General features: G+C 60.1%; 59 protein-coding genes and 2 pseudogenes (1 of these 61 running past the window's edge). 16 read left to right on the forward strand and 45 right to left on the reverse strand.

The window, feature by feature from the left end; all coding sequences use genetic code 11:
• Positions 1-285 precede the first annotated feature (285 nt).
• From SB822_RS01950 to SB822_RS01960, 3 genes are all read left to right on the forward strand, one after another.
• Positions 286-1,416: a hypothetical protein gene (locus SB822_RS01950; RefSeq protein ID WP_410853935.1), complete on the forward strand. Its 1,131-nt coding sequence runs from the start codon at positions 286-288 to the stop codon at positions 1,414-1,416.
• 390 nt (positions 1,417-1,806) lie between these two features.
• A complete protein-coding gene (locus SB822_RS01955) occupies positions 1,807-2,730 on the forward strand; it encodes a hypothetical protein (RefSeq protein WP_410853936.1) in 924 nt (307 codons plus the stop codon).
• Positions 2,727-3,134 (forward strand): hypothetical protein, encoded by a 408-nt coding sequence (locus tag SB822_RS01960; RefSeq protein WP_410853937.1) that lies wholly within the window; start codon positions 2,727-2,729, stop codon positions 3,132-3,134. The genes SB822_RS01955 and SB822_RS01960 overlap by 4 nt, the downstream gene beginning before the upstream one ends.
• A gap of 77 nt (positions 3,135-3,211) precedes the next feature.
• Here SB822_RS01960 and SB822_RS01965 read toward each other — a convergent pair whose 3' ends face one another.
• Positions 3,212-3,616, reverse strand: coding sequence for a hypothetical protein (locus SB822_RS01965; RefSeq protein ID WP_410853938.1), 405 nt, complete (start codon positions 3,614-3,616; stop codon positions 3,212-3,214).
• A gap of 199 nt (positions 3,617-3,815) precedes the next feature.
• Here SB822_RS01965 and SB822_RS01970 point away from each other — a divergent pair, with 199 nt between their 5' ends.
• Genes SB822_RS01970 through SB822_RS01985 form a run of 4 tightly spaced genes read left to right on the forward strand, consistent with a single transcriptional unit; the run spans position 3,816 to position 7,151 of the window.
• Positions 3,816-4,904 carry a hypothetical protein gene (locus tag SB822_RS01970; RefSeq protein ID WP_410853939.1) on the forward strand — a complete coding sequence of 363 codons (1,089 nt, stop codon included), beginning with the start codon at positions 3,816-3,818 and terminating at the stop codon, positions 4,902-4,904.
• An 11-nt stretch (positions 4,905-4,915) separates the two neighbouring features.
• Complete coding sequence (locus SB822_RS01975; protein WP_410853940.1) at positions 4,916-5,746, forward strand: hypothetical protein; 831 nt, start codon at positions 4,916-4,918, stop codon at positions 5,744-5,746.
• A 2-nt stretch (positions 5,747-5,748) separates the two neighbouring features.
• Complete coding sequence (locus tag SB822_RS01980) at positions 5,749-6,249, forward strand: hypothetical protein (protein WP_410853941.1); 501 nt, start codon at positions 5,749-5,751, stop codon at positions 6,247-6,249.
• The gene (locus tag SB822_RS01985) at positions 6,246-7,151 is read left to right on the forward strand and encodes a hypothetical protein (protein WP_410853942.1); all 906 of its coding nucleotides are present in this window, start codon (positions 6,246-6,248) and stop codon (positions 7,149-7,151) included. The genes SB822_RS01980 and SB822_RS01985 overlap by 4 nt, the downstream gene beginning before the upstream one ends.
• Positions 7,152-7,482: 331 nt before the next feature.
• On the opposite strand, the gene SB822_RS01990 is transcribed toward SB822_RS01985, so the two are convergent.
• The 3 genes from SB822_RS01990 to SB822_RS02000 all read right to left on the reverse strand — a co-directional run bounded on the left by SB822_RS01990 (position 7,483) and on the right by SB822_RS02000 (position 9,166).
• Positions 7,483-7,716, reverse strand: coding sequence for a hypothetical protein (locus SB822_RS01990; protein WP_410853943.1), 234 nt, complete (start codon positions 7,714-7,716; stop codon positions 7,483-7,485).
• A 95-nt stretch (positions 7,717-7,811) separates the two neighbouring features.
• Positions 7,812-8,717 (reverse strand): hypothetical protein, encoded by a 906-nt coding sequence (locus SB822_RS01995; protein ID WP_410853944.1) that lies wholly within the window; start codon positions 8,715-8,717, stop codon positions 7,812-7,814.
• Between the two features lie 26 nt (positions 8,718-8,743).
• The gene (locus tag SB822_RS02000; protein WP_410853945.1) at positions 8,744-9,166 is read right to left on the reverse strand and encodes a hypothetical protein; all 423 of its coding nucleotides are present in this window, start codon (positions 9,164-9,166) and stop codon (positions 8,744-8,746) included.
• A gap of 483 nt (positions 9,167-9,649) precedes the next feature.
• On the opposite strand from SB822_RS02000, the gene csf4 reads away from it, so the two are divergent.
• The 4 genes and pseudogenes from csf4 to csf1 all read left to right on the forward strand — a co-directional run.
• Entirely contained in the window at positions 9,650-12,124 is a 2,475-nt protein-coding gene (gene csf4 / locus SB822_RS02005) for a type IV CRISPR-associated DEAD/DEAH-box helicase Csf4 (RefSeq protein WP_410853946.1), read from the forward strand.
• A gap of 313 nt (positions 12,125-12,437) precedes the next feature.
• The gene (locus SB822_RS02010; protein WP_410853947.1) at positions 12,438-12,833 is read left to right on the forward strand and encodes a hypothetical protein; all 396 of its coding nucleotides are present in this window, start codon (positions 12,438-12,440) and stop codon (positions 12,831-12,833) included.
• 119 nt (positions 12,834-12,952) lie between these two features.
• Positions 12,953-13,681, forward strand: a complete 729-nt coding sequence (gene csf5 / locus SB822_RS02015) for a type IV CRISPR-associated endonuclease Csf5 (RefSeq protein ID WP_410853948.1) — start codon at positions 12,953-12,955, stop codon at positions 13,679-13,681.
• Positions 13,678-14,292: pseudogene (gene csf1 / locus SB822_RS02020) on the forward strand (type IV CRISPR-associated protein Csf1); the annotation flags it as partial. The gene csf5 and the pseudogene csf1, both read left to right, overlap by 4 nt.
• Before the next feature lie 34 nt (positions 14,293-14,326).
• Here csf1 and tnpB read toward each other — a convergent pair.
• Positions 14,327-14,662 (reverse strand): IS66 family insertion sequence element accessory protein TnpB, encoded by a 336-nt coding sequence (tnpB, locus tag SB822_RS02025; RefSeq protein ID WP_410853949.1) that lies wholly within the window; start codon positions 14,660-14,662, stop codon positions 14,327-14,329.
• A complete protein-coding gene (gene tnpA, locus SB822_RS02030; RefSeq protein WP_007743596.1) occupies positions 14,662-15,153 on the reverse strand; it encodes an IS66-like element accessory protein TnpA in 492 nt (163 codons plus the stop codon). The genes tnpB and tnpA overlap by 1 nt, the downstream gene beginning before the upstream one ends.
• An 89-nt stretch (positions 15,154-15,242) precedes the next feature.
• On the opposite strand from tnpA, the pseudogene csf2 reads away from it, so the two are divergent.
• Positions 15,243-16,265, forward strand: a pseudogene (gene csf2 / locus SB822_RS02035) (type IV CRISPR-associated protein Csf2); the annotation flags it as partial.
• Positions 16,262-16,981, forward strand: coding sequence for a type IV CRISPR-associated protein Csf3 (gene csf3, locus SB822_RS02040; protein ID WP_410853950.1), 720 nt, complete (start codon positions 16,262-16,264; stop codon positions 16,979-16,981). The pseudogene csf2 and the gene csf3, both read left to right, overlap by 4 nt.
• Positions 16,982-18,610: 1,629 nt before the next feature.
• On the opposite strand, the gene SB822_RS02045 is transcribed toward csf3, so the two are convergent.
• The 14 genes from SB822_RS02045 to SB822_RS02110 all read right to left on the reverse strand — a co-directional run bounded on the left by SB822_RS02045 (position 18,611) and on the right by SB822_RS02110 (position 32,394).
• Complete coding sequence (locus tag SB822_RS02045) at positions 18,611-19,282, reverse strand: helix-turn-helix domain-containing protein (protein ID WP_410853951.1); 672 nt, start codon at positions 19,280-19,282, stop codon at positions 18,611-18,613.
• Positions 19,283-19,683: 401 nt separating this feature from the next.
• Positions 19,684-20,382 (reverse strand): hypothetical protein, encoded by a 699-nt coding sequence (locus tag SB822_RS02050; protein ID WP_410853952.1) that lies wholly within the window; start codon positions 20,380-20,382, stop codon positions 19,684-19,686.
• Between the two features lie 482 nt (positions 20,383-20,864).
• Positions 20,865-22,001, reverse strand: a complete 1,137-nt coding sequence (locus tag SB822_RS02055) for a hypothetical protein (RefSeq protein WP_410853953.1) — start codon at positions 21,999-22,001, stop codon at positions 20,865-20,867.
• A 269-nt stretch (positions 22,002-22,270) separates the two neighbouring features.
• Entirely contained in the window at positions 22,271-22,912 is a 642-nt protein-coding gene (locus SB822_RS02060) for a hypothetical protein (RefSeq protein ID WP_410853954.1), read from the reverse strand.
• A gap of 265 nt (positions 22,913-23,177) precedes the next feature.
• On the reverse strand, positions 23,178-23,318 hold the full coding sequence (locus SB822_RS02065; protein ID WP_410853955.1) for a hypothetical protein: 141 nt from the start codon (positions 23,316-23,318) through the stop codon (positions 23,178-23,180).
• A gap of 118 nt (positions 23,319-23,436) precedes the next feature.
• Positions 23,437-24,336, reverse strand: coding sequence for a hypothetical protein (locus tag SB822_RS02070; RefSeq protein ID WP_410853956.1), 900 nt, complete (start codon positions 24,334-24,336; stop codon positions 23,437-23,439).
• A 355-nt stretch (positions 24,337-24,691) separates the two neighbouring features.
• Positions 24,692-25,492, reverse strand: coding sequence for a hypothetical protein (locus SB822_RS02075; protein WP_410853957.1), 801 nt, complete (start codon positions 25,490-25,492; stop codon positions 24,692-24,694).
• Positions 25,493-25,846: 354 nt separating this feature from the next.
• On the reverse strand, positions 25,847-26,209 hold the full coding sequence (locus SB822_RS02080) for a hypothetical protein (protein ID WP_410853958.1): 363 nt from the start codon (positions 26,207-26,209) through the stop codon (positions 25,847-25,849).
• 73 nt (positions 26,210-26,282) lie between these two features.
• Positions 26,283-26,690: a hypothetical protein gene (locus tag SB822_RS02085; protein WP_410853959.1), complete on the reverse strand. Its 408-nt coding sequence runs from the start codon at positions 26,688-26,690 to the stop codon at positions 26,283-26,285.
• A gap of 88 nt (positions 26,691-26,778) precedes the next feature.
• Complete coding sequence (locus SB822_RS02090; protein WP_410853960.1) at positions 26,779-27,060, reverse strand: helix-turn-helix domain-containing protein; 282 nt, start codon at positions 27,058-27,060, stop codon at positions 26,779-26,781.
• A gap of 217 nt (positions 27,061-27,277) precedes the next feature.
• Positions 27,278-27,712 (reverse strand): hypothetical protein, encoded by a 435-nt coding sequence (locus SB822_RS02095; protein ID WP_410853961.1) that lies wholly within the window; start codon positions 27,710-27,712, stop codon positions 27,278-27,280.
• Positions 27,713-28,448: 736 nt separating this feature from the next.
• Positions 28,449-29,990, reverse strand: coding sequence for a DNA cytosine methyltransferase (locus SB822_RS02100; protein ID WP_410853962.1), 1,542 nt, complete (start codon positions 29,988-29,990; stop codon positions 28,449-28,451).
• 189 nt (positions 29,991-30,179) lie between these two features.
• On the reverse strand, positions 30,180-31,016 hold the full coding sequence (locus tag SB822_RS02105; RefSeq protein WP_410853963.1) for a hypothetical protein: 837 nt from the start codon (positions 31,014-31,016) through the stop codon (positions 30,180-30,182).
• A 220-nt stretch (positions 31,017-31,236) separates the two neighbouring features.
• On the reverse strand, positions 31,237-32,394 hold the full coding sequence (locus tag SB822_RS02110; RefSeq protein WP_410853964.1) for a hypothetical protein: 1,158 nt from the start codon (positions 32,392-32,394) through the stop codon (positions 31,237-31,239).
• 118 nt (positions 32,395-32,512) lie between these two features.
• On the opposite strand from SB822_RS02110, the gene SB822_RS02115 reads away from it, so the two are divergent.
• Positions 32,513-33,388 (forward strand): ATPase, T2SS/T4P/T4SS family, encoded by an 876-nt coding sequence (locus SB822_RS02115; protein WP_410853965.1) that lies wholly within the window; start codon positions 32,513-32,515, stop codon positions 33,386-33,388.
• A 338-nt stretch (positions 33,389-33,726) separates the two neighbouring features.
• On the opposite strand, the gene SB822_RS02120 is transcribed toward SB822_RS02115, so the two are convergent.
• From SB822_RS02120 to SB822_RS02175, 12 genes are all read right to left on the reverse strand, one after another.
• Complete coding sequence (locus SB822_RS02120; RefSeq protein ID WP_410853966.1) at positions 33,727-34,035, reverse strand: hypothetical protein; 309 nt, start codon at positions 34,033-34,035, stop codon at positions 33,727-33,729.
• Positions 34,036-34,170: 135 nt separating this feature from the next.
• Positions 34,171-34,392, reverse strand: coding sequence for a hypothetical protein (locus tag SB822_RS02125; protein WP_410853967.1), 222 nt, complete (start codon positions 34,390-34,392; stop codon positions 34,171-34,173).
• Between the two features lie 345 nt (positions 34,393-34,737).
• On the reverse strand, positions 34,738-35,088 hold the full coding sequence (locus SB822_RS02130; RefSeq protein ID WP_410853968.1) for a hypothetical protein: 351 nt from the start codon (positions 35,086-35,088) through the stop codon (positions 34,738-34,740).
• A 10-nt stretch (positions 35,089-35,098) separates the two neighbouring features.
• On the reverse strand, positions 35,099-35,353 hold the full coding sequence (locus SB822_RS02135; RefSeq protein WP_410853969.1) for a hypothetical protein: 255 nt from the start codon (positions 35,351-35,353) through the stop codon (positions 35,099-35,101).
• Positions 35,354-35,414: 61 nt separating this feature from the next.
• Positions 35,415-35,726: a hypothetical protein gene (locus SB822_RS02140; RefSeq protein WP_410853970.1), complete on the reverse strand. Its 312-nt coding sequence runs from the start codon at positions 35,724-35,726 to the stop codon at positions 35,415-35,417.
• A gap of 72 nt (positions 35,727-35,798) precedes the next feature.
• The gene (locus SB822_RS02145) at positions 35,799-36,083 is read right to left on the reverse strand and encodes a hypothetical protein (RefSeq protein WP_410853971.1); all 285 of its coding nucleotides are present in this window, start codon (positions 36,081-36,083) and stop codon (positions 35,799-35,801) included.
• 101 nt (positions 36,084-36,184) lie between these two features.
• Complete coding sequence (locus SB822_RS02150; protein ID WP_410853972.1) at positions 36,185-36,868, reverse strand: uracil-DNA glycosylase; 684 nt, start codon at positions 36,866-36,868, stop codon at positions 36,185-36,187.
• A gap of 4 nt (positions 36,869-36,872) precedes the next feature.
• A complete protein-coding gene (locus SB822_RS02155) occupies positions 36,873-37,961 on the reverse strand; it encodes a diguanylate cyclase (protein ID WP_410853973.1) in 1,089 nt (362 codons plus the stop codon).
• An 822-nt stretch (positions 37,962-38,783) separates the two neighbouring features.
• On the reverse strand, positions 38,784-39,740 hold the full coding sequence (locus SB822_RS02160; protein WP_410853974.1) for an adenylate/guanylate cyclase domain-containing protein: 957 nt from the start codon (positions 39,738-39,740) through the stop codon (positions 38,784-38,786).
• A gap of 10 nt (positions 39,741-39,750) precedes the next feature.
• Complete coding sequence (locus tag SB822_RS02165; RefSeq protein ID WP_410853975.1) at positions 39,751-40,293, reverse strand: Pycsar system effector family protein; 543 nt, start codon at positions 40,291-40,293, stop codon at positions 39,751-39,753.
• 525 nt (positions 40,294-40,818) lie between these two features.
• Entirely contained in the window at positions 40,819-41,781 is a 963-nt protein-coding gene (locus tag SB822_RS02170; protein WP_410853976.1) for a hypothetical protein, read from the reverse strand.
• 508 nt (positions 41,782-42,289) lie between these two features.
• A complete protein-coding gene (locus tag SB822_RS02175) occupies positions 42,290-43,156 on the reverse strand; it encodes a hypothetical protein (protein WP_410853977.1) in 867 nt (288 codons plus the stop codon).
• Between the two features lie 382 nt (positions 43,157-43,538).
• Between SB822_RS02175 and SB822_RS02180 the strand changes: the two genes are divergently transcribed.
• A complete protein-coding gene (locus tag SB822_RS02180; protein WP_410853978.1) occupies positions 43,539-44,048 on the forward strand; it encodes a hypothetical protein in 510 nt (169 codons plus the stop codon).
• Positions 44,049-44,121: 73 nt separating this feature from the next.
• Here the strand turns inward: SB822_RS02180 and SB822_RS02185 are convergent, their stop codons facing one another.
• The 7 genes from SB822_RS02185 to SB822_RS02215 all read right to left on the reverse strand — a co-directional run bounded on the left by SB822_RS02185 (position 44,122) and on the right by SB822_RS02215 (position 48,210).
• Positions 44,122-44,655: a hypothetical protein gene (locus tag SB822_RS02185; RefSeq protein WP_410853979.1), complete on the reverse strand. Its 534-nt coding sequence runs from the start codon at positions 44,653-44,655 to the stop codon at positions 44,122-44,124.
• Between the two features lie 80 nt (positions 44,656-44,735).
• Positions 44,736-44,984: a hypothetical protein gene (locus SB822_RS02190; RefSeq protein WP_410853980.1), complete on the reverse strand. Its 249-nt coding sequence runs from the start codon at positions 44,982-44,984 to the stop codon at positions 44,736-44,738.
• A gap of 77 nt (positions 44,985-45,061) precedes the next feature.
• Entirely contained in the window at positions 45,062-45,226 is a 165-nt protein-coding gene (locus SB822_RS02195; protein ID WP_410853981.1) for a hypothetical protein, read from the reverse strand.
• A 149-nt stretch (positions 45,227-45,375) separates the two neighbouring features.
• Positions 45,376-45,636: a hypothetical protein gene (locus tag SB822_RS02200; RefSeq protein ID WP_410853982.1), complete on the reverse strand. Its 261-nt coding sequence runs from the start codon at positions 45,634-45,636 to the stop codon at positions 45,376-45,378.
• A gap of 1,098 nt (positions 45,637-46,734) precedes the next feature.
• The gene (locus tag SB822_RS02205; protein ID WP_410853983.1) at positions 46,735-47,094 is read right to left on the reverse strand and encodes a hypothetical protein; all 360 of its coding nucleotides are present in this window, start codon (positions 47,092-47,094) and stop codon (positions 46,735-46,737) included.
• 215 nt (positions 47,095-47,309) lie between these two features.
• Positions 47,310-47,651 carry a hypothetical protein gene (locus SB822_RS02210; protein WP_410853984.1) on the reverse strand — a complete coding sequence of 114 codons (342 nt, stop codon included), beginning with the start codon at positions 47,649-47,651 and terminating at the stop codon, positions 47,310-47,312.
• Between the two features lie 187 nt (positions 47,652-47,838).
• On the reverse strand, positions 47,839-48,210 hold the full coding sequence (locus SB822_RS02215; protein ID WP_410853985.1) for a hypothetical protein: 372 nt from the start codon (positions 48,208-48,210) through the stop codon (positions 47,839-47,841).
• Between the two features lie 55 nt (positions 48,211-48,265).
• Between SB822_RS02215 and SB822_RS02220 the strand changes: the two genes are divergently transcribed.
• Positions 48,266-48,448, forward strand: a complete 183-nt coding sequence (locus SB822_RS02220; protein ID WP_410853986.1) for a hypothetical protein — start codon at positions 48,266-48,268, stop codon at positions 48,446-48,448.
• 2 nt (positions 48,449-48,450) lie between these two features.
• On the opposite strand, the gene SB822_RS02225 is transcribed toward SB822_RS02220, so the two are convergent.
• The 6 genes from SB822_RS02225 to SB822_RS02250 all read right to left on the reverse strand — a co-directional run.
• Entirely contained in the window at positions 48,451-48,615 is a 165-nt protein-coding gene (locus SB822_RS02225) for a hypothetical protein (RefSeq protein WP_410853987.1), read from the reverse strand.
• 655 nt (positions 48,616-49,270) lie between these two features.
• On the reverse strand, positions 49,271-49,498 hold the full coding sequence (locus SB822_RS02230) for a hypothetical protein (RefSeq protein ID WP_410853988.1): 228 nt from the start codon (positions 49,496-49,498) through the stop codon (positions 49,271-49,273).
• A 9-nt stretch (positions 49,499-49,507) separates the two neighbouring features.
• Positions 49,508-49,732, reverse strand: coding sequence for a hypothetical protein (locus SB822_RS02235; RefSeq protein WP_410853989.1), 225 nt, complete (start codon positions 49,730-49,732; stop codon positions 49,508-49,510).
• 301 nt (positions 49,733-50,033) lie between these two features.
• Positions 50,034-50,819: a helix-turn-helix domain-containing protein gene (locus SB822_RS02240; RefSeq protein WP_410853990.1), complete on the reverse strand. Its 786-nt coding sequence runs from the start codon at positions 50,817-50,819 to the stop codon at positions 50,034-50,036.
• A 592-nt stretch (positions 50,820-51,411) separates the two neighbouring features.
• Complete coding sequence (locus SB822_RS02245) at positions 51,412-54,261, reverse strand: hypothetical protein (protein WP_410853991.1); 2,850 nt, start codon at positions 54,259-54,261, stop codon at positions 51,412-51,414.
• A gap of 4 nt (positions 54,262-54,265) precedes the next feature.
• Positions 54,266-55,744: the 3' portion of a hypothetical protein gene (locus SB822_RS02250; protein ID WP_410853992.1), read on the reverse strand. It continues 21 nt past the right edge of the window; 1,479 of the gene's 1,500 nt are visible here — the last part of the coding sequence; its start codon lies beyond the right edge, outside the window; its stop codon occupies positions 54,266-54,268.

The following is a 55,744-nucleotide window of genomic DNA, read 5'->3' on the forward strand; positions in this document are numbered from 1 at the left end:
TTGCACGGCCCGTGTTGTTCAGATCGCACCGCAAAAAAAATCTCGCGTCGCGGTGCCATGCAGCCATGTGCAAGGTCCCGGCCTCGCGTCGACGCAAAAAAAATTCACCGAGCTTCGCCGGCACCCTGAATTTTCCCGTGCCACTACCGATCATGACCCATACGGGGCTTTGCTTGGCCCATCGCCCGAGCCGGGATCTGTGGACCAACGCGCGGCTTGCCTCGCGCGATACCCGCTCTAGATTGTCCGTACCGGAACCCGTTTCTTTCTCTTGCGAGGCATCACATGACAACCATTCAGCAACCAGCTGCCAGTACGACCAGGCGCGCCAGCACGCCCGCGTGGACTCTTACCGAAGCCCATGCCACCGCTGTGTTTAACGCAGCGATCGGTAGCACCCCATGCACGTGCGGCGTACGCGGCGCAGAAGCGACGGGACATCGCGCGGAATGCACCTATCGTCTCGTGCTCGAGTCTGCCCAGATCCTGTCAATCATGCTGCAACCGCGCGCAACACTCTATGCCGGTCATTCGTCGCTCGCGGAGATGGTCAGCACGCACATCGCCTCTTTTCGCAACCTGATCAGGTCCGCAGATGTGCAGGCGCGCCCGGACAGGTCCTTCGCCGTAGATGACCACGTGGACGCAGGCAGCCGGGATTGCGACGATGCCTGCGAGAATGCGGTGGACGCTGGCTACATAGAACACGAACTGGCCGCGCTCGACGACATCGAGGCCGCGTGCCGGGCCGAACTGAACACGGCGGCAGCCATTGGCATCGCCGAGGGCGCCGCGGCCATCTCCAAGCCACTCGCGCACGTGCCCATTCATCCACGAACCGGCCCTCTCTGGGCAAACACGGTCGAATTTCTTGACAAGGGCGATCGCCCGAAACACTACCCAACGCTCGCACTCTACGGGGACGCACGTAGCGCGCGTACGCATGCTACGCGTCGATGGCGCGACCAGCTCGCCACGGCGGCACACTCGCCGAGCACGGATGATCTGGCTGTCTCGCTTCAACATGTGATTGATGAAATGACGAATTCGATTAACGCGGCGGTGGCCTTCGCCGGCGCCGCGCGAATTGGGCACATCGACCGCGAATTCGTAATTGCCCTTGCTGGTGAGCACGATGTCCCCCTCATTGGCAACGGCGAGCCCCCCGCCCTCGACGAACGCATCGTCGCTCTGGCGCTCGACGTGGCAAAACGCGCCACCGTGCGTACTGCAGGCGCACCGGATGACACCGCCGGTACGGACGTCGACGTCCGGGCGGCAGTGGATTTCTATGCCGCCAACCCACGCGCGGCCCTATATGACTTTCGGCAACGCGTTGGCTCGCGCGTACAGGGCAAAGCGACAGACGACGTAGGCCCAGGCGGCACGTCTTCTTTGCCACGGGGCAACGCATGAGCCGCCAACGACCCGTCGTCATGTCCTGCGGCGCCTTGGGCGGCCGCAGTCCCAAGACAGGCAAGCCCGTAGGCGAGCGCCATCGCTGGAGCGGGCGCAAATGGGGCGAGGGTCACTGCCTGTTTTGCTTGCGCACGCTCAGCCAGGTCGTGTTCGTGCCGGAGAAGCCGGCCGCACCGCCGGGCTCCGACGCGCACCTCGCGCGGGCTCTCGAGTCGGGAGATTGAGGCGCCAAGGGCCAAGTCCGTCCGGGAGCGCGCGTCCTACGAACACTTGTCGTCGCGCCAGGAGAAGGCAACGCCGTTCGCCCGGCGCGCGCCACCGAAACCAAAGCGGTTGCGGAAGCACAGGCACAGACCGCAACCGTGTCACCAATCTGGAGTCGAACCGATGAACGAGCGCACTACTTTCAGACACTGGATCTCCCGACGCGCGATCCAGCGTGGGCACATGGAAACCCAGGACATGCTGTTGGCATGGATGGAACGCGCGACGCACGAAGGGGATCTGCTCGACGCCCTCCGCGAATGCGAGCAGCGTCTCTCCCTGCTGATCACTCGAGGCGCACACGAGGAAGAGGACGCGTTCGCGCGACAAAAGGCTCGTGCTGCCCTTGCCCGGCGCGAGCGCTGCGCGGCCACGGCGCCGACCGGCGATCCGACGACGACCCTGCACCCGGGTGCGTTGACGCGCGGCTTGCCTGCCCTGCCCGAGCCCTACGCGCATTCTGAGGATCACCTCCAGCAGCCGCTTTGGGATCAGCAGGACATGCTCGATTTCGCCAGCAAGGCCCGCGCGCTACAGGTCGCTGACGAGGCGTTTCTCCGGCTTTGCAGCGAGGAAGTCATACGCCAAGGCCTCACGAGCCCGACGCGTAAGCTGGCGCTGATGAAAGAGCGCGGCTTTTCCTCTCCCGATCAGGTTGATACATGGATGCGAGCCACCGCGCTCGCGTTCCGCTCAGCCGTTGAGGCCGCCACCGTTGCCAGCAGACTGCCTTCGGCGAGCAGTGTTCCCAATGATCGCCGTTCGGTCGGTTCGCTGGCGGCCGCCAGCACCGCCCCGTCTGAAAGGCCCGGTACGCCCGGCCAGCAGATGCTTGCGGACGCGCAAGCCGTCGAGCTGGCCTCCATGAAGCGCATGCTTGGCGACGCATGCGCGGACATCGCGTCGATCAATGCGGCGCTGGGTCTGGACCCGGAGGACACAGGCGCCGAGCCGATTATCGAGGCGATCAATGCTCTAAAAGCCCGCGCCGGCGAGGCATCTGCGGCGACCACATCCAGTTCCGCAGAACCGCAGGCCCAGCGATGAGCGTACCGGTCGAGCTCGAACCCTGCCCGTTTTGCGGCGCGCGGGCGCGCCAGCCTGAAAGCGTCGAGCGCGCGGGCGGGCAGACTGTGTGGGAGATTTCGTGCACAGTTTTTTGCGTCACGATTCGCCGGCCAACCCGCAATGAGGCAATTGCGGCATGGAATCTTCGCTTCACGCGGTCGGAACGGGATGACAGGCACGTCCTCCAGTTGTCCGCAATCGTCTCGGCCGCCTGCGGGTACTGGAACCCGACGGATCCGGTTAAACCAGAGCTCGACACGAAAGCGTTGCGCGACGTCGCTGCGTTGTACCGCAGGTACTCCCGCTCATTGCAGATTATCCAGGATCTGAACATCACGATCCAGGAACTGAGGGAGTCGGGCGAGAGCGGCACGTCTTCGTGAAGTGTCGACTAGCGCCCCGGGGCCCGCGTTGCAGCGTCGACCGACCGCAGCACCGAAAGCGCCACACGTGTTCCGCCTCAGTTTTGCGGCTTGCCGCACCCGGACTGTCCAACCTCACGCACTTCCAGCGCGACTGGCCCACCCTTATACGAACAGGCGAATAAAACCGGCCCATCAGGCTTCTCGGCAAGCTCGATCTTCGACAGCCGGTTGAACGCGTCTTCAAGGCTCGCCGCGTCAGCAAGCTGTGCTTTTTCGTTCAACCTTGCCGCATCGTGCAGTGTGAAGTCGCTCGACGCTTCCCATCTGACGGCCCGGCCGTCGAGCGCGGCCCATCTCGAAACAAGCGTCGATGTGAGTGCGTCGCTACCGGTGACTACATAGCGCCCGCTTCCGGCAGCCCCGGCGGCGCCCGTTACGAGCGCAAGCGCAACGGCGATCAGTATCCTCAATTCCTTCCCCCTCATCTTCAGAATCAGCACGCGCCGCCGGCCGTGCCGCGGATCCGGGCTAAGACCCGGTCTCTTGCGCCTTTATCGGTCTGATTTCCCCTTCTGTTCAGAGCAAAGGCGCGTGTTATCACGCCATGTCGCATTTCCCGGTGTGCGTGTGACTGGTCTCCTTTGATGCCTCCTTTGATGCGATCGCTCTGAACAAATCAAAACCGCAGCCGAAATAGACATGACTGCCGCCGATTGTCTGCAGCTGTTTTCGGGTCGCTTCATCTCTCGTCCGCCCTTTACACCATCGCCAACTTGTATTGCCAGCCGCCGCCTTGAAAATCGAATGACTGAACACGCGCACCAAAAAATCCAAAGGGCACATATGAGCGAAGCACGCGAATGGGTCATACGGGAGGCCGATCTCCTGCATCTCCTGAGCGTCAAGATCGGCGCAGCATACGTCAATGTCGAGGATGCGTTGCAAAGGACAGAATTGAGCGCGCGACGCTATCAGGCTGGCGCCGCCCTCCCGGCTACGGCACAGGCGGAGCCGTTCGCGATATCAGGTAACGCCAGCTCCGCAGCGCCCCGGTCGATCAAGCGGTTCGAAGAGCTGCTGGAGGCGTACGTAGATGCGGCGATACAGACGCGATCCGGGACGACCATCCGTGAGCGCAAACGGGACCTGATAGCGTTCTTGACCGACATGACACGCGAACCCGTAATGCTCGCTGACGGGCCGCTTCGACGCTATCTGCGCTCGCTGGCGGCGCGTGACTGGGAGAGCGGGAGCGTCCCGCTCGATGCGGAGGACGCGCGGGTGATCGGCGAACTGCTTGCGCTCGATGTATCGCCTGTTCGCCGGATACGCGAGATTGCAAAGCGACTAGAAGGCGTCGCGCGCGATATCGAAGTGGTCGACAACCTGAGCATGTCGCCAAGGCAATTCAGGCTCGACGCGACGTGGCTGCTCAAACTCCCATTGGTGCGCGACCTGCCGGTCGACGACGAACAGGCGCTAGTCATCGCGAAAGCGATGAGCTTCGTGCGGTTCCTGCTGGATGCTTCGGCGCATACCACGCGCGACGGCGAACACGCTCGCCAGATTGCTCGTCTACTCGACGACATGGCAACCCCGGACGGGCAATCCGGGATCGATCGACTGGGAGCGCTCTTGAGCACGTGGACTGAGGTGGATCCGAAATGGGAGACCCGTCTGCGCGACACCTCGTTGACACCGAGTCGCGACGGTACCCCGGCGGCCCGGAGTGCGTCGACAGCGGCCCGCGGCGCGCGCACAGCGCCGAGCAAAATCCTGACTGAATGAGAGGGACCACTATGTACATTGACCCTCGGGTCGCCCACGGCAAAACCAGGTTCGAACTGGCTGAAATGCCCATTCTGCATGGCAGAGGACGCACACAGGACCTCATCGCCTCAGTAAACCGGGTAATGGAGGGAAGCAGCAGATTGGGAAGCCGGGAGTATGCACGGCGTCTTCAACGCAAAGCCATTCCCGAACTCAGGCGTATGGGAGCCGTGCCTTTTGTCGGCAATGAATCGAACAATACGATCGGCGGAATTATCGGCGCGCTCTACTTCACGCAGGACGATCGCGGAGTCCAGCTGAAGCGGCTGGTCTGGACGGCGGGCGACCGGTGCTCGCACGATTTTTTGTTGATGCGCTTTGAGCCGCACGCTCTCGCCCGGTGTATGCAGCGCAACGGTGTCCTCAGCCTCCCGGAGATCGCGCTGGAAGTGAACGCCGCGGCGGCATTTGCTCTACCGCTGCTCGGTGCCGCGGCCGCCGAAAACTGGACACAGGTTGGTCTGCCAACGCCTTCTGGCATTTTCGTTGGAAACCTGTCAAAAGGCTTTGCGGTCATGCAAACATACTTCTGCCCAGGGCAGAACGGACGCACGTCGCGCTGGTCAGGATACCGCGAGTTTTTTAAGGAGGCGGTGGCTGCGGTGCAGGCGGACACTCATTGTGGACCAGCGATCGCGGCAGTGTTTGAGGCAGCCAAAGTAGGCGGCGGAGTGGCGGCCCGATTCCCGTTTCTGATGGACTCGCACGAATACACCCCTGACCCGGACGACACCATCTGGGATCAGGCGCGCGCCTCGGCTGCCCGTCCTGAGGACCGGCACATCCATGCGGTGGCCTGATCATGTCCGACACAAAGATCATGTTTGACCCGTGCAACGCCACCGCTCGCGGCGAGCGCCCGACCATTCCTGCTTCCGTTGTTCACCGGGGCGGTTCCGGTTTGATCACGGCTGCGGAGTACGACGAAGCGATCCGGGATCTCGAGGCCGCGAGATCGCAACTGGCGCCAGACGGGCAGAATTGCGCGATATGCCATGACAGCGGTCATCAGGCGTGGGAGTGTCACCATAACCCGCTGGTGATGGCGCGACGCGGCGTGAGGGCCGAGCTTGAGTGGCGGTGCTTTCATTGCGGAGACGTCTTTCATACCGAGGAGGACGCACGCGCGCACTTTGGACGGACCGAAGACGAGGTCGCGCGCTGCCTGCACCCCGGTGGTAACGGCAGCGCGCCAAACGAACAGGCTCGGACAAACGCCTCACTCGGGGTCGTGCGCCAACGTGAGCGTGATAGTGCCTACCGACACACGTCGGCTTCTCCAGTCGAGGGGCTCGCGAAGTGAGCAATAGATCGGAAACATATGGCGCAGGTTCGCCAGACATCGCGCCCGGCGAATACGTCGATCCTCGCGTTGCGGAAGGCTCCGCCCGACGCGCGCTTGAGTATGACTTCATGCGTCCCGCGACCGCCCAGTCCCTCGAACGCAGAGCACAGGCCGACATGCTCCCGACCCTTCTGCGGATGGGCAATGGTCTGAGCGCCCGCGAGTTTCGCCGGTTCGTTGAGCAAAAGGCCCTCCCACGCATGGCAAGGCACGGCATGCATGCGCGCGTCATCAGCGATGGAGGTATCCTCCAGGTCCGCCTGTTGTCCGTCCTGGGCGATCCGGTCGAAGGAATCCGTGTGTCGGAAATGATCGCGGCCAGCAGCATTCCTGTGCCCCAATCACTTACGGTCGCTGTCATTCGCCCACACGCGCTCGCTCGTTGCATGCAGCGTAGCGGGGAACAAGATCACCGGAACGTCAAAGGTGAGTTGCTGGGCGCAGCGGTGCTCGCATCGTTCCTTGCGCCTGTCGCGGCGCGCGAACAATGGCAACAGGTCGCGTTGCCGGCCGGCAGGGGCGTGTTCGTTGGCCGCGTCGATGACGCCGGACTTTTCACGCTAGCGACCTTCATTCGGCCAGGACAGAACGGGCGTGCGACACGCTGGGACGCGTTCCTTCACGCAATCGGGCCGGTGCCTGATCCCTCCAAAACTACCTCTCGCAAGCAGATGGACAACTGGTGTGAGGCGCTGGTCGCGCGGTTGTCTGCGGCGGGACCGATTTCAGTCCGCTTTCCTGTGCTTCGGCAACCGTATATGCCCCGGCGCGACGCACTCGACGAACGATGGGCGGCGCGCGAAAGGACTGCCAGAACCGAGCGTGACGGCGAACTCGTGACCAGCGCATTTTCTGAATGAGACCGATATGGGGCTGAACAACACCGGCTTTGCCCGTTGCAACCACTGTGGCGCGGAGTTTCGCCTGTTCACGATTTTCAACCGCGATATGCAGGGTCTATGCAAGGTGTGGAAGCGACGCCACGAGCGTGCATGCGGCAAGAGAACGCCGACGCAGCGCAGAAGGTGGGCGAAGAAGTACGCAGGAAAGGACACGACGGACAGCAGTCTGACCGTTGACCTCACGCACGCGGGCTTCGTAGACTCTCAACCACCGGCCGACTGAATCCCCAAAGTACCGGACGCCACGATGCCATTTTTTCGCGCGTCATCGTGGTTAGGTCAAGATCACTCAGTGCTTGTCTTCTAACTGCTCGTTCCGGGCATGCCCCATACACCCGCCTTTGGCGTCCTGCCGATCGCAGTTGTCACCCGTAAAGACAGTTTTCCCAGCCGCTTTCATTCGCTCCAGCATCGCGCGCAGCTCTGGGCCCGTTCCTGGAACGAGCGTCTCCGCAAGTTCCTCGTCGGGCATTGCAAGCAAGGTCGAGATTGAGATGTGAATGTGGTAAGTGGTCGACGCCACGGAGCTATCCTTCGCGTTGTTGGCTCAGTCCGGTTTTCGGTGCCGCTGTGGGTCCAGACGCGCTTTGTCGCCCTCCCCCTCCGGCCCTGGTCACGTCACCGTCGGGATCCACCGACGGTCCGTTCCAGCTTCTGGTGGTCGGCAAGCGGGAAACGTTCGGTGAACGGCAGGTACGATGCTGGCGGTGAAGCGCGCAGGTGCCCGTCGCGCAACACCAGGGCCGCGCGTATCGCTGCCGCCCCCGACTCTCCATACTCTGCTATCGCCATGCCGGAAACGGCATACTGCCGAAGCGGCTCACGCTCCTGTCGATCGAGAATGCGGAGGAAATTGGTCCATTTTTCGGGACTCACGCCAGCCGGCGTTTCATAGAGCGTTTTCAGGTTGCCGCTCTCGTCGACCGACATGAGGAGCAGTTCCCTGAAGCTGTAGCCCTTTGGCTCCATTGTCTCGGGATACTTCGCGCCGTTGTGCCGGCGATAGTTCAAGATGCTGTATGCCCGCTCGACGATGTCATCGACAGGAAGACCGGTGATTTCCTGAATCTCCTGAACCAGAGCGCGCGGCGTATTCGGGATGGCTGCGGGTGGCGCTAGCATCAAGCCGTCCGACCGAAGGCCAGGAGCCCACGCGCGCGCGAGCTCGTACTGCTGATCGTGACGAGCGACACGCGGGCTTTGGCCGGATACCGGGCGTGCAAGCGCCCGATATATCCGCCCGTCAAGTGCGACCTCATAGAAAACGATCTCGTCCCCCAGTCGCAGTGAGGCCAAGGCCGCGTGACCGTGAAACGTGACGCCCGAATAGTAGGCCATGCGCAATGCATCTTCCTTCGTGATCAGCCCGGATTTCAGCCCCGTGTCTTTCCGGCGGTCGGGATCGAGCACAGCAGTATGGGACGTAGCCTTTCGCTCCGGCTCATGTGCGCTCGGGCGCGTTTCTGACTGTGTGTTCATAGGGAGATAACCTGATCCTTCTGATTCGCTGCCGGTAACTTTCATCTCATCTTCCATCGACGAACCGCCGTTCACTCAAAACTGACCGGCGGGTTCGCCTTCGAGAAATGCGGCGCAATCTCACGCGCGTACCTACCGATCTCTTCCTCTTCGAAGCAGATGGGCCGGAGGTAATCCTTCGCAAACCGAGAGGGAAACTCAAAGTCCTCCGACGACCCTACAAAGAGCATTACACCCCCGGCCACCGGATGCGACATGACCTTCGCTGCTCGCCTGTCGATCTCGTTATGAAAGAACAGGCCAGAATCCTTTGCATTCGAAAATGCCGAAATCGTGACGCCGAAGTCGGTGTCAAGCACCTGCACGAGTGCATCGGCAAAGAGCAAGGCGTAGCGGAGTCCGGCAGAGAAATAAGGCGCTCTTACATCGTTCTCAATTTGATCGCGATCAAGAAGCAGGTGCGTGAGTCCAGATAGCGAACGATTCTCTTCCATTGTCCTCTCCGCCCATCAAAGGGCATGATCCCGATTCAAAACCAGCGCGGCCTTTTGGGTGATCCGGGTCCGAAGCGATCGAACAGTTGTCGGTCTGGTCAAGGGACGCCGTGTTTGTCGCGTACTGGCGAGTATCCTTGACAACAACCACATCGCTCGAGTGCGCATAGCCCGCGGCGCTCGTTAGCGCGATCAACAAAGCCTGTTTTTTCATCATTTCAACCGCAACGGTAAGCGCGGTTTCAGCCAGTCATAAGCCGCGTTTCATGTTCAATCCTTATCGGATCAAATCCGGAAAAGTTCAGAGGGCCCCTGCAAATTTTTCTGACGTGGTAGTCAGCGAAAAAATTTCTCTGCAGCCCTCTGAACAAATTGATCCTCCCGCCGATTATGAGACACCGGTCGCCGTTATGCGCCGGCTGCGGACATTCCGTCGCCATGCCTGTAAAAAATCGTCCGGACGCACAAGGAGGCGTTATTTCGATGGTCTTTACCTTCTCAGTTCCGGAAACCTGGCTACCGAGCCTGATTCCTGACTATGCCATCAAGAAGCAGCAGGATCCGGCGCTAGTCAAGGCTGCACTACGCGACGTACTGAAGGATGCAGTCGCGCAAGGCGTGGCGCCACTCGAGCTGCAGCCTGACGCGAGCAAGAGCGTAACTTTCACACTGAGCTTGCCCCAACCGGCCGCGTCACTTGCAGGCGCAATGATGAAATCTGCCGGTCTCACCGCAGGTCCTCTGGCCAAACGGTTGCTCGCAGCCATGCGCGAGCGCGGCCCGCGCGAAACGCCAGTCGACGAGTCGGACCCCTTCGTGTCGCTCGTTCGCAAACTCGGCGCCGCCGGCGCCTCCACCAGCATCCGGCCGGGGCAGGTCGAACTGGCGGCCAATGTGCGCGACGCCCTCGCCAGAGGGAAGATCGGATTGGTCGAGGGCGGCACCGGTTCAGGCAAGACGCGCGTGATGGTTGCGTGCGCAGCCCGTTATGCGTTTGAGCACAATTGCCGTGTTGTTCTCGCGGCACCGACGCTCGCGCTTTTGCGGCAGTTTGCCCAGGAGTATCAGCGCCAGGCGGAAGTGAATGACATGCCCCACCTGCGTACGGTGTTCGGGCGCAAGGAATTCGTGAGCGAACACGACCTCCGTCAGATGTTGCGATCGCCTTCCCTCTCGGAGCGGTATCCCGAAGTGGAGGAGTGGCTTGCGGCAGGCGGGCCTTCTGCTGGATCAATCAATGTGCCGTGGCTCGCCCACGCGCTGAGCGAAATCGCACCGACTTTCCCCGTGGACGACGTGCGTCTGGCGGCGGCTATCTCGATGCCGACTGACGGTGGATACAGAGCATACAGTGCACAGTTCGTCGACGATGATGCCGATCCGGGCACTGAACTTCTGTTGTGCACGCACGCCATGCTGGCCCAGGATCTGCGCATCCGCCAGTGGTCCGCACGCAAGAACAGCGACTACGTCTCCATCGAAAACACCACGCGTAGCCTGCGGGAGGCTCGCCGGGAGGCCGATGAGGATGATCTGGCCGAACTCGACCTTGAATACGACGCGCTAAGCGGCGAACGGGTCGATATCTACCGGAATACGAAGGGATTGCTGCCTGACTATCAGGCGCTTCTACTTGACGAAGGGCATGATTTCGAGCAGAACGTGGCCAATGCGCTTTCAAGCTTTCTTGCGCTCCGACCACTGGTGCGGCACCTCTACGACTTCCGGGATAGTGGCGGAAGAATCACCGTCGAGGACATCACGCGCGTCGAAGGATACATCGACGAAATCAGCCGCTGCGGCCGACAGATCGGGACGGATATGGTCAACCTCAACGCGCCGGCTGATGAGGTTCTCAAAGCACGGTACGCTCTGTCGTCGGCGCTGACTGTCCTCGACAAGATTCCCAAGCCACGACAGGGAGCGTCAACCCCCAAGGAGCGTCTGGTCGCCTGGAATCACATAAGACAAGCGATCGGAATGCTCAAGGCGATTAACGGCAGGAATGTGACGGCCTGGCTGCGCTTTTCGCCGCAATTGCGCTTCCCTTCGCTCTATCTTGGCTCGACGACGGTCGAGCGCACGCTCACGACGATGTGGGCTTCGCTGAACGCGGGCGCGGTTCTCTCGGCAACGCTTTACCTGAAGCGGCACGACGGCATGTCGGCCGCCTATCAGCGAATGCGCCTGGGCATTCCGGAAGAACGGGCGGCCGAATACTCTCCGGTGGCTGAGCCGTGGAGCGTCACGCCGATCACCGCCCTTTATACGGCTGGGCGTAAGGGGAAGGATTTGCGCCCCCCTACCCGCGCCGACCGACTGGATCCTTTGGCACATTCAGTCGCCGAGGCACAGTGGCTCGACAACCTTGCTCCCTATATCGCGGGCATATGGGCTACTGCAGACGGCGGTGTGCTGGTCCTGTTGCCGAGCTATGCGAACGTGAAAGCCATTGCGGATCGAGTCCGGGATGAGATCCCGTCGCTTGTGATTGCAGTACAGGGTTATCCGCTCGCGAGCCAGAAGCGCGACTTCCTGCAGGCGCGGCACCGTGGTGAAAAGCCGGTATGGCTGTCCGTCGGGGGTGCGTGGACAGGCCTCGATGTCGGCGGCCACGATCCATGGGAGCAGATGTTTGGGGAGACAATGCCCGCGCCAGTAGACAACGTCCTGACAGATCTGGTCATCCCGCGGCTGCCGTTTGGCACGAATCAGTCTATCAGCCATGTCTGGCGGGTGAACAACCGTCCGGATGTGCCATGGGAACTGTTCGAGACGGCGATCCGATTCAAGCAGGGCCTTGGGCGGCTCGTCCGTCGTGACGGGTTACCGAAGAACCGCAGGGTCTGGGTACTCGACGGTCGAATCCAGGATGGGGGCGCGGGCGCATCCTATGCGCTTTTCAGGCAGATGATGTCGCCCTACCCTTTAATCGAACTGGATGGCCAGTGGGATTGACCCAGCCACCCACCTGAGTTTGCGAACCATAGAGGACCGGGATCCGCGATCAGTGTCCAGCCCTCGACACGTTGGTCACAAGTGCCGGGCAGTGCGCACCTTGGGCGTAGCCCTGGCGAGTGCGCCGCTACGGTGATGCGAAAAATAACTTACCGTCCCCCTGAATTTTTCTCCTGCTGAACCGATTAAGGTTCCATCGGCTCGCGCTACCGCGCTAATGCGCGCGCGCCGCCGCAGCGCGGTTTGCTTTGATCGCGGGCAAGTCGAACGCTGCCGCTCGTCGGAGTCGCCTGCTCATACTAAGGAGAGATTCGTGAAAAAGACCATCACTGCAGTCTTGGCCTGCGCAACCATGGCGTCGGTATCGAACGCCGCGCCGGTAGCGTCGGACGATGCTTGCGATGCGGCTTGTCAGAACAACGTTCGGGCGGTATTCGCCACGGGCAAACTGGCATATGCGCTGCACTTCGACAAGACCGCGCCCGCACGGGTAAGCCTCATGATTAATACGAGCGACCGATCGGACTTTGCGCCCGTTGAATACGTGGGAAGCGTGGCCGCCGGCCTGCACAGCGCGAGGCTGTCCAAAATACATTTCCCTGATCCGAAGGAAGACCCGTGTAGCGGTCTGATTAGCGTGACAGATCGTGTCGGAGACACGGTGCAAACGTATTTTGTGCCGGTTCGAAACGTCAAATGCGCGGACTAGAAGAGTTGCGGCTCGGGTCGAGCGAGGGACAATTGCAGTCCTTCCCCATATGATCATTGACGCTTTTCCCGGCGGGCGATCACAGCACCGGGTACAGCTATGACTGAAGCGAGGAATACTTGTCGAAACAAATCCTTTTACGGATCGAACTACCCACTGACGCCCGGGTATTCATCTCCCAGTTCCGTGAGTACGTCGCTCGCGATCTTGATGGGCAATCGGATGTGCCCGAGCTATTTCACTATGACAGCACCGGCAAACCGGCGCAGGGAATGCCACGCACCCGTTTTGTGGGTGGGCGTCGCTGGGTCGGCATCCTCACTGACGAGGACCGGGCCGATATGCTTTATAAGGTGATGGGTAATGCTGTCCGCGCAGTCCACCATCTGTGCGGCAGCGTCACGCCCGTGAAATTTGAAGAGCACACGCTGGGCTTGTCGCAAATCTATACGCCTCGCAGCTACTGGATTCGCGAGATGGTCATCAAGAAACGCCGCCAGCGCACGCGCGAGACCGAGCAGAAAGAACTGATCCGCCAGCGAATCCTGAGCGGGCTTCACCGCCAGGCAGATGAATACGGCATCGCGTGGCCGGGCGACGATGCGCTGGATCTGAAAGTCAATGACGACTTCCGTCAGCGCGGCCTTGAATTACGCACAACACAGGGCGCAACCGGTGAATACGTTGACCTGATCGACGCGTCGTTCACCGTCAAGACTGAGCTGCTCGGCTTCTGGTTTGCGGGCAATCTGACGTCGCGCGGCTACGGTCGCATCGGCGTGGATCTCGCAGCACTCGCGGTCAATTTCCGACGCGAACAGGCCGCTCCCCGGAGAATGGCGGCATGAGCGCGATAACCCCCTCTCGTCTCGCGGTCGAAGCAGCTGGCCGTCAACCACTCGGCACTGTCAAAGCCACCAAGGAAGGTAACTGTGCAATGTGCGGGTGCCGCTATGCGGTTGGCTCGCCGGTTCTGCCGTTTGCGCCGCCAGACTCCTTCATGGATTTCGGGGCGCTGCGATCGCCAGGCTCGAAATTTGTCGATGGCTGGTGCGCTGCGACGTGGAATCCGGATTTCATGATGCGCTACTCCAAAGCGGTCATATGCAAAGAAGGAGTCTTCCAGGCCGCCTCGAATAACGACATTGCGTTCTTTCTATTGAACCCACCGGAGAGCCCGTGGGTCTTCGTGCAGTCAGACCAGAAGCAACAGCACGTGGTCTGGCGGGCACCCATCAACACGTCCCGCGACCTGTTTTTCGTCCAGTATGGCGACAGGCGTCTGACGGTGCGACGGCCCGCTCTCCTGGCAGCTCGTGATGCCTGTCAGCGGCTGGCGCTTGCGGCATCGGAGAATCGCCGAGCTGCGCCACTCAAAAGCCCTTTCGTACGTCTCTCGCGTGACCTCGACGACACCAACCACGGGATCATCCGACCGGACCTGTACAGGCTTGCACAGGAACGAACCGAAGTGAAGGCGGATATTGACCTGATCAACGCCGCGACACCCGGTGAAGCGCGTCGATGTCGATGCCATCGAGCAGCCAGTGGAGCTGCTGCGTCGTCAGCTCGATCACTTCCTGATCGCGTCGCGGCCACACGAAACGGTCCTGCTCGAGCCGGCGCAGCAACAGCCAGAAGCCGGTGCGTTCGTACAGCAGGAGCTTGATCCTGTTGCATTTACGGTTGCGAAACGCGTACACGGCGCGCGCGAGCGGATCCAGTCGCATCGAATTCTCAACCAGAGCGGCAAGGGTATTGATGCCGCATCGGAAGTCGACCGGCTCGCGATGCAGATAGACCCGCAGGTCCTCAGCGAAGCGCAGCATCACCGGCTCCTCAATGCGTCGATCATCGCTGTGAGCAGCGCCGTGTCCTGTTGCATACATTCAAGTTCAAGACTCACCCCGTTGGGCAACTGCGCCATCAGGCGTGACGGCAACGGCGGGCGTTGCGATGGGCGCATCGGTTCACGCCGTGCAGCAGCCGGCTGGGCGTCGGGCAGGGACGGCATGTGAGGCAAGTGCACAGGTTCGGCATCAACCACTTCCAGAACAGGAACAAATGCCGGCGCACTGGCTGGTGTCGGCTGCCGCTCAGTTCGGGAGCGTGTCTTTTTACGCTCGAGGCCAATCCACTTGCGAAGCTGGTTGGCGTTCACGCCAGCCTTCAGTGCCAGCCCGGCAACGGAGGCTCCCGGCTTCTGGCACGCTTCGATCAGCTTGCGCTTGCCATCACGGTCGTACCGGTTTTTGCCGTCGGCCGATTTACCGATCACCCGCAATGGCAGGAAGTCAAAGTCAGTTTGTAGGTCAGTCATAAGCTGCGTCCGCAATGTGGTGGCTGCGGACGCAATCTTGTTCCTTCTAATACACCGGTTCCAGATGAGTCGGAACTACCGCTTACGTCAAGACACCGTACGTGACACGCAACGGCGTGCAGATGATCCCGTACTTCCCGGGCAATGACTTTCGCGGTCGCTTGCGCCGCCATGGCGCCGACATCGTGCTGGATCACATCACTGTCGTCTCAAAGCTTAAGGGCGTTGGCCTGTATGCGGGCCTCACCAGTGGGTCGATCACGAACTCGCCCGACACCGCCGATCTCTCCGCAGAGGAAATCCTTCGAGCGCGCGAAAACGCCTACATGGGGCTGTTCGGCGGAGGCGCGCGGATTCTGCGCAGCCGTTTCCAGGTCGCCGATCTCATTCCGGTGCTGGCGGACACCATCGCCGCGGGCAGCGTGCCGAAGGAATACGGTGACGAAGGCGAACTGTCGTTCGTGCCGACCTACCACGACAGGACGGGTGCCCGGAAGCCGATCGAAGGCTGGCAGCTGGTTTCGAAGACGACCTCGTATCGTCGCGACGACGTGCTGACGGTGGCGCGTCCGGACGAAATCGTGAAATACATCGAAGATGCGGAAGAAGCCGTGCTCGAATACCAGGAAACTATTCTGGGTGCACGCGCGGTGCGCAAGGCCGACAAGGCACGGGTCAAGGCGGGTGAAATCCGCGAGGATGAACAGGCCAAGCAGGCGGGCCTGCAGAACATCTTCGTCATAGAGACGATCGCCACCGGCACGCCCCTGTTCTGCAAGATCGATTTCGACAACGATATCCGGGACCAGCATATCGGTCTTGCGCTGCTGGCATTGCGTTCTCTGGTTCGCGAGCAGAAGCTGGGCGGCGTCGTTCGTGCTGGCCTTGGTCAGTTCCGTGCGAACCTGACGCTTACGCGTGACGACGAAACGTTCCCGATTTTTAAAGGCGACTGGGCCGCAGGCGACGCCGACTTCACCGACAAGGTTCTCCCATTCATCGACAAGGCTAGCGAGTCGCTGAAACAACTGTCCGCCGACGAGATGCTCGCTTTCTTCGTGCCGCGCGAAACGAAGGCTCGCGGGAAAGCCGAAGCCGCCGAGGTGGAATGATGTCTCTCGAGCCTCTCAAGCTGACCTGGCAGCTTGCATCTCCCATCGTCGTCGGAGCACACCCGCTTCACCTCGATTCCCTCGTGGCCTGGGCGCAGACTCAGGAAGCACTCGCCGCAATGAGCGTTGAGGAAGCCGCGGCCTCAAAGGCCAACATTCGCGAACTGGCCACGCGCCCTCTTCCGTTGGGGCGTGAAGAACGCGACGGCAAGTGGGTATGGCAGGCGTCCGCTGTGCGGTCGTCGGGCCCGTCGACTCACGCGATACGTTACTGGACCCGCAAGACCGATCTGTATGACCATGCATCTCGCGTCGAGGCAGGCCAGATCGACGGGCGCTTCAGCCTGCCCCTGAAACCCCATTCGCACTCCCCAAAGCTCGACACCGTGCGCGGCCCATTCAAGCAGCAGTTCAAATTTTACCCGGTCAAGTCGGTTTCGACTGTCGAAGCGTGGTGCATCGGTGACAAGGAGCGGCTGCTCGAACTGCTGGTTACTCACGTCACACACGTTGGAGCGAAAGGCCGAATGGGGCATGGCGCAGTGGTGAGATGCGACATCGAGCACGATCCTCACGCGGTTCACCGCTGGCAGGAGCGCGTGCTGCCGTGGCCACACGAAGGCGCCGAATCGCTGCAACTCGCGGTTCATCCGCCCTACTGGGCGCCGGAGCATCTCGGACCGGCCTGGGCACGGCCGGAGCTTTTCGGCGGGTGATCGAGCATGCGCGGCCGACTTGCATGGTGGGTACCCAGTGTGTTCTCCGCACGTGCGGGGGTTGAAGGGGGTGCGGATGTCAATGATGTAGACACCGCCGGGGTTCCCCGCACGTGCGGGGGTTGAAGGTTCGGATGTGGACGGGAATTGCCCGGGTGGCGGTGTTCCCCGCTGCGCGGGGGGGTTGAAGAGGGGCACGAGCTTCGGCTTTGGTGAGATCGAGGTTTTACCCGCTCGTGCGGGGGGTTGGAGAAGTACGCCGCCGTCTGGCGAGGTCATCAGTGAGGGTTCCCCGCACGTGCGGGGGTTGAAGGTACCGTCAGGGACGCTCACTTCCCAAGTCATCGCGCTTCCCGCTCGTGCGGGGGCTGAAAGGGACTGCCATCGAGTTTCTTCGTGCTCATCTTGACCCCGCACGTGCGGGGGTTGAAGGCCAAAGCCCGCAAGGAACTGATCCGCGCATGGTGTTCCCCGCTCATGTGTGGGTTGAAGGTTGGAGACCCAGAATCGAACTGCACGCTAATTTTCCGTGTTGCCCGCTCATGCGGGGGTTGAAGGATGAAGCGGGGACCGGTGCATAGCATCCTCCGGTGTTCTCCGCTCATGCGGGGGTTGAAGGTTGCGTGCTGACACGGTGCGAGCAATTGAATCGTGTTCCCCGCTCATGCGGGGGTTGAAGGATGGCTACGCAGGTGTATCTGTTCGAGATCGAGAGTTCCGCGCGCGTGCGGGGGTCGAAGTGTGCTTCTTCGAATGCGCGCGACGCATTCATCGGGTTCTCGGCACGTGCGGGGGTTGAAGGATGTAGCTGGCCGGCGGCGCAGCGTATTCCAGTTATTCTCCGCTCGCGTGGAGGTTGAAGGCACAAGGTTCCCGACGCGCTGGGCACGGCTTACGTGTTCCCCGCACGTGCGGGGGTTGAAGGCAGACGTCTTCATGCCGCTGTCCGTCGTCGCAGTGTTCCCCGCTCATGCGGGGGTTTGAAGAAATGAGTCACAGATCGCGCTTGAGACACGCTGGTGTTCCCCGCCCATGCGGGGGTTGAAGGATGTCACTCACAGGTCGCGCGGCGACCTACAGGTGTTCCCCGCTCATGCGGGGGTTAAAGGATTGCTTTTCGGCGGTTCACCCGTGCAGAATGTCTGTCCCCCGTTCGTGCGGGGGTTGAAGCATGCTGCCACAAGCAGCAATCAGAATAGTCCGTGTTCCCGTGTTCCCCGCTCGTGCGGGGGTTGAAGGCTGGCAACTGATCGGGCCGCTGTTGGTATTCCGTGTTCCCCGCTCATGCGGGGGTTGAAGGTGATGGACTCTGCGAGATGACCCACAGGATAAATGGGTTCCCCGCTCATGCGGGGGTTGAAGGATTGCGACGCTGGATGTGCAGGTCGCAGCCCCGGGATCCCGAGAAAGCACGCGACGACTAATTTTGGTTTTAGCGTGGCAGCGCGAGATGGATCTCCCGCACACATAGCGCGATGGAGAATGTCGGGCTCACATACCGGGTAACGATCTTCTGTCCGCCCGGTTCACATTTTAGGTGGGCGCTCTCGTACGCGTTATAGCCGATGAATGCAACCGCACACACAACAGCACCGATGATCGTAAGGCGACGCTTCCGTTCCATCTCTGTCAATCTCCCGTGATACGTCGAGGCTCGATAAATTCAATATTTCGTGCGGCGCAAAGCGCAACGAACTCGTCTTCGCCAAACGCGTAGACGTAGCCAATCCCTCGCGCGCTCACCTCGAATATTTCCTCATCCCGGCGCAGTGCATATTGCGTGCGGCCAACATCCCGGACAATGCCAACATCGCGAAAATGGTAATCGACCGTACAGATGATGCTTGCGGTGCGCGCGAGAACGGCTAGGCGGCGATAGTCCTGAGAAGTTGCGTAGTCCGCGATAATCCACTCGGGAGGATGATTAACCCCAGTCCGCAAAACGCCGGCAGGTCGTCCTGCTGTCCCTTCTTCAGGGCCGCCTCGATCTGAACCTGTTCCTGACGAGAACGCGGCCACCAGACGGGATGGCGCGCTACCCGCGTCCGTGTGAACGCCAGCGCCGGGGGCAGCCAGCGTCGCGTCTATGACCGCCCGCAACTGGCCAAGCCGATCAGACTCCACGAGAGGAGCAAAAAACGCGACGGCTTTATGTCCGATTTCGGCTGTCAGAGGCTTGCGGCCCACCTCCATATCGCTCAACTGTGCCGATGAGAGTTCAAGCGCGTCGGCCATATGCTTGAGCAGCAGGCCCTGCTCGATACGCAACTGACGGACCATCTTTCCAAAATCGTTCAGCATTGGACTCCTCGTGTCTGTTGCATGCCAGGTTGTAGCTCGTGCAACGCCACCTTATCGCAGGGAAATATGGACGGGAACATCGCAGTCGTGCCGAGTACACGGCCTTAATCGGCACAGTGCGCGATTTGTTCAGGGGCAGCACTCCGTTTTTTCTGCGTCGCCAGCTGCCCAGCGCCGACAACGCGCGGAAGCGGTGCTCACCAGAACCTCGCCGAATCGCCGGGCGAGATCCCGTCGTCGCAGCGGAATTATCGATATTTCGAAATTTCGCTATCCGCGCCGCCAAAGAAAAAACCCACCGGCTCCCTGGGTAGGGAACACGGTGGGCGCGGTTTGCGGCTCAGTCCAATGCATAGCGTGCGGCGCAGGATATTGCGCTGGTGCGTCGTCAGCCTCAGGATCTAAGCGACCGCTTGACCCACAGCCTGATCGCCAGCCTCGACCCTGCCGTCGGGGTGGTACGACGGTCCGTAGACCCAAAGAGATCGCAGGTTTTTGACCTGTGGATGCGGCTCAGCAAGTTCAACATCCCAACACGGGTCCATCCAGTCGTCGCACCAGCGAACAATACTGGCTCGATCTGTTGTCAAAACGCGAACCTTCGCTGCTGGCGCCAGCAGCAGATCATGCGAATTGTCGTGCTCGTCATATCCGGAAATCTTCTCTACCTCAATGACCTTTCCGGTTACGGCGTTGTAATCCGCCAGCGCCTTATCTGCCAGTTCATCGTCAGTCAAACTTGAGGCCGCCGTAGCGGGTGACGTTGCCTGAATTCCCTGTTGGGCCGCGGCGAACCGGTCAGCGGAAATGTCGCGCAGTTCATTGACACCGAAGTAATCGCAGACGCTGGCCACGACTCGCACGGTGAACGGGCCGTCATGCCCAAGCTTTTCCGCATCGACCAGATTTTCGGTCGAGTCCCTGTAATCCTGGAGGGCCAACACGCTATCCAGACTCAGCCGGAGCACCTGCTCAGTCACGTCGACGTCCTGCTGACCGTCGATATCCGTTGCGTGGTTGTTGATATAGGCCTGCGGCTGGAAAACTGCGACGATGCGCTTTTTCACGTCGATAGCCGTTTGGTCTTGCTGATCATTCATGGTTTCTCTCCTCGTTGCCCAAGGTGGGCGTTGGTAAGCTGGAGAGGCGACAACCTCGGGATAGCGCTCAGTGAACGCTGGCCCGAGCAGGCCGGATGGTTGGTTTTGCGTGTTGGGCAGGAGATTTCCGTGCCGGATTTTTCGCGGGGTGCCGGTGCCATCGAAGTAGTCTGCCCTCCTGTCCCCCGGAGGGAGACAAGCGGGCAGTCGTCCAACTTTGATAAGAGCCGTCAGGTCAGCTGTTGAAGCACTCTCCGCGTGGCGTCCAGCTCCGCTATCGCTCGCGCCAGCGTACTGACCGTCGATGCAAACCGACTTTCCAGTCGTCGCGCCTTCCCTTTCAGGTCAGCCGTCCTTTTTTCTCCGGGGTTTTTTCCGCAGTGTCGTGCGCCGTCCAAAGACGACAGCCAGCAATGGTTAGCGGCGCTGCCGTTATCCGTCACTCGCCCCGATCCCCCTCCATGAAGTCCGGTCACACCACGCTAAAGAGCAAGCAGGTCGAGTTGTCTCGCCGCCTGACTCACCACGCGCTCGCCGATCAGACTGCCCGTGACCATATCCCGGGCAAGAGCTTCTGCGAATGTTCCATCGTGGTTGAACCGCACATGGAATTGCACCTTGTGCGATTCGCAGTCCGGCCCGTCATCGGGGTACTCGACGTAGGCGATCTTCGTACAGACGCACTGATCGCCGATTTCCCAGAGATCATCACCGTGCACCACGAAACCGTTACCGAAGTCGTACTCTTCGAATACAGCCTGCGCAACGTCGCGCTGCCTCGCGCCGCTTGCTGCGCGAGCTCGCGCACCCTGATCCTTCGCCGGGACAACGACCAGGTCGTCGAGAAACTCGGGCGCCGGCGCGGCAGACGGTCCTGTTGCAATCAACTCGCCGGAGGCGTTGCGCTGCCACCATGACCCGTTCGTGAGCTTCTCGTATGAGATTCCAGCCTCGTCAGACGTGGAGCGGTACACAGCAGGCGCGAGGGCATCCAGCTTATCCTTCGTGGGCTGGCTGACCTCCCGTTTCGCGGGAAGACTTTCGAAGAGACGGGAATTGGCGTCGGCCGTGATGCGCTCGGGAGCGCGCATACCGCGCTTGTAGCATTCCACCGTCACGAACCCTGAATCATCGATTGCGACAATCGTGGCCTTGTCATACGTCGTCAAGCCTTTCCTGCCCTGGACGTACGCCTGTGCGCCAGACCACTGCCGACCGATCCTGAGACCTTTCTCCTCGTTGAGCCGCTGGCGCTCCGAAAGCGCGGTTGCATGTTGCTGCGCCAACGTCTGCTTCTTTTCGACGGCGGCGGCGGCCATCCCGGTCGCTTTCGAGCGCAGGATACCTTCCTCAGGCAGCGCTTTGCCGATGCTCTCAGAGGTGAATTCGCCGCCACCCAGAGACACGTAGAGATGATGCCACCTGTCTCCGTTGGGGCGGATGGTCACCTCGACGGCGATCTCGCCATAAGGGAGCGTGCGTACATGCGCAAGCACCTCAGCACAGGCCCGCGAAGGTCCGTACTGAACCGGCAGTACGTTGTCGAAACTCGCGATCCCCGTTGAAACATTGACCGCGGCCGCGCATAGGCTCGCTTTCTCATTCAGTTGCTGATTCATCGATTCTCTCCTTCGGTGCCCGTGTCGGGCGTTATGAAAACCAGAGAGAGCGGCTTCGGGTGAGCGCTCGACGAGCGCTGGCCTGAAGTCCCCGTGAAAGGCCTTGGGAAGTGGATTGCTATCGTGGGTCGATGATAGCGAGCGTGGATGGCCGGTGGTTTCTCACGGAAGCGAGCACCGGCGAGTCTGGCGACTTGCGTGTCGGGATAGAACTCGCCGGCGCACCCTTTCGGGAGCGCGCGGCGGGCGTCGATTTCAGGGGCAGCGCATCACCAGCGATGACGCTCGCACAGCGCTTTTGCGCGCTCGAAACTTTGAGGCTTGCCGAGCCGCCGTCCACCGAAGTGGAAACCCCATGCCTGCCAGAGGCCATCCTCGCACGGGAACACGCTGTACATGACGTCCCCACGACGGACGGTCCAGTTGCCGGCTTCCTGCGTCACCCATTCATGCACGCTTACGGCCGGCGTACCACCGTCGTCGGCTTGGGCAATATCCGGGCTGCTAGCGCCACCGTCAACTTCATCGACGGCACTCACGAGATCGGTGCCGTTGTATTCCTCGAGCATCCGGGTGATGACGCTCCAGGCTTGCTCCCCACGCGGGCTCCTGTTATTTCGGACCAGTTCGCCGGTGAAACTGTAGCCACGCGACTTAAGGTAAATCCGGGCCATTCGTTCCGCACCTGCAACGACGTCCTGGTCGCTCATCCCGCTTGCCGCTTCAGTTTGCTCCGGCGTCTGCCCGTCTCGTGCCTCAAGCAGACAGATGACGTTGGAGATTCGCTCGCCGACCTCTGCGCTTTTCCCCTGGCCATTGAGATAGCCAGCCTCACGCAAGAGCGCGAGTATGACGCCCTCTTTCTCATCCGTCACCGGCGCGATGAGGAATTCAGCTGCTTGCATCTTCATAGACTCTCTCCTGTCGATTGCCACGAAGGGCGTTAGAAAAATCCGGAGAGCACGCGCAACTTCTGGCTAGCACTCGATAAGCGCTAGCCAGAAGGTCGTTGTGGTCGGTATGCGAGGGTGCGCAACCTGTTGCTGGGCGCGCTTTCTGACGGCAGTCGTTGCTCGGATCATCGAATGCCCCATCACCTCTCCGTTGGGAGAAGCGATGGGGATTCAGTACCGGTTGATGGATTACGCGCGAAACTCCTTGGACCTGATCGGAACTTCAGCCTGCCACGGCCGGCGCATCCGCGTCGGGATAGAAAAGCTGAAACTCCGACTCGGACAGACCGATCTCCAGTCGCTCCCGCACGCTTTTGCTCGCCATGAACGCCTGTTGCTGAGCGGGCGTCATCAGATTCCACATTTCACGGGCACAGTCCTGCAGATCGCCTACCTCGTGGTCCGGATCGTCGTCCTTGCCGTGCGCGTGTGCGGCGCGAATGCAAAGCTCGATCGTACGCTGGTGCGCGACCGAACTTCCCTCAGCACGCGCGGCGACGACCAGATTTCCCTGCGCGTCGCACACGAATGTGGCGGGAAGCGCAACGACCGACCGCAAAGCGTCGCCCAGAAGATCGAGATTCACTGCCTTCGAGAAGGTCGGCGAGTCCAGCGATGAGTCCGAGTAACGCCAGAAACCGTCCTTGTCGTACGAGACCTGCGTGCGTTACCTCCGGATAAAGCGACTTGATGTGCGTAAACGCAGCTTTCACTTCGTTCGGAACGTCTGACTGCGGCGGGACACGAACGATATCGAGCGTAACCGGATCAAACTGGGCGAGGGACTCACCGCGCTTGAACCAGGAGGCAAGCACCGCGATCCCCGCGATGCTTTCCGGGGCCGGCTGGCCGAAACGACCTGCGTAGACCGCCGAGGTCATCGCTTCTTCGTTATCGCCGCTTTGATGACACTGGACCGCGCGATCTGCGGCCGTTTCGACACGAATCCTGGCAAGATCCTGGCGCTTTGCCATTTCCTTGTAGGCCTTCTCGACGACCTCACGCAACAGCTCGTAATCGGACTGATCGTTGCCCGTGGTCCGATACGTCGGCTGGACAAGCCCGCGAATCTGATCGCGCCGCCCCAGCATGCCGGGGTAGTACTCTTCCAGTCCTTCCATGACGCTCGCAAGCTGCCGGTCGAAGCGTGTTGCCCGCTCCGACTGGACTTGCACCGTCGCAACCGCTACGTCGACCTCAGGCCATGAGTATCCGTCGACGATGTGGTAGTGCTGCGCCCCGGGCGGGTCTTGCTGGTCGTAGATCAGACCAAAGGCGACCAGGTGCGCAGCCGTTGCCCCATCAACGGCGAGTTCTTCACCGTTTTCGATAATTGCGTGGTTCTTGGCCGCCTTTTCAGCGTCGATATGTTTCGTGTTCATGTTTCTCTCCTTGTTCTGCCCTGAAGGGGCGATTGAAAAAAAGCGGAGAGCGGACGTGCTTCGGGTGAGCGCTCGGGAAGCGCTCACCGGAAGTGTGCCGGATGCGAAATGCTGATGTGCGCGGAGGCAGTGGATGTTTTGGCTGCCGATCGAACGGCAGCCGCCATTTTAGCGACCTCGATCGCCTGCAGGCAACTGGCAACGTTCGCGTAAAGAAGAGTTGAGATCTTCCCGACGTACACAGCGACCATGGAGATTACGGAAAGTGCTACCGGCGCCTGAGCGGTACCCGGCACCTCACATGTCGGGGAGCGCCCCACAGGGAGCGCGTCCCCGTGAGGCTGCAGCCCCGATGTCAGGCCAGATCAAGAATCTCTGCTGACGTGATTTTCCCGGTGTCGAGCAACCGCGTTACTTCCGAGCGGAGCTGGTCCTTGTCCGATTCATCCCAACAACCGACTCCTTCGGCCTCGTCAATGAGGTGGATAAGCTGGTTGCGAGACAACTTCCGGATAGCTCGCTTGACCTGCTCATCCTTTGTTACACGCGGAGCCGACGTAGTGGAAGTCTCCTTCTGTGCCGACTCAGCCTGTCCATCTTCGAGCGCAGCGGGCCTGGAGCCGGTCTCGTGCGCTTGAGGTCTGGTGCCGTCGCCATCCTTCCGTACAGCGAAACCGTATTGAGCCGCCAGTTCCTGCGCATAGGTGTTGGCCTGGGCGATGAACCCGGCGTCGACCCGCAGCCGCTCATTCATGGCCACCGCTTCGCGCTCAATCGCCGCACCGGTCATGGGATGGATGTCTCCGCCCATCAGGTAGCGCGACGACTCTGCGACGAGTGCTGGTGCCAGGCCCATCCGATCGGCGACGAGCACCATGATGGCGTTACCGTACCCGTGCGTCAGACGCCGAAGCAAGGATATTTCGCCGGCGAAAGCCTCGGTCACGCTGCCATTGTCTGCGAGGCGCACGACCGTCTGGTCGCTTTCGATGGTTCCCGAGTCAGACACAATCTCGGAGATCGTGCGATAACCCGAGCATGCGCCGGCGTCCGGATCGATCCAAAAAACCTCATCACCCACCGAGAGCGAAGAAAGTCGGTATGCGCTCGCCTGCGACGAATTTTCAACGATGTGTTTGTTCTGCTGTGAGTTCATGGTTCTCTCCGTGTCGTGCCTGAAACAGGCGTTAAAAAAGCCGGAGAGCGGCATACCTCGGGTGAGCGCTCAATGACCGCTGACCGGAAGTTCTGCCGGATACTGAACTTGTGACGCGGTGCGCGAGGCACCGGATGTTGGACGCGAAATGCCGATTGAACGGCCGGGAGCTATTGTAGCTCACGACGTGACCGCGCGTGCGATCCTGCACGCACTCTTGCGCCAGATTCCCTCGCGCGCCCAGGACGCTCGCCCGGGGTGACACGTTTTGGGCGGCCTGGCCCGCATGTCCGCTGGACGCGATCGGCCGCCGGGCAGAGACCGCTGCGAACCGCGCGCGGGCACCCGCCGACGTCAACTGAGGGCGTCGCGCTCGACGAAGCGCTGGCGGTCGGCCAAGTACTGGATGAGCGTCTTATCGTCCAGCGCGCCCATCAATTTCGTTTGTTCGATAATTGGAAAAAGGATTTCTGCCGCGCGCAGATCAGGAGCCGGCATTGGTCCGCAATCGCTCATCCTGACCTCAACGAACATACCATCGACATAAATGGGATCGCGACCGGGTCGGCCCTCTTTCCGACGAACAGCCGCCGTCAGGGTGTCTCCACTGATCCACGTGACGACGATCAAATCGGCGCCAAGCACATCCGTCATTCGTTGTCGCAGATCGTTCAAAGTCGCGGTTTGTTCGCTTATTGGTCGTGTGTCTTGCGACATTTTCCGACTCTCCTTGAGCGCTGTAGGCCGGTGCCGATCACGCTCCAGACTCGCCTTCAGTGTGAGGAGCTATTCAGCCCACGTTCGCTCGTTTCCTGCCGTCGGCAAACCCAGTTCGTTCCAGCAGTCCCATCGCCGACACAAGCAAAGACAAAATCCACGGTATGAACGCCCCCAGCAGCAGCAGATATGTCTTCCATGTCCACCCGCCTTGATTGTTTGAACCGGAGATCACCTGAGCGTCTCGCGCTTCGACCTGAACGTTGTCCGCTCCGCCTATCCAGTAGCGGCGCGCCATCACATCCCCCTGCAGCGACACATCGCGATAGATGCACGCGCCATCCGCCTGTGACTGAGAATTACCTATCAGGGAAAGACAAGGATGAGGGTCGAGGACGTCGACATGCGAATGCGAGGTCGAATAAGGAAGGCTGCTGAGTAAGGCGAAGCTGAACAGACAGCGAAGAATAAAAGAAATCATGAAAACTCCGTATCACCTGCCGGTTCTCGTGTTTTGCCGGCAAGCGAACTCCTCGTTCCCTCTTGCCAGTTTCTCACTTGCAAATCTCTCACTGAAGCGTGTCGGGGTTTAAGACTATTCTCGCACCGAGATCCGGTGCGTGCTTTTCGCCCAGCCCCGTGACCAGCCACAATGCACTGACTTTGAAGTGCACCGACAAGGTTCCCATCAGGTCATCGTGCGCTACACCCCGTTCCAGCTCATGGATGACACCTGTCTCAATGCCGGTTGCGTCAGCCAGAGCCTCAACAGTGAGTCCTTTCTCGAATCGGCATTGGCGAATTCGGGCACCAAGAAAGAGGTCCAGTATCGAATCATCAGCCTGGGTCATTTACAGCCGTTCCTTCGTTTTACGTTGCGCCTGTGCGCGCGGTGGATTGATCGATTATATGACGGGCTGGCGCCGGCCATTTGTCGCGATTGCTCCCTGACTGAGAGCGCCAGATGCCACCACACCCCGCGCCCGCCCTGTCCTCACCGCGATCGCGCCACACAATGGTCGGATTAGCTGCAGCACGGCCTTCGCCGTGCCGCATACGCGAGACTCCTCAGCGAAGGCTCTTCCGAGCGGCGACCAGGCTCGCCACGGCGCCATCGAAATGTGTCCAATCATTCAGCGAATCCTGGACCGCCAGCAACATTAGCTTGTCCGCTTCATCCTGGCTGGCGTACGGGTCGGTGCGAATGTGCCCATTCGTGTAGTCAATGGTGCCAAGCCCGCTGCTGCGGTCGACCACTCTCAATCGCGCGAAGCCGATCGAGGTTCCGGCCAAAACCTTTGCGTCCGCGGCGATTTCAATCGCTGCGTTTGCGCGCTGCAGTTTCAGGCACATTGAGTCGTAGTCGGGGACGTTGAACTCATTCCAATGTCGCTTCAAAAGGTCTTCAGCAGGACCGCGCTGATACACCATCTGGATCTGGCAAACCGCAAAGACAGACGGCGATAGCGCACAGAAGAGGACGGCAAGCAGCAACTTCTTCATATCAACACCTCGGTTTTCAGGGATTCAGAATTCGGAAATGCTTTTCACAAAGCGTTTTTCATGCTCCGTCGTGATGCCGTCCCAACGCAGCGACGACGGCCGCGACCAGCTCGGGTTCATGGCGTATGTTTGAATCCCATCCGCGTCCACGACCGAGCTTCCGCATCCGTGAGACAGTCAGATGCGCGTACCCAGCGGACGCCGCCATCGCATCGAACTGCGACTTCGAGCTCGCCGCTGATCAGCGCGACAGCAACGTAGACGCCGCGTCGACCGTTGAACGGGAATGTCGCCCAGATCACGTTACGAAGGGGAGTTGAGAATTTCAGGGGGTGGCGTTGAGCCTGGGAGGATGGGTTCAGCATGGTTTCCTTTGCGCCAAGCGCGGACGAGACTTTATGAAGGCGCAACAAGGGCGTCGCGCCGAGATTTAAAGTTCGCCAGTCAGGGGCCAGGAAACATTCGGGTGAGGGTGTTCTGCGATCGCCGCAGCGCTCACCAGGAAAGCGACGCAATCATACGACGACATCCGGGGCAGCTGTCAAGAGAGAAAGAAATCGCCGGGGCACGGACCCGCAGCCAAGCGCATTCTCCCCGTTCGTAAAAAGGCGGCGCGCTGGTGAGACAAAAAAAGCCCGCTGCCCTCCCTTGGTCGGGAGGAGCAGCGGGCGCGGATTGCTGATTCATCCGTCGACGGGCAGGCAGATCCCCCAATGAGGGAACACCGGCTTCGTGCCTAAGGCAACAGGCTGAACAGATCAGGCTCACTGGTTTGCACGGGTACCGGCACGCCTGTCTGAATGCGACGCAGATAGGCGGCCATATCGCCCATCTTGGCGCGCAACTCTTCGCCAAGTGCACGTGCAAACTCGACCCAGCAGTGCTTCGCCGTTCCGTTCCCCAACGCTGTGTGAGCGTGTGAGTTCATCATCAGCGAGTTGACGATCTTCGGATCGTGGCCCTTCAGCTTCGCGTGCTCTTCCGGCATCGGCAGACGCGACTTTGACGGGTCTACCGGGTGACGAAAACGCGCGTCCTCGACACGTTGCTTCCAGCATCCAGCCGACAGCGACGGCGTGCTGTTGTCGGTATCGTCGACCACTCGCATGCGCCATCCGTTAGCGATCTTCTGCTCGGACGACAGATGGGCGCCCTTCTCATACTCCGCCGGGTCAACCAGTTCTTCCGGCAACCGGATATCGGCCACCATAAGGGTCGACGGCCCAGACTTGCGCATACCGTCCAGACTGAGGTCGATGCCAGCCGGATAGGCCAGCAGGGCCATGCGGACGCGTCGCTCGATGTCACCGTAGTCGTTGGAGTTCAGCCCGGTGTAGACGCCCTGCTCGTCCGTGCCACCCACCAGCATCGTCTGGTAACCCTGCTCGGTCAAAACACGACGTAGCATGCTAAAAGACACTGTATCGGTCCACGCGAGGACGTTTTCGACGAGCACCAGCGGCGGGAACTCGAGCTGCTGTATCGCCATGACCGCGTTCAGAACCTGATGGCCTGCTTCAGCGTGCATCTCGGGCAGGTCGCGAGTTTGAACGTTAAGACGCGACGCACCCCGACAAGGCACACCAAGCGAAACCAGCGTCGTCTCCGGAACGCGCATTCCCGACGCGATGAATTCCTGGATGCCGCCGGCGAAGGATTTTGTCGCTTGCGTACTCGCCGGATTATCGGAGAGCAGACAATCGATGCCGCCCTCCCACGAGTCATTCGCAAGGACCGTCTCGCTGGCGAGTCCCGCCGTAGCGAAGCCTTCATGCAGCGCCGCGTCCAGCGTGCCAACTCCCGAATACAGCGCGACGCTACGGACCTTGCCCGAGTGAACTGCATAGAGCAGCCGCTCGATGCGATCGCAGTTGCGCGCCACGCTGGGCAGATGCATAAACACGACCCGCCCGGGCAAGTACAGGGCGATGACGCTCTCCAGCCCCGCGAGATTTTCGTGAACCTGCAGCGACCGCAGATCGATCCGGCCGCCAAGTTCGACGCTGCCATCCCGCTTGAAGAATCGCTTGGGCGAGACGACGTTGGTGCCCGTCTCGTCTTTCACGACCTCGATAATGCCAGGGGCGTAGCGCGCCGTGAATCGCGCGCCGGGCGTAAGACCCGACGACTGCAGCTTGCGCGCGTTTTCGACGTTCAGACGGCTACGCAGAACCTGGCCGCCGATGCTGTAGTTCTGCAACGATACGACGGCCGCGTGATGTGCCGAGCCGATCATCTGTTTGATACGACCCGTGAAACCGGATTGTTGCGTGTTCATCGGATTTCCCTCCAGTGGGTGCCCGTTTGGGGCGTTGAAAATGGCTGGAGAGGTGCGACCTCAGGCGAGGGCTCAGGCTTTGAGCACTCGCCGGAAGGCGCATTGACGGATGGCGGCGCGCGCGTGGCGCCAGCGGACCCATCGGCACCCGAAGGTGCGCGATGGGCCGGGGGCTCCGGCGTTGCTAGATCACGAAAGCGACGCGCGGATGCGCTCACGCATTCCGAGTTCCGCTTCCGCGACGTACGTCAGGAAATTGCTTTCGTTCAGAGGCAACTCATGGCTGAACGCGATTTCAGGGGTGTGGGCCAACTCTTCTCGCCAGATATCGGCGAACTTCGCGAGGCACTGCTCCACTGACTGGTCAAACGGCGCGAGCGACACCTCGAGAGGCGTGCAGGCAGCTGTCGCAACTTCCATGATCCGCGTCTCGGACGTTTCCTGCGCGATGAGCTTCAGCCCTGCCGCCACGTACGTTGCGAAGGCGACAGCATCGCGCCGGTTCGGCTCAGCCGCACGCCCCTTCATGCCCACCTGTGCGAGCGTGAGCTTGAGCATGTGGCTGGCAATCCGATGGGTGTACACGTTCTTTGCGTAGCGATAGATCACGACAAATTGCGCGACGCCCTTGAACGACAGTTCAACCAGTTCCGTTGCACTGCCGCCGCTCGCAAGAGCCTTACCAGATGCCGCGCCCTGATACCCGTCGAATCCGGCAAGATCAGTCGCATTCGAAAGCTGGAACCGACCGACGGTCTCGAAAAACCGGACCGCGGCCACGTGCCCGCTACTCGGCTGGCGAATTTCGGTAGCCAGCGCGATTTCGCCCGGCAGTCCGTTGTCGACGGCCACTGCATCGAAGACGATGCCCGTGCTCAGACACAGCATGGCCTTACCAACGACCATCTTGCCCTTCTCAGCAGCGACACGGAGCTCGACGTACGACAGCTTCGAGTTCTCCGGCACCTGCAGCAATTGCGATGCAGACTGTGCCGGATCGCTCGTCCGGGTGATTTTCTGATTCATGTTGAGGCTCTCCTGTTGTATGCCTGAGATCAGGCGCTAGAAAACCGGAGAGAGGACGACGTTTGGCAAGCGCTCGCTAAGCGCTGGCCAGACGGCGCCAGAGGCGGAAGCGTTTCATTTGCTGGCGGCGGGCCGACATGTTCGGGAAAACGCGCGGCGCCGAACCACGCCATTCAGCCCGGAGGAAGAATGGCGTGGACGGCGCCGGCCCATCAGATCTTTAGCCCTGATGCTCGTCCCAGCAGCGCGTCATCGTCGGCTTCACAAACGTGAAACCTTCATTTTCCAGCACCGCCTTGAGCGAGTCCTCGACGCATTTGCCGTCGAGACAGGTGCCGTTCTCGCCAGCCGCAGCTTCGCGGTTGGCTCGCGCGATCTCTGAGTTCACGCGATCGCGCGCACTTTCGGACGTCATCCCCGCTGGCGCGAGGGCGAAACGATCGTATTCACCGTGACCGTCTGCAGACGGCAGATGGAGCACCTCGCGCACGGTCAACCCGATGGCAGCCGTGGCGGGTACGGGAGCGGTCAGCTGCTGCTCGCCGGCATTTTCGAGCGCCACAAAAGCACGGGCCTCCCGCTTGACATGGATTTCATCCTGCGACGCCGGCCAACGGCGGCTCTGATGCTCCGTCCACGAGTCGAGCAGGTCCGTCGCTTCAAGCAGCAGGTTGGCGACTGAGCTGGAACCGTTGAAGGTGCCCGCACGCAGGCTGTCGACCTCCCACAGAAGCAGTTCGACTGCGCAGGCAGGCGATCCCCCCGTCTTCCAGCGCTTTTCGAGCAGCTCGACGACCTTGTACAGCAGATCCTTTCCGAGCATGCCGATCTGGTCCATCGTGAAGGTAACCGGAAATGTCGTGAGCGAATCGACTGCGTCCTCCAGCAGCCCCACGTCGACGTCACCGTTGAACTCCGGCGCGTCACCCGCCGAGTTGTCGTACGTCCAGCGTTGGTCTGCGTCGAAAGCAACCCGTGTCACCTGTGGATAGAGGCGCTTCACGTGATCGAAGGCGATCTTGACGGCGACCGTCGCACGTTGCTCCTTCTGACCTTCCAGAACGATGTTCGCGCCTTGTTGCTGATTCATTGTGTCTCTCCTTGTTGCCCGTTCAGGCGTTAAAAACCGGAGAGGATGCGGCCTCTGGCGAGCGTTCTTTAAGCGCTGGCCAGAAGATGCTGGGATGAAGCGATGGGCGCGGACGCGCTTTATGGCAGGCGATTTGAATGCCGATCTAACGGCAGGCTCCAATTCTAGCTGGCGCGCACGCGGTATGCAACAGGCAGCCCGGCGGCGCGCGACGACCGAAAATGATCGCAACAGCATCTGCCGGCAGTCCTTGCGCGCCGAGAGCGCGCAGATGATAATGTGCGCCAAGGATGACGCCCCAACCTGCCGGCGGGTTGAACAGTTGCAGTACTACGCTTTTGACAGATGACCTTTTGATTGGTCTGCATGGAATCGCCGGTATGTAGATCCGCTCAAAAGGACCATCATGGCCGAGTACTGCCTGTCGCGCTCTCTCTTTGACCAGTTCAAGCGCATGGGTCGCGAAACCCATCCTGACGTCTCACCCTCCCATCTGATCGAATCCATCGCCCGCGGTTTCGAGTTCACGTCATGGGCCGCGCTCAATACCTACCTGACGAACGATCAAGCGGCCTCTGACGCGCTTCGCGAGTTCTCGTATGAAGCGATGCGCAACCGCCTCCTCGAGCTGGGTTATGCGCCGTCGCCGTCGTGGCCCGAGCACTTTGGTGCGCCCGATGCGGCGACGCGCGCCGCGCGCGCGAGATTGATGCTCGCACGCGAGCGCACATTCTGGACGCTCGACGAGCTTGTGGAGCGACGCATGCTTGGCCAGTCTGAGTCGGATCTGCTTAAGCAACTTGCCCAACGTCGCGCCACCATGCTCATCAGTGGCGCAACAGGCAGCGGGAAAACAACGCTGCTCCACGCGCTTCTCGCCGAGCGGGCGCAGCGCTATCCGGACGAGCAGTTTTCCTTTTTCGTCGACGTGGTGGAAGCCACTGGCTTTCCCGCAAATGTGCTCCAAAACGAAGCGCCACTCAGTTATTTCTCCGACAATCTCAAATCGTTGTCCATCTATCGTCGCGCAGCAGGGACGACCAACGTTCTGGGCGAGATCCGCACCAGTGACGCGGCAGCGGTCGCGGCGACAAACTGGAGACGCCACGGAGGAGGACTCGCATGCATTCACGCGGGCAGCCCGGACGACGCGCTTGCACGTTTCGCTGATCTTCTGGGTGGCTCAACGTCTGGCGGGCGTATAGTCGACGCCGTTGTACAGATGAAGCGTGCACGCGACCGCGGGATTGAGGAAATCCGAATGACACGCGGGGTACTTTAGCCAGTTCATCGCTGGCCGCATTGCTAAAACGCACAACAGGCTGAGGCGCCAAGGCCCTGCCTGGCCTCAGGGGAGTGCGAGATCGTCCGCTTGGAGAAGATCGCTGACGGATGGAATTGCGAGTTCCGCGAAATCGGCACGACTCGCTTCTTCGAGTTCCGACCGCTCGCAATGGGTGGTCGCTGGCGCTGGAACACACGTCTATCTGGCCGAAAGTCGGGGTGACGCGGGAGCGATCCCCGGCTACGTCGTTGTGTGGACGGAGGCGCCTGCGAAGATTGCGCAGCCTCCCTTCGTCACCGGTGGCTAGTGGCCTGAAAGCTTTGCGAGAGACCAGGTCACGTCGTCTTCACGCAAGCAATCCGTTTTGCCAGCCAGCCGTAGGGTTCTGCGCTCTCGCTCCTCCCCAGTTCGACGTTGCATGTACCGCCCTTGAACTCGGCAACCACGTTGGCCGTCTCTCCCGAGATGACCGGCTCGGCATTTACGCGCACCGGGTCTACCTCATACGCCTTTCCCACGACCTCCGCCGCGGCGAAACGCGCCGCCAGCGACGAGCCGGGTTGGGCATGCTCACCGCATGCACTGAGCAACGCAGGAATGGCAAAAGACACCAGTGCTTTCGTCAACCTGCTTTTCACGTTCATGTATTGGTTCCTCGGCTGTTTCCGCCGAACCCTTGTAGGGTTGGTCGTCAGTTGAAATTCGAGACCTTGCCACGATCGCCCGTTCCTTCGGGTATGAACGCCGTAACGCGACCGTCTGGCCCGGGGTGAAGATAGTTACCTCACCTTGATGTGCGGGTCGCCCTTGAATATCAGGACCAGCTGTATCTCTTCACCATCGCTGAGTCCGCGAATCGTCGTTTCAAAGTAAAAGCCGTGCCCAACAACAATGCGAACCGGATCGGTCGGCGTGACGTGTCCGCTCCCTTGAGACTGCAACGCATCAATGATCCGTGGCCACGAATCGCCCGCAAAACACGGGTAGGTGAAAACAAGCATCTTGATCCTGTTCAAAAGGTGAATGAGTTTGGTAAACCAATGGCATTTCGTCTGGGGCCTTTCACGCGAGAAGAAGCGCAAGTGTCTGGCCCGCCATACCCACGATTATTCCGCCTCCCATACTCACAGCGACGCAGCGCCATCCGTTCGAGAAACGAAAGCCCACATCCTGGGCGAGGCCGCACCACATCTTTGCACCCAGCCATGCGATTGCTTGCGCACGCGACACAGGAACCGCGAGCGCGTTCATGGCGGATACGAGAACCGTCATGCCGCCGACAGCGACGATCACTGTCCACGTGAAGCCCCAAAACGTAGGTCTGTGCAATTCAACGCCGAAAACCTTCATTTCTGTCCTGTCATTTCTCGGCGCTGCGCAACACCAGAATCCGCCGCGCTCTGGTGCGCTGTATAGCTGATATTTTCAAACTCGCTCACCATGCCCTTGACCTCGTTGTAAAGGAAGCGCACCTGATCGCCCGGCACGGTCAACGCGATAGCGGTGCCCGTTTTCGTGATGTCTTCCTGAGTCAAAAGGCCACCGTAAAGGTAGTAGGTGTCGGCGTGGAACCTGATGCGAAAGACATAGCTCGCCTGATCGGTTCCGGGTAGCACGCCGATTCGCTCAATTTCACCCGAGATCAGGCGCGCACCCTTCGCATCGCCACCTCCCATCAATCTGTCGAGGATGCCCATTCTATGCCGCTCACCGGGTCTCAGTTTCGGTGGATAAAGCCGCGCCGGGTGCGACGGCAGTGAGGCGATCCATCGCTGCCGATACGCTTGCGCCGTTGACTGTTGTCCAGACCGAGTGCCCAAATCGTGCCGCGTCCACAACATCACTCACCTGGTGCGCTGTTCGAGCGTCCACCGCTTCACGAATTTCACCCACAAGCAAAACCAACGAAAGGTCTTCTACCTGATCTTCGCCACAGCCTTGCTCGATTCGCGTCTTATTCATCGTTCATTCCGTTGCGGCTGCCGGCCGCGTGCGGAGCGCTCTCGCGCCACGTGTGTTCCAATCAGACCGGCTTACCCGCACCATCGCACGGGAAGTTCTGAACCGTGGTCCGGATCTGCGGCATGACGATCGACACCGCCCCGTTGCTGGGCGCCTTCGGCAGCGTGCTGCTACCCTCGTAGACGGTCCGATCACACCAGCCACCCGAACGGGTGAGCAACTCGCCGCCAATCGCCGCTGGCTCGCCGTTGAACAGCATCTTTTCGCCGTTCTGCATCAGATAAGCCCGGGTATCCCGAATGACCACCTTCTCGTCAGCGCTAGCCGCCACCGCGATGGTCGTAAGCACGCAGGGCAAAATCAGGTTCTTCATCTGTGTTTCTCCGTTTTCTTTACCTGGGGGAGGCCCGGTTACCGCCATCAGCGCTGCGACCGCGTCTGGAGATCAATCCGCAAGGCGAATCGTCGCCTTTTCAAGAATGCCCTTGCAAACGACACCTTTGGCTGCAACGCCCGTTGGACCGCTAGCCTCGAATCCCATGCCGAACAGGTCCGGACAGCCCAGTACGCGAAATCCAGTGAGCTTTACGCGGGTGTAACCAGCCTGCGCGAGTACGGAGCGCTCTTCGTCGCCACGGATCCACCTGGGGAGCATCGCGAGGAACATAACGCCAATGACAACCGCGGCAATGATGCTCAGCCACACTTCGCTCTTTTGATCGCCGCTCATTTGCGCCTTCCTTTATTGTCCCGGGAACAGCCCGTCATCCGATCGCACTTACCTGCTTATCGGCTGACTCTGCAGACTGTTCAGAGGTAACCCCGAAAATCTTACGAGCGATCCGGATGCGTTAGATTGTCTGCCTCGAGCACCAGTCCCGCTTCCTTCCACCGCGCAGGGATCGCCCGCCACTGATCAGGATTGAAGCGGAACACCTGCCCGCCCGGATGCGCCGAGGTGAATACGCGCAGATTCATGGCCTCTAGAAGCGGCTGCGCACTGCGCGCCTGGCGCCCGACCAGGATTACCGTTCGGACGTTCGGCAGTAGTGCCAGCAAGTGCGCCAGTTCCTCGACGCCCCGGCGCAGCTCGAGACGCGTCGTTTTGATGGTCGCGTTCCACCCGGGGATGACGTTCCACAGAACGGTGCGCTTGCGCGCGATACCGGCCTCGACCATGAACTCGAAGACAGCCTGCGCCGTCGGGTCGTCGTTATTGCGCGAAATGAAGCCTGAGCCCTTTCGCTTCCCGGTGGGCGATGTCATGGGGCCTGGCTTTTCGAGAAGAAACAGCAGATCCGCGTCGACGCCACCGTCGAGCGGGTCGAAGTCCTGAAACTCCCAGTCAGGATATTTCGCGCGAAGCCCCTCGACGTAGGCCGCAAGTGGCGCGATGTGCGGCTCGGCGAGCATCAAGCGGCGCGCCGCAATCGCCTCTGGAGCGCGCAGCGCGCGCGGCCCGTCGCCTGGACTAACAGTGATCCGGTCCGTGGGGGCGTAGGGATTCTCGTTCATAGGATTACCCTGTCACGGCCGTCGACCTTGGCACGTATAGCGCGCGATCGGCCCGCTGCAGCGCATCCCGTAACTCTGTTTCGCCCTTTTCGACCTGCGCGAGTCCAACGCTTATCGTCCACTCTGGCGTACCCGGCGTCTGCTGGCGGCACGCTTCATGGATCTGTTGCGCACAGGCCCGTGCGTACGGCGCGCACCACGCAGGCAGCACCGCGAGGAACTCGTCGCCGCCCAGCCGGCCAAACACGCCGCCCAGCGAAACGACTTCGCCGCCGGCAAGGTTGGCCAGAGCCTTGAGCACTTCGTCGCCTGCAAGATGGCCATGCCCGTCGTTGATCTGCTTGAAATGGTCGAGATCGATTGCGAGCACCGTCGCACCCGGTTCGATCAGGGCGCGGGAGTGCGCCTCGAGTCCCGCGCGATTCCAGACGCCGGTAAGCGGGTCTCGAAGCGCCGCGTCGCGCAGCATGGCCTGCGCGCGTTCGGCGGGCATAGCCAGAAGCCCGAGATTGAGCACGGCGAGAAGCAGTTGGTCCGACAACATCGGAATGAGCGCCAGCAGGTTGAGCGTGGGGACGGTCCATAGGTACCCCATGAGCGTGATGGCATACCCCGGCAGGTAGCCGAGCATGGCATATCCTGCAAGCCGCCGACCACGACCCCGCGCGGCGGCGGCGCCCCCGGTCAGAGCGATCTTTTCGCCTGGCTCGCGCGACAGGCACGAGAACCCCGCGATTGCGGCAGACACGGCGAGGCTCACCGTGTCGCAGACCTCGGTGACGACTGCGACGAGTGGGCCTCCGCCAGCGATCCACGCCGGCACCAGGTGGGTGCCGACGCAGCCGGCGACGGGTAGCGCCATCCATGCTCGAAACGGCGGCGCGCCATCAAACGCTCTTACCCCCGAGACAATGAGCATGTTGGTGCCCGCGAGCGCGCCGAGCAACGCGCTCTCCAGGACCGGACGTCCCAGCGCGAACTCGAAGCCTGTGAGCACGGCCGCGTAGAGGAGCGCGCTGACGGACCAGTGAAAGCAGTAGCGTTCTGTCTTGCGGCCCAGACCAACGAGCGCGAAGACGAGGCCGAACGCCATGCTGGAAAGCACGCTACAGAGGCGAAGTGTTTCGATATCAGGCGTGTGGAACATGGGAAAACGGTGATGGGTCACGCCGAATCCCGGCGCCATCAGAAGGTTAACGGCATTTTATTGGTTCCCTTTCGCCGTCTATTGCGCAAACCGTCGTCGTGTCGATCAATGGGCCGCTTGATCGCGCCAGACTACCCGGCTGTCCACCCCATCCGGGGACACGACTGAACGGAAACAGTTGATTTTCACGGAAACCGTGGGAATCCGCTGGCTTCGCGTGGCAGAACGTCTGGGTACTGTTCGATGGCAAACGATGAGAGCTTCCACCGGGAGTTCTTCAGGCCGATGCCCGGCAGCGGGCCGACAGAGCATTCCTCGAGTGTTGATCTGTATAGGTCGGGACGTTATCGAACAGGCACCTCAGATCCGCGAAGGCTGCTCAACGGGCGGAAGTCAGCACCCGACCCCGACCGGTCGTTTGCCGGTGCGCGATCAAAACGGCTGCTTGCTGACCATAACGGCCGCCGGGTGTCGAGCCTAGCGGAGCACGCGACGCGCTGCCTGCCTGTGCCATTAACGGAATGCCGCTAACATGCATTGAAGGCACCACCGTTATTTCCGATGGTGAGAGGGCAGCAAGGCACTGAATGCGCTAACACCGTCCCGACTTATACACGGTCGAGCAGCCTTCGCCGGATCTGACGGTGTCTGTCCGATGACGCGAGGGTCCGGCTATTTGCACGGCTACTACGCAAGCTTCGAGGATGCGGCCCTGCGTACCGCACAGATGGCGTATTAGCTCGACTTCGCCGGTGCATCGATAGGTGGCTACTGTTTCATGTCATCGTAGACGAGGTCACCGCCGTATATTTGTCCGTCGTATCCCGGAACCTGAACAGCATATTGCTTAAGCGTGCCCTGTCGGACGATATTTGCGTTTGGATAGACGCCGCAATATCCGTCATACACCGTCTTTGTCATCAGAATTGGCGGCGTCGCTGGACGCAGGGTAATCAGCTCTGGAGAGGTAAAGAACGAGCCGTAGAAGGGACTCGTATGCACGACGCGACTCGGTGCATATTTCGCATCAAGTTTCGATACGAACTGTTCGAGTGACTCGTCACTCCAGTGCCATCCTGTGCCGATGCCATAGTCGTAAGCTACGCGGGCTTTTGTTTCCCATTGCGTTACTGCGGCCTTGTTCGCGATGTCCGTTAGCTTCGATGCCACGTTTGCTGGTCTGCCCAGCCACACCAACGAACGATAGCTGTGACGTTGCACGCCGTGGCGGCGAAAGCCCGTCTTCGTGGCAAGCATCCGGCCAAAGTCTATACCGATTCCACATGCAACTTCGCCGTGTTTGAAATGACGATTGATGATGTGTTGTGAGACAGTATTCATTGCAGCAGCAGTATAGACGGCATTGGAGAAGCAGTTGTTTTGATCGAACATAATCATCACGCGATCGCCGATGATCCCTCTTACGTGTCCGTTGAACTGCTCAGCGCATCGGACCATCGCTCGCACGAACGACGAGTAGAGCTTCGCAACCGTCTGCGGCCGGTGCGCGAGGTTGAGTTCGGTCGAGCGCCGGATATCGATGTACACAACGCAAGTCTCAATAACCTTGCATGCCTGTTGTTTCGAATCGAGATTGGGGAATGTTATTGCGCCATCATCGGAGTGCGGAACAGTGTTCGTATTGGTAACTGTAATACTGAATTCACCAGACAGAATTGTCTCGACTTCTGCCGCGATATCGGCACCGAGGTCTTTTAATGTCATTGCTATCTCGCTACAGAAACTGCCCGATTATCGGAGCTGCCATCATGAAGAGTGCGAATAGCACCGCGTAGGCGCCATAGCTGAACAGTCGCATCTTGCGCGCCGCAATACGGCTGTTGACGACGATCTGAACCGAAAGATCATCCATGTATTCGTCGGTAACAGATCTGTCGGCCTTCGGTGCGTAACGCGCTTGGGTTCTTCCCCGAAAATCCTCGATTGAAGTCCGGGCGACATCACCGAAGTACAGCATGTTTTTTTCCACCTGCTTTGCCCTCAGTACCTCTCGTATCGACAGCTTCGGAATAAATGACGCAATTGATATGCAAGCTGCAATAGCAAAGAACGGCAACGCCAGCCTGAGCCCACTGACGACAAATTGAGGAAGCGGTTTCCCCGACGAGAGCAGATTCATGCTCGCCAGAATCCAGGCTGAACAAAACGTGAGTAAAGCCGCGTTTTTCGTCTCGGCAAACTTGATGAAGTCCACCACACGAGCCAGGTTTGCGGACATGAGCCTTTCGAAACTCTCTTCCTGATCGTTCTTTGCCATTGTCGGTATTCTGCCGAATTTACGTGAATATTCCCTGCGGCGCCATCACGCAGACCAACGGCGTCGCTCCGGCCGGGAACGCGCCGCGTATGCAAAGTTCACAATGGGTGGCCGCTCACAGAGTGTAGCCGACCTTGAACGTCCGAGTGATGCCGCGTGTGAACGGCGGTTATTGGGCGCTCACTACCCGATGCTGTAGAAAGCAGCCGGAGAAGGGCCGGTCAGTTGCTATTCAAGTATGCGGTCTGGCGCTCAAACCAAGCTTCCGGATACGGAAGGAGATCATCGTCGCATTGGGACGTAGCGCCTTCTTCATCCGATACCGTTCCTAAGTGCCGAGGATCTTCCGCGTGAAGTCGAGCGGCCGAAAGTGGCCGGGCTGAGCCGGCGCCACCGCCAATTTGCTCGCCAACGACCGGCCATTGAGCGGGGGCAGACGAGACCTTGGCTGTTCAGATTGATGGCGACCTGGGGCGGCGGCTTGTGGCCGATCACAGTCTCGAGCGCGGGAACGCCATTCTTAACCTATCGCGAGTAGTGCTGCGTGAACAAGAACATTACGCCGATGATTGCGATCCCGGCCAAAAATTTCCAGAGACTCGATTTGCGCGTCGATTCACGCACTGATGTCTGTGACTGCATGGCAACGACAGGCTCATAGTTCGCCGATCGAAATTTTCCGTTCGGGTCTTCGATGAGGTGCCCTTCATGGGCTAGGCGTTGGCAGATATCCCACGCGCGTGAGTATCGAATACCCAACTTCTGCTGCAGATCCAAGACTTCAACGTTTTTGAGTGTGCGTACGATTCGAATGGCCTCATGAAACACGGGATCATGTTCCTCGGACACGCGATCATGCCCTTTGAATTCCGCAATCTCCTGTGCCAGTTCGTTGGCGCCCTGCACTCCGTGGTTCGCAATCAGTTTGATTTTCGATTCCAGGGCGCTGCGATACTCAGCATCAAAAAGCAATTGATCGCCACCGCTCAGCATGCTCCGCACGCGCGCCGCGTAGCCCTTAAAAGCGCCCAACAGCAAGTCTCGCCTGTTCGCGCCAATGGCGATCTCTACAAGGGTCTCGTAACCATCGAGACGCTTGGGATAAACCTCTTGATAGGCGAGCACGCTACGAAGCGCGTCCTCCCACATTCCAGCGGCGATATAGGTGCCGGCCTGATCCAGGCTACGGTTTGCGGTGACCCGGACGCGCTCCCGCTCTTGTCCTTCACGTTTTTCGCTCTCTTCCGCCCATTGAAGCTCGGCTACCAGGCGTGATCGCTCCTGCTGAAACTGCAGCTGGCGCTCCTTGCGGCTCGCCTCATCGCGGAGCCTCTCTTCTCTTACCTGCTCATCCCGACGTCGATCACGATCCAGTTTCTTGATGCGCTCGTGTTCAATATCCTGGCGCACACACGCCGGGCATACCCCCGCGGATTTCCAGTCCAGTTGGAAGACTTCACTGCAGCGGCTACAAACGGAAGTGGTCATAGTTGTGTACAGCACTTTAGATTCATTGGGCCAGGTGCACGGTCAGCGCAAAGTAACATAGCACATCACCTCTGGTTGGCCTCGTCGGTTGACTGTGTCTTCCTCGCCGAATAAGACCGACGACTGACACAGCCTGTCGAATCAAGTCCAGACTTCTACAACTGATCAGTGACCGTCTGTCAAGCGCCTCAGTTCGCCATTGAGCAACTCAATGAGTAAATGTCAACGCGGTCGGTAGGGGCGCCGCCGTCGCCCTCAACATCCATTGTCCGGCCGTGTAAAGCCGTTCGTCCGTGACCGCGGCGAGCCGCCCGACGCGCTGCACGGTGACGGTCAAGTGCGCGGTCACTTGCGCCACAAGGTCGCCGATCTGGTTATTGCCAAGCCGCTCTGCCTAAGGCGTTTTGTGCGCCGTTTTTGCCAAAGTCAAAGTGACCAGCGATCTGGCGCACGCATGAAGTCGTTCCGCGAGATCCTCGGGTGAACACATTTGGTAGCCTCCCGTGGGTCAGTCGATTGATGTAGGCAAGGTGCCTCGGATCGATTCGGGCACCCTCTGGTACGCCTCCTCAAGAAAGCCGCGCTCGAGATCAGCGAGCTTCGACGTGACCTCCTCAACTGCCTGCTCCGAACGCGTCAGCATCGCCTTGAGCCTCCCGTGCAGCGGCGACAGTCGGTCAACCGCATCTTTGCATTTATCCGCGACACTCGACAGCTTCGCCGCGTTGCTGAGTTCGATAAAGAAATCGAACGTCGGCATGTCGAGCGCTCCCACCACAAACCCGAACAGGCCGTCTGGCGCGTCCAGCACCACAGACTCGAAATCCGCCGGGAGTAGCTGAACCAGTCTGGAAACAGCGTCACGGGCGTTGTTTGCGGCGCTGCGTGCAGAAGAAGTTTCCATGTACGCCAAAGCGTCCATCACCTTGCTCTGCGAGCTGAATGCGTCAATGGTATCTACCATGGCAGCAGATCGACACTTCCGTTCCGCCTCGCGCAGCGCAACGAGCGCGCGATCGCCGGCGTCGAACCATACATTGGTCTGGTCCCGGCACTTTTCGCGGGCTGCGAGGTCTTCCTTGTACCGAGCACTGAGCGCGGCGACATCGAGGTCGTCGCCCAACTTTCGGCGGGCAGACTCCTTAACCCACGCTGACACGTCCTGATGAATCCGGTCTGAAGTCGACAGATACTCGGCTTCTGCCAGGATGAGAGCGCGTTTGGCGGGCGTCGTGGTGATCGCACCAACGAAACGCGCCCAGAAAGACCTCGAGCGAACCTGCGTGTCTTCCGCCAAGGCGCCCTTCGCCTCATTCAACGCATCTTCAACAGATTCAAGTTCCTGTTCGAGCTTCCGAAGCTTTTCCTCGACCATATCGTATTTCCCTCAGTGTGTTCTAGCGCTCGTTATCTGCTGCTTCGCATGCAGCGACCCAAGAGCGACATGCAGTCTCAGGACCGATTGAGGTCGTGCCACGCCAGCGGTGCATACGATTTATTCAGCGACCGCCGACGGAGATGGGCGGACTGTCGCGATCGGCCCCGCAGTGGATTTATCGGATACTCCTACGCTTTGTTCAGAGACCCGCCCGCGAATTTCACCTCTGTCCACGCGGCACATTTCGGCGAGTCAAGCCGGCGAGTGCACAGGCCGCCTTGTTCGCTCCGGGAACGTGCTCGGGGCGGTCAAGCGCTCCCTTGAACAGGTGGCGCGGTCTGCAATAATCCGTGCACCCCACCAACGAGACACACCCGAGATGGAAACGCAGGTTCATTCCCAACAGGCCCAGGCACACTCTGCATCTGGCCGCGCGCTCGGTTACATCCTCGGAACAGTGAATATCCCGGCGCACGTGCTGCGGCTATCGGACAAGCTCGCTGACGAGTTCTACAGCGCCGCAGAGGACACCGAGTTCTCTGGTGACCAGATCGAGACCTATGAGATTCCCGCCTGGGCGAGCCGCGGGGCGGCCCAGTGGCTGCCAGACCTTACAGTGCTTGGCTATCGCCGCGCGGACGGCGGTTACCCGGGTCGAGAAGAACTGCTGGTGGCGACGGCAGGCGCCGACATGCATACAGATGGCGAAGGGCTGGTGCTGATGGTGATGCTACACAACGATGGCCTCACGTTTCGGCAAGGCAAGGTTCGCCACAAGCCCAAGGCTGGCGACTGGTTCGTGTTTGACGATCGCCGGCCGCACGGTGTGAGCGAAGCGCCCGGTCGGTCGTCGTTCCTTGCCTGGAACATCCCGATCGTCGCACTCTGAATGCTGGCGAGCGCCCCCCACTGTTCCGCCGCACACGTGGTAAGTTGCCGCACGCCGCGCGATCGCTGCCGACCTATTGTTCAGCCGCGAAAATCTGCCAGCCCAACCCATCGACCTTCGTCAAAAACCCGCAGATGTCCTTATGCGGCCCGCAGGCGAAGTGGTTGTCGGCGCGGCTCCACCATACCTCGATCAATTCGTCCGGCACCTCAGGGCGCAGCCGGTTGATGTCGTAGCCGTGCGGACCGGGAGGCTCGAACAGTACCTTGTAGCCTTCCGCTCTAAATCGCTGGATATCTTCGGTCGAGCAGTGAAACTCATCACCATCGACATAGCCATCGAACTGGCGCTCGACCCAGTCAGGCACGAGAATCTTCCCATCGATGACCTCCACCGCGCCGTAGGGTCGGGACTCTTCCACGAGCATTTCGGCGAAGCGCGCCTGGAGAACAGGCACAGTCGATTCCATCGCGGACAGATATCTTTCGGTGATGTACCCGGTGACATCATGAAGATGATCGTTGAGATCGTAGACGCGTGCCCGGTAGAGGCCGACTGTCAAGCGGTCAACGACCCGCGCAAGATCGACCAGTTCGCTGGAATACATTGCTGTGCTCTTTTCTGGAAAGGGAGTGAAGTCCGGGACGCGCTCATCACGAGCCTGGTGCCGGCGGCTTTTGCCGATCTTTACTCGCCGTGGGGCCGACCGCGAAGCAACTCACGATTCGGGCTCCAGTTGAAATAGTCGTCGTGGAGCGGCTCCGAGATCCCATACCGCACCGCGCATTCGACAGCGATGACCATGAGGGTGGTCTGCCACATCGTCAGCCCGAATTGAAACGTGCACACGTAACTCACGATCATGCCCGAAACCAAAATCGGCACCCACATCAGAAGGTCGAGCACAGTGTTTCGCGTCTTCAGTTTCTTCTTCATCTTCTCGTCCGTTCTCTGTTACTCGGAACCTGACCGTTGCCGCTAGCAACAAAGCGGCAAGTGGCCAGGTCACGACATCACAGTCGATCGCCGTCGCAGAACGTATCTTTGATCGCCGATACCGCGCCGTCAGCCGTGACGGTCGTCTGCTTCAGATACTCGTGACAAAGTTTTCCGCTACTGGCTTTCGTGTCCACCAGCTGCACGGATTGCGCGCCCACCTGTACGTTCCTGATGGACACGATCTGCGCCGCGGGGGCGTTCGTTTCCGCGTGTGCCACGCAGCAGGCAATCGCCAAAGCGAAAAGCACCATTTTCTTCATGTTACCTACCCCTCAAGTGTGTCGATCGCGATGCTTGATGCAACTCGCCGACGGATAACGGCTTGCCTTCAGTTCGAAGGGAGCTCGCGCAGTTCCTGCGCAGTCAGCGGACGGCGACTCTCCGAACGCTCCCGCATTTGTGCCTCGGCCGACTGGTTGCTCGACATCCGGGTCGCGAGAAGGGTTTGAAGCGTCAGGAGGATTTTCGTATCCGTCTCATTCAGCTGGTCCAGTTTGCGAGTGATGCGATCGGCGTCTCCCTCCGGAATGTAGACCCACGTGCCGTCTACGCCGCACTGCATAGCGTGTCCGGCCGCATCGTAGTTCATTGGCGGGACTGAACCGCGCCCGTGTTCACAGTGCGCTCCGGCGGCGGGCGCGACAACAGGCGGTTTGAACGCAGTTTGCGCGTTCGCAGCAGACGCAGCGGCAATCAGAGCGACTGCAGTAATTAGATTCTTCATCTTTCCCCGACTGGATATGGTTTCGTAAGCCAGACATCACAGTTGCGTTTGGCACGCAGGTGACCAGCGTCTCGGCACCTGCCTTGTCTTATTCGGCAGATTCTGAAGTTTGTTCAGGGGAGATCGAAAATATCGGCCTCACATCGACACCGGACGATGGATTGACGCTGACCATCCACAACATCCGGATGCCCTATCATCGGTGTCGGTGACTGGCTCATACACGGGCATCCAGATATCGCGCTGCTGCATGCTCTTCCCGCGCGCTCGTCAACCCTTGTCGACGGCGCAGAGCGCCGCACTCAGATAGGCCGATTCCTCAAACGTACCGGGCCACGGTCCCGTGCTTTTTCAAACAGACGGTAATAGGGTGTGCTCCTTTGCTGAGTGTCCGGTGCATTCACGGACGCCCGATGCTCCGGCACCAATGCTTCTATTAAGGCAACCCCGGTTGCCGACTTCCCGAACCTCCACGTATCCTCGATAAGCCACGTAGTTCCGCAGTGGTCGCACGTGCGGCTGTCGATCGACATGTCCATTCGCATTGGCGAAAGTGCGGTGACTTCGCACTTGAGGCATGTCGGCTTGAATGGTTTGTTTGGGTTCGTCATATCCCTATCCAGTTTTCCTGCGCGTTGTGAATAATGTGCGACGTTCGATCTTGATGATTGCCGGGAGATGACTGGATGCGTAGTCGCTCGAGCCGCCAGCGCGTCTGTCATTCCGGATACCGCTGGGACCATGTGATGTGTGATGCGCCATCAGGAGACGACACCAATGCGATATATGGTTTCGTGAGCCAGACATCCCAGTTGCTTTTTACCGCGCAAGTGACCAGCGTCTCAGCACCTGCCTTGTCTTATTCGGCAGAATCTGATGTTTGTTCAGGGGAGATCGAAAATATCGGCCACACATCGACACCAGACGAGGATTGACGCTGACCGTCCGCACAATCCGGATGCCCTAAAAGAATTCATCGGTGTCGGTGTCTGGCTCATACGCGGGCATCCCGGCTTTGGGGAGGACGCGATAGCACGAGTCTGCGTCGAATATCGCTCCTGCATTGGGATTCCATGTGTCGCCCCCGTTGGAACGGCACTCAACCGGGTACCCGTCCTGGTGTAATGCGAACGCCAACGCGCGCACTGCTAACCGAACGGTGCCAAACGGACGATCCAGCGCCTTGTTTAACGATGCCAAGGCCGCGACGGACCGCACGCCGCCATCGATGTACAGCCTGATAGCGAAGCCTGCGTTGTACTCGGACGAAGAAAACGAGACACGCTCGTCGCAGTACGTGCCGCTTTCGTCTTGCTCAGTCATGACCGTTTCCCATTTTTGTATCCTGGTCGCCTCAGACCGACGGCCAACCGCTTTGCAGTTTGCGCCGAGCAATCGGCCTTTTCCGTCGCTTGCCTGATCACCGACCCCAAAGCGCAAAACCGGAAGGGGCGATGGCAGTAAGTGGAATGTCACGAAGCCGACCAGGGCGCTCTTCGCCGCGTCACGCCGGGCCTCTGCGACCTTCTCCCTGGTCTTCAGGTGATCCGGACAGCGATCGTCACCGGTTCTGCGCCCCTGTCGCCGCGCTGACATTCTCCACGCCACCCATGTCGCTGCTCGGACTCGTCGAGTTCGCCGTCCGGAGTGGCCATGTATCGCATCCACGCGTGACGCGGGGCCGGGAATTTGTAGCCCCGGCTCTCGCGTTGCATTGCCCCAGACGCCACCGCGAGGTCAATGTGCCCCTCGATCACCAGCGTGTCACAGCGTTCGTTAACAAGCCAATCGACTGCGAGCGCAGCAGGCCTCGCAGGCGCATCAGCCTCGGGCACGAATGTGGTCAGTTTTGTCGCTTTGCCTTGCCAATAAAGCGCCATCGCGCCCTCCTCTGCGTTGAGCCTGCGTGTGTTGCATGCACCGTTCCGGCTGACAAACACTCAGTCGGCTGTGGCGCCGCCGTCCGTGGCGCCCCGCTCGTTCCGGGTCGGGCTCGCCTGTCGGCTCGCCTCGCGCGCACCAGAAGCCTGTAGACGCACACAACCTTGCTCGTACTTTCGTTCCCATCTAAACGGGTTCGTCGCGCAGCGACGCCGCAAGGTCCGTCAGCCTGGCCGCCAACACGGCATTGTTCGATGGTAGGGCGATTTCGACCTGCAGCCCGTTCAAGGCTCGGACCTGATCGGCGTGATGCTGTGCCACAATCTCCGGCGTCAGCGTGCTCGCGTATTCGAGGTTGTCCACTGCCGAACAGAGGTGCAGCCACAGTTCTTCGTCCATAACATCCGGAACGCCGGGCCGATCAGTAACTGCGTCGATCGATAAAGCCGTCACCTCGGCGGGCATGCACGCACGAAGCTGCTGTTCGCTATTCGCGACTTCTTCACCCTCCATCGAGCCGTGCACCGTCGAGATCGTGAATTTGAACCGGGAGACCATATCGCCTTCCTATGAGTGCGCGAGCCAAACGGTGCCGAGGACGACGAGCGCCGCGATGGCGAGCACCACCGCACCATTTGCTATTCGCTCGCCCGACGCGCAGCCGGGGCTGTTACTGTTGCGCGCGAGCGAGATCGAAGTGATCAGTAAAGCGCGTAGGATCGCATTCCCCGAAACGCCGTTCGCGCGCCGGCTGGGACTGATGCGAGTCACCGGAAATGAACTCAGACGTTCCTAAAGTCAGACGGCCGGCTTCACCGAAGCCGACGCCCTCTTCTTTCCGCACTCCTGGACCTGCACCAGAACCGTCTTGCCCTTTGGCGCTTCGTCCGTTTCGTAAGAGGCAGTGCCGCCCTTGTATCCGAGCACGACCTTGAACCTCGGTCCCGTCGAAAAATGGTCCACCGCGATAACGTGTGACTCACACTTTCCATTCGAGCACGTCGTAGCCGTCCGGGGCAAATCGATGTCCTGATGAAGGTCACTGATATCGAGGACGGCCGCGTGGACCGTTTTGACTGCGCACGTTTCTTCGGCCCGACATGCTCCCGCCACACTTGCAAGCGCGAGAAGCAAAGCGACTTTCTTCATTTCGTTCCCCCGGGTTTTCCCACTTCTTTTCCAGAAGCGCGATCAGATAGCGTTCAAAGCGGCCTGTCGTAATCGCAGACGGCTGACAGATCGATTCTCGTCACAGATCCGTCCGGAGCATACGAAACGTCTTTTACATAGTCGCGGCACACGTGACCGGATTGGCTCCTCCAGGTTTGCAACTGAACATCAGCCTTACCCGCCGTGAATGTGCTAACGGACAAAAGTGTCCCGTTTCCCGGAACGAACTCTTCTGCCGCGACTGTCCCGGCGCAACTGCCGAGCGCTGCAAGTGCGATCATGATCTTCAACATATTTTCACCTTGTTTCGTTCTGTCTACCGGACAGCAGGCGGGGTGCGTTCAGCGATTCGCGGACACGGTTTGGGACTTTCTTGTGAACGCGCATCGCATCACCGTGTAGCGCCGGATACAACCGAAAACACACGGCGCGCGAGCCGTGTTTTCCGTTATGGGATGAACACAAGGCCGGGATCGGTGCCGGTCGGAATCTCCGACTCGAAAACAACTTTCACCTTGCGTCCGAAAATGTGGTCAAACGCGACCTGAAGCGTATGGCGCGTGTCATCACCCTCCTGATGCGAATCGACTTGCGGGCCGTCCTGCATGGACACTTCGGCCAACACTTCGCCTGCGCCGTCCGCGCTTTTGATGAAGACTTTCGCTGGGTTGTTCATTGTGTTTCCCTATCTGTTCACTGGATGCTCGCGAAGCGCAGCCTTGGCGCCTTGAATAGCATGAAACAACACAAAGGAAGCAAACAGCCACAGACCGAAATCCGCAAAAAACTGTCCCCACGACTGATCGTTGCCCCACTTGAAAATGCTGGCGATTATCGCCGGCGGGATTGCGCTGACAACGAGTGATTCAACGACGACGAAGGTGCGGCTCGGTCTACTCTGGCTATCCATATGTCTTCCGATTCAAGACGCGCAACGAATGTTCGGGCCATTTCCGGTCGCCACGAGCTGAGGTGAGCAACGATCCTTGGTCATAACCATCCACGACCGCGCAGGCGCAGCGGCCCCTGATGCATATTCGGCAGAAACCGGATTTTGTTCAGACACCCGCACGAAATTATTGGTCGGCGCCGGGGGCGATCGCTGCTGATCTGCTCCGGAGCCGTTGAGTCGGCCCGTTCGGCCCCCAGACATCTGGGTTCTCGCGGTGTGCACTGCCGTCAGCGCCCTGCGCCACGCTCGCGCGAGCAGGCTAACCGGGCATCGTCTCGTCGGCGTCTTTCTGCTTTCGCTTGCCTTTGCGCAGGTACTCCAGCGGTATTTTCGACAGCGATGCCGCCGGAGCGTCAAGGACGTCGCCGAGGCGTTCGAATACTGCTACCGAGCCGTTGCGCCTGCCCGTCTCAATGAGCGTGACGTGGGATGGATACAGGCCGGCAGCATCCGCCAATGCCTGCACGGTGAGTTCGCGACGAAGACGCCAGGCGCGAAGTGGGTGTACATCGGGCGCGACGGCGTCCTCGGCCTGTTCCAGCGCATCTGCCAGCGCAAGCTCGGCCGCCTGCCGGGGATCTTCCGTCAGGGCTGCAGCTGGCGCGCCCAGCACCCTGGCAATCCGTCGAAAAACCTTCGAGCTGCCCCGGCGTTTGCGCGTCTCGATCAGCGTGACATAGGATGGCGCAACATCGACGGCATTGCTAAGGGAGATCGTGCTCAGCCGACGAAACCGTCGCCATGCACGTAGCGGATGCTCGCCGTCATTGACGACCGGCCCGGCCGTTGACCGGGACTCGCCATCAGGCGTGGCAGACGTGACCGCGGCGGGAGTGCGCTGAATGCGTGCGGGCGCGGGCGCCGGGTCTGGCGCATCACTTTCGGACGTGGTGGCGGGCACCCCCACAGCGTCGGTGTTCTCTTGTGACGCGGATGATGTGCATAGCTGATTCCACAGGTCGATGGGAACGACGGCGAACTGTGCATCGTCATCCAGCCGAACGAACCGGACGTCCCTCATCAATTTTGATTTGCTACCGTGCATCGTTCTTTCGTTCAGGCGGTTGTGGGCGGATGCCAACAGACGAGGGCACTGCCAGTCCGCGTTCGCGGTGCGAAATCCGTTCGTCGTCGAGCAGCGAGTCGCGCCGCGCTACCGGATTGATGTTGTCCCGTCGCGCCGCAGCGCGCGACGCGCTGCAACCGGCCCATAAGCAGGACATGCTTCGGGTTTGTGGGTCGCGCGTTCCGTCGAGGTCCGCGCTGCCCTCTTACAGTCAATATCGGCGCTTTCGCGAAAATATTCAGTAGCAGGCTCCGTGTAGCCCGATCGGAGCGCATTCAGCGCCCGCTCGCCAAGTCCGTCATATTGACCAGCGCCTTGCGTCTTCGAAGTCTACCGTCAAACGGGTTCTCGCCCGTCACCAAAGGCAGGCCTGCGCTTGAGTGGCAGGACCCACGACACGCGATCGGGGACGGCGAGTCGTCGATTGCGCGTGGCCCGATCCAGGCAATACGCGACGGGCGGAGGATTGCCGGGCAATATTCGGGGCTCGCTATCAACTGTGGCGGCAACGTCAGAAGCTTCACCAGTGCGACGTGGTGTCGGCACCCCGACCGCAACAGCCTTGGGACACTTACCCGAACGAGTAGTTCGCGAAGTGGAACTCAAGGCGGACGCCAGAAACGTTATCGAGTGACAAGCCCACGTTGACTTTCGGATCGATCTGGATTTGCCACCACGTGAAAGGTCCGAAAAGAGCGAATGTTCCCCCGCCGGGCGCGTCGGGCTGTCGAAACACGATATCACCATCCTCCCGCACTACTTTCGTCTGCAGGTTATAGCTGAACAACAGCGACACCGGGTCGTGGCTGAAGCCATATACATCCCCCGATGTCGACACGATGGATTCTTTCCCCGTGTGGGTTAGCTCGATATGCACCTCAGCGGCGGGGTTTTCAGACCCCGCTCCGTCCACCCAGCAGCGAGCCTTGAGCAGTCGCACGTCAGCGAACCTGGCGAAAGGATTCAGTTCGGATGACGTGGTCTTGTCCGCGACTGGAATTCTAACAAGGACCCGGTTTTGCTGGGCCAGCTGTTTGGTCTGTGCCCCGCTCAGATGCACCATGAGCCCCGGCTGGCCCGGATCGGACGGATACCGCTGCGGGAGGTGGCCTAGCCTGTTGATAGCTTCCACCGTACGGTCGGATATAGCGATCTGCGCAGAACGCAACGCCGCCGTTCGCAACTCGGTGGTACCCCGCAGCAGATGCATGACGCCGTCAAAGTCATCCAGAGCATAGAAGCGGTAGGCCTGATTGAGCGCAATGAGGCTCTTCATGATTTGCTGTCGAGACTGGTGAAAGAGCGACGATACAAATACGGACATTGTCCCCAGGCTCGGATCGCGCGTGTCGACAAGCTGCTGATTGATCTCGACCATCTTCGCCTGAATGCCGCCGGCCAACGCGGTGCGTTGGGTCATCGTCAGCACAGCCGCGTTGTAGTCAAGAATCAGACCATTACGCCGCAGGACCTCGTCCACATATGCGCGTAGCGCATCCTTTACCGCATTGACCTCGGTCGGGATTTTCTCGTAAACCTGATCAAGGCTCTGTTCGAGCGCCGACTGGTTAGCGAGAAGAAGCGCCGCTCCGGCGTCATCTGGCGTCAACGTGCCATCTGCGGCTGTGCTGTATCCTTCAAGCAACGATTTGATGGAGCCTTCGATGGAATCAACCTGCCTGACCAGATACTTTTTGCTAATCGCCGTGCCGTCGGAGCCCGTGACCTTGGTGTCAAACTTATAGCCTAGCTGAGCGATCTGTGTCGCCCACATCCATCCCGACTCGGGCGCGAAGGCTACAGTGCCCACAGCGGTCAACAACTGCTCCATGTCAAAGTCGAAGACACGGTGCAACTCGTCCTTGAACCGCTCAACCGCATCGTCCACCTTTCCGCGCAGTTCAGTAATCGGCTGTTCGAACAACAGGATGCTGTTCAAAATGGAACCCGCGGCTTTGCGCAGATCCCCTGCGTCTGCTAGCGCATCCTGCATCGTCTGCGTAGCCGAACTCAAGGCGGCGCGCAGATACACTGTGTCGGCCGCATTCTTTGACAGGCTCTCGAAATATCCGTCGTATGCGGCCTCGAGTTCGCTAAACCAGTCCACCTGCTCGTTGAAGGACCTTATGTACGACGACGCTGAGGCCAGAGGAGCGTAGTCTCCGCCACGACCGAGGTAGTTGAGGCCACTTGATAACTGTTGCCGAAGCGCAGACGCCCTGCAGTAGATTTCCCTGAACGATGAGACGACAGAGGCCGACTGTAACGTCTGGGTTGTCGCGGCAGCACCGTAAGCCCTGACCACCTCATCAGCCGCACCCGCCTCGGCTATCGGCCTGGTTCGATCGACGAGACGATCGAGCAGACCGGCCACAGTCATCACGCCATCCCTGTCCGAGGGGTCAAGGGCAAAGTAAAGCGTCTCTGCCTTCTGGAGCAGCATTGCGCACTGTTCAGGGTGGGCGATCAGCAGTTCATCAGCAACTGACCTTGGCAGGGCACCATATCCCGATACTGTCAGGCAGGATGTGACGCCATCATTTGCTTCAGCACCGTTGTCCCCAGCCACCAACCCGAGCCCGTGTACGCCATAACCACCAGCAGCCGCGCTCAGGCATCGTTTCGTGCCGATTTCCCAGCGCAGGAGCAGTCCTTCAATCGCGGTCGCTGTCCGGCCACACAAACGTCCAGCCGATTCGAATCCGCTATCCGCCCACGCGGCAAGCAGACCGTCTATCGTCGCCGCCTCGTCGATGAGCGAACTGCCTGTATCTGTGACCAGCGAGCTTGCAAGATCCGGATCTGATCTGATGGACCTGGCCAACGTGGCAAGCGCTGCACGACAGGCCTTGCCATCGGCATTCTGGGCCGCTGCATTCACGGTACGGATCGCGCTAAGCCACGCAGCGGCCCTGTGGAGCGCAACGACTGAGACAGTACCGCCGGCACCCGCATCTCCGCCCTTGCCGCCCTTCGAGTCCGGAGCATCGCCCTCGTTGTTCTGGCCAGCTCCGCCCTTGCCGCCGTCCGCCCGGATGGTGAGATTCAACAGACCGCCATCGGTTGAGCCAACGAAAAGCGCCACCTTGCCACCAGGCTCGCCAGGTCCACCCGGATCAGCCTCAACGCCCTGCTTCTTGGTGTCGGCGCCCCCCGGCGCCCCATCGCCGCCCCGGGCGTCGATAGCCGCATCTGGACCAACGGAAAGGGCGTGTGTGCTAAGAAAGAGTTCACGCACTTTCATGACGCCGTCAATTGCGACGCTTTCTGCGTAAATCCGCACGCTCCGATATGACGACAGGTCGAGTGGCACGTCGCTACCGGATCCGATCCTCAACTGGTCTTCAACACTCAGAATGAGGAGGTCGTCTCCGCGTCGCAGTGCTCGATAGGTTTCGTCGCGATAAGGGGAGGAATTCATGTCTTCACCTTCCGGCCGCGACTTTCACGTTGCCAAGGATCAGAAAATCCTTGGGCGTCCGGATCCCGGCAGACATGTCGATGTCAACGACGTGCTTGCCAGGCGCGAGCAGGTTCGTCGTCGCAAAGAAATTCAGATTAGGCAGATTGAGGCTGATATCCGGGATGCTAAGCGGCAGCGTGCCATATTCAGTGGGGACGCTCTCCGAACAGTGATTCAGCGTCTCCAGGAAGTCACAGCTGTGCGCATGCGTCTGCCTATGGAAGTCGCTGCTGTTAATCTTTATCCTGGCGATAGCGAGGTCCTCGTTGGACAGACTTCCCAGGGGCAAGGCGCCCGAGTCCACGCTGAACGTAACGTCCACCTTGCCGTAGGAGCCGCCGTTAGCATTAAGGTGATTCTCGTACCACGAGGAGGTTGCCTTTCCGCTCCATTGCAGCCGGACTGTCGTATCAACAATGGTCAACGTGACAGGAAAGTCTTTCAGGCTCATGGACATGCCATCAATTGAGCAGTTCCCGAACAGATAATTTTCGTTTTTTCCGTTTTCGACTACCGTCGCGTCGGAACGCAGCTTCGCCTGAATCCCGCTGGTAACGGAAATCCAGTCGACCGTGGCGAACTTCGATGCGAGTTGCGGGCCGAGGAAGGCGCCAGTCAACAGGTCGTAGGAGAGAATGATGGAAGCACTCGCGCCCGAAGGCACAGGCGAGGCTGCCCTGCCACCAGGCTGGAAAACAGGGTTGACATCGCCTGGCGGGTGGCCGGAGCCCGCCACCTGTATGAAAAGACTCAAGACGCCATCGCTTGCTTCCCCGGATGTCGCAAGGACGAAGGATCTGGGTGTGAGGACCTTTGAACCCTCTTTCGCCGTTGAGTTGTTGATCGACGCGAGCGCGTACTGCAGCTGATCGACATCATTCTGGAAATACGACACCAGCAGCGGCATCAAGATGACGTCTAGCCTGCCCTTGTCTGACGGTTCAGGCACCATCGAGAAAGTAATCCCCTTCGCCGTCTTGAAGTGCAGGATGACGTGCTGGAATTCGTCAGCACCCTCGCTAAACGTAACGACCTTACCAAGCTCGGTGACCGCACCCGTCGTCCCCGACGCGGCAGCCATCGGTACCATTGCGCGGACCGTATGCCCTTCAGGAATCTTCACTGGTGCTTGCGGCTCGCCACCCTGCGGCTGGATCTGGAAGGTGCTTCCGGCCATGATCGGCATGTCGAACTGACAGTAGCCGTCCCGGCCCGCGACAAAGGAGATTACGGGCGACGCAAACTTCAGTCGGTAGGTAATAGTGAGTGTGGTGTCGGTCAGTAAATCGGGAGTCGTGGTGGTCAGCGTCACTTCGCGCGCAAGCTTGCTTGCATCGTATTGCGCCTTCAGGAAAGCGTTGATCTGGGACGCTGCGTATGAGCACACCACATCCCATCCCGCCGTACACTTGTTACCTTTCATCTGTTCGCAAAGGGCCTG

The organism is Paraburkholderia sp. SIMBA_054, assembly GCF_046534875.1.
In the GTDB taxonomy this organism is placed as follows: domain Bacteria; phylum Pseudomonadota; class Gammaproteobacteria; order Burkholderiales; family Burkholderiaceae; genus Paraburkholderia; species Paraburkholderia hospita.

What these genes read in the sequence shown, in the direction of transcription:
- SB822_RS01950 (WP_410853935.1), top strand. Translation starts at nt 286, where the DNA reads ATGACAACCATTCAGCAACCAGCTGCCAGTACGACCAGGCGCGCCAGC.
- SB822_RS01955 (WP_410853936.1), top strand. Translation starts at nt 1,807, where the DNA reads ATGAACGAGCGCACTACTTTCAGACACTGGATCTCCCGACGCGCGATC.
- SB822_RS01960 (WP_410853937.1), top strand. Translation starts at nt 2,727, where the DNA reads ATGAGCGTACCGGTCGAGCTCGAACCCTGCCCGTTTTGCGGCGCGCGG.
- SB822_RS01970 (WP_410853939.1), top strand. Translation starts at nt 3,816, where the DNA reads ATGACTGCCGCCGATTGTCTGCAGCTGTTTTCGGGTCGCTTCATCTCT.
- SB822_RS01975 (WP_410853940.1), top strand. Translation starts at nt 4,916, where the DNA reads ATGTACATTGACCCTCGGGTCGCCCACGGCAAAACCAGGTTCGAACTG.
- SB822_RS01980 (WP_410853941.1), top strand. Translation starts at nt 5,749, where the DNA reads ATGTCCGACACAAAGATCATGTTTGACCCGTGCAACGCCACCGCTCGC.
- SB822_RS01995 (WP_410853944.1), bottom strand. Translation starts at nt 8,717, where the DNA reads ATGAAAGTTACCGGCAGCGAATCAGAAGGATCAGGTTATCTCCCTATG.
- SB822_RS02000 (WP_410853945.1), bottom strand. Translation starts at nt 9,166, where the DNA reads ATGGAAGAGAATCGTTCGCTATCTGGACTCACGCACCTGCTTCTTGAT.
- csf4 (WP_410853946.1), top strand. Translation starts at nt 9,650, where the DNA reads ATGGTCTTTACCTTCTCAGTTCCGGAAACCTGGCTACCGAGCCTGATT.
- tnpB (WP_410853949.1), bottom strand. Translation starts at nt 14,662, where the DNA reads ATGCTGCGCTTCGCTGAGGACCTGCGGGTCTATCTGCATCGCGAGCCG.
- tnpA (WP_007743596.1), bottom strand. Translation starts at nt 15,153, where the DNA reads ATGACTGACCTACAAACTGACTTTGACTTCCTGCCATTGCGGGTGATC.
- csf3 (WP_410853950.1), top strand. Translation starts at nt 16,262, where the DNA reads ATGATGTCTCTCGAGCCTCTCAAGCTGACCTGGCAGCTTGCATCTCCC.
- SB822_RS02045 (WP_410853951.1), bottom strand. Translation starts at nt 19,282, where the DNA reads ATGCTGAACGATTTTGGAAAGATGGTCCGTCAGTTGCGTATCGAGCAG.
- SB822_RS02050 (WP_410853952.1), bottom strand. Translation starts at nt 20,382, where the DNA reads ATGAATGATCAGCAAGACCAAACGGCTATCGACGTGAAAAAGCGCATC.
- SB822_RS02055 (WP_410853953.1), bottom strand. Translation starts at nt 22,001, where the DNA reads ATGAATCAGCAACTGAATGAGAAAGCGAGCCTATGCGCGGCCGCGGTC.
- SB822_RS02060 (WP_410853954.1), bottom strand. Translation starts at nt 22,912, where the DNA reads ATGAAGATGCAAGCAGCTGAATTCCTCATCGCGCCGGTGACGGATGAG.
- SB822_RS02065 (WP_410853955.1), bottom strand. Translation starts at nt 23,318, where the DNA reads ATGTGGAATCTGATGACGCCCGCTCAGCAACAGGCGTTCATGGCGAGC.
- SB822_RS02070 (WP_410853956.1), bottom strand. Translation starts at nt 24,336, where the DNA reads ATGAACACGAAACATATCGACGCTGAAAAGGCGGCCAAGAACCACGCA.
- SB822_RS02075 (WP_410853957.1), bottom strand. Translation starts at nt 25,492, where the DNA reads ATGAACTCACAGCAGAACAAACACATCGTTGAAAATTCGTCGCAGGCG.
- SB822_RS02080 (WP_410853958.1), bottom strand. Translation starts at nt 26,209, where the DNA reads ATGTCGCAAGACACACGACCAATAAGCGAACAAACCGCGACTTTGAAC.
- SB822_RS02085 (WP_410853959.1), bottom strand. Translation starts at nt 26,690, where the DNA reads ATGATTTCTTTTATTCTTCGCTGTCTGTTCAGCTTCGCCTTACTCAGC.
- SB822_RS02090 (WP_410853960.1), bottom strand. Translation starts at nt 27,060, where the DNA reads ATGACCCAGGCTGATGATTCGATACTGGACCTCTTTCTTGGTGCCCGA.
- SB822_RS02095 (WP_410853961.1), bottom strand. Translation starts at nt 27,712, where the DNA reads ATGAAGAAGTTGCTGCTTGCCGTCCTCTTCTGTGCGCTATCGCCGTCT.
- SB822_RS02100 (WP_410853962.1), bottom strand. Translation starts at nt 29,990, where the DNA reads ATGAACACGCAACAATCCGGTTTCACGGGTCGTATCAAACAGATGATC.
- SB822_RS02105 (WP_410853963.1), bottom strand. Translation starts at nt 31,016, where the DNA reads ATGAATCAGAAAATCACCCGGACGAGCGATCCGGCACAGTCTGCATCG.
- SB822_RS02115 (WP_410853965.1), top strand. Translation starts at nt 32,513, where the DNA reads ATGGCCGAGTACTGCCTGTCGCGCTCTCTCTTTGACCAGTTCAAGCGC.
- SB822_RS02120 (WP_410853966.1), bottom strand. Translation starts at nt 34,035, where the DNA reads ATGAACGTGAAAAGCAGGTTGACGAAAGCACTGGTGTCTTTTGCCATT.
- SB822_RS02125 (WP_410853967.1), bottom strand. Translation starts at nt 34,392, where the DNA reads ATGCTTGTTTTCACCTACCCGTGTTTTGCGGGCGATTCGTGGCCACGG.
- SB822_RS02130 (WP_410853968.1), bottom strand. Translation starts at nt 35,088, where the DNA reads ATGGGCATCCTCGACAGATTGATGGGAGGTGGCGATGCGAAGGGTGCG.
- SB822_RS02135 (WP_410853969.1), bottom strand. Translation starts at nt 35,353, where the DNA reads ATGAATAAGACGCGAATCGAGCAAGGCTGTGGCGAAGATCAGGTAGAA.
- SB822_RS02140 (WP_410853970.1), bottom strand. Translation starts at nt 35,726, where the DNA reads ATGAAGAACCTGATTTTGCCCTGCGTGCTTACGACCATCGCGGTGGCG.
- SB822_RS02145 (WP_410853971.1), bottom strand. Translation starts at nt 36,083, where the DNA reads ATGAGCGGCGATCAAAAGAGCGAAGTGTGGCTGAGCATCATTGCCGCG.
- SB822_RS02150 (WP_410853972.1), bottom strand. Translation starts at nt 36,868, where the DNA reads ATGAACGAGAATCCCTACGCCCCCACGGACCGGATCACTGTTAGTCCA.
- SB822_RS02155 (WP_410853973.1), bottom strand. Translation starts at nt 37,961, where the DNA reads ATGGCGTTCGGCCTCGTCTTCGCGCTCGTTGGTCTGGGCCGCAAGACA.
- SB822_RS02160 (WP_410853974.1), bottom strand. Translation starts at nt 39,740, where the DNA reads ATGACATTAAAAGACCTCGGTGCCGATATCGCGGCAGAAGTCGAGACA.
- SB822_RS02165 (WP_410853975.1), bottom strand. Translation starts at nt 40,293, where the DNA reads ATGGCAAAGAACGATCAGGAAGAGAGTTTCGAAAGGCTCATGTCCGCA.
- SB822_RS02170 (WP_410853976.1), bottom strand. Translation starts at nt 41,781, where the DNA reads ATGACCACTTCCGTTTGTAGCCGCTGCAGTGAAGTCTTCCAACTGGAC.
- SB822_RS02175 (WP_410853977.1), bottom strand. Translation starts at nt 43,156, where the DNA reads ATGGTCGAGGAAAAGCTTCGGAAGCTCGAACAGGAACTTGAATCTGTT.
- SB822_RS02180 (WP_410853978.1), top strand. Translation starts at nt 43,539, where the DNA reads ATGGAAACGCAGGTTCATTCCCAACAGGCCCAGGCACACTCTGCATCT.
- SB822_RS02185 (WP_410853979.1), bottom strand. Translation starts at nt 44,655, where the DNA reads ATGTATTCCAGCGAACTGGTCGATCTTGCGCGGGTCGTTGACCGCTTG.
- SB822_RS02190 (WP_410853980.1), bottom strand. Translation starts at nt 44,984, where the DNA reads ATGAAGAAGAAACTGAAGACGCGAAACACTGTGCTCGACCTTCTGATG.
- SB822_RS02200 (WP_410853982.1), bottom strand. Translation starts at nt 45,636, where the DNA reads ATGAACTACGATGCGGCCGGACACGCTATGCAGTGCGGCGTAGACGGC.
- SB822_RS02205 (WP_410853983.1), bottom strand. Translation starts at nt 47,094, where the DNA reads ATGACTGAGCAAGACGAAAGCGGCACGTACTGCGACGAGCGTGTCTCG.
- SB822_RS02210 (WP_410853984.1), bottom strand. Translation starts at nt 47,651, where the DNA reads ATGGCGCTTTATTGGCAAGGCAAAGCGACAAAACTGACCACATTCGTG.
- SB822_RS02215 (WP_410853985.1), bottom strand. Translation starts at nt 48,210, where the DNA reads ATGGTCTCCCGGTTCAAATTCACGATCTCGACGGTGCACGGCTCGATG.
- SB822_RS02220 (WP_410853986.1), top strand. Translation starts at nt 48,266, where the DNA reads ATGGCGAGCACCACCGCACCATTTGCTATTCGCTCGCCCGACGCGCAG.
- SB822_RS02230 (WP_410853988.1), bottom strand. Translation starts at nt 49,498, where the DNA reads ATGAACAACCCAGCGAAAGTCTTCATCAAAAGCGCGGACGGCGCAGGC.
- SB822_RS02235 (WP_410853989.1), bottom strand. Translation starts at nt 49,732, where the DNA reads ATGGATAGCCAGAGTAGACCGAGCCGCACCTTCGTCGTCGTTGAATCA.
- SB822_RS02240 (WP_410853990.1), bottom strand. Translation starts at nt 50,819, where the DNA reads ATGCACGGTAGCAAATCAAAATTGATGAGGGACGTCCGGTTCGTTCGG.
- SB822_RS02245 (WP_410853991.1), bottom strand. Translation starts at nt 54,261, where the DNA reads ATGAATTCCTCCCCTTATCGCGACGAAACCTATCGAGCACTGCGACGC.